The 54,944-nt window shown below is 70.3% G+C and carries 54 protein-coding genes and 1 pseudogene; 19 read left to right on the top strand and 36 right to left on the bottom strand.

Features of this window, described 5'->3' with window-relative positions; translation table 11 throughout:
• Positions 1–19 precede the first annotated feature (19 nt).
• From ACJ8AN_RS40605 to ACJ8AN_RS40630, 6 genes are all read right to left on the bottom strand, one after another.
• Positions 20–826, bottom strand: a complete 807-nt coding sequence (locus ACJ8AN_RS40605) for a Rieske 2Fe-2S domain-containing protein (RefSeq protein ID WP_407761005.1) — start codon at positions 824–826, stop codon at positions 20–22.
• Positions 823–1,401 (bottom strand): YceI family protein, encoded by a 579-nt coding sequence (locus ACJ8AN_RS40610; RefSeq protein WP_407761006.1) that lies wholly within the window; start codon positions 1,399–1,401, stop codon positions 823–825. Before ACJ8AN_RS40610 ends, ACJ8AN_RS40605 begins: the two co-directional genes overlap by 4 nt.
• A 44-nt stretch (positions 1,402–1,445) precedes the next feature.
• The gene (locus ACJ8AN_RS40615) at positions 1,446–2,180 is read right to left on the bottom strand and encodes a hypothetical protein (protein ID WP_407761007.1); all 735 of its coding nucleotides are present in this window, start codon (positions 2,178–2,180) and stop codon (positions 1,446–1,448) included.
• Positions 2,181–2,395: 215 nt separating this feature from the next.
• Positions 2,396–2,821, bottom strand: a complete 426-nt coding sequence (locus tag ACJ8AN_RS40620) for a nuclear transport factor 2 family protein (protein WP_407761008.1) — start codon at positions 2,819–2,821, stop codon at positions 2,396–2,398.
• Positions 2,822–3,135: 314 nt separating this feature from the next.
• Positions 3,136–4,860 carry a LysM peptidoglycan-binding domain-containing protein gene (locus ACJ8AN_RS40625; protein WP_407761009.1) on the bottom strand — a complete coding sequence of 575 codons (1,725 nt, stop codon included), beginning with the start codon at positions 4,858–4,860 and terminating at the stop codon, positions 3,136–3,138.
• Between the two features lie 169 nt (positions 4,861–5,029).
• On the bottom strand, positions 5,030–7,966 hold the full coding sequence (locus tag ACJ8AN_RS40630; protein ID WP_407761010.1) for a PAS domain-containing protein: 2,937 nt from the start codon (positions 7,964–7,966) through the stop codon (positions 5,030–5,032).
• Positions 7,967–8,167: 201 nt separating this feature from the next.
• Between ACJ8AN_RS40630 and ACJ8AN_RS40635 the strand changes: the two genes are divergently transcribed.
• A complete protein-coding gene (locus ACJ8AN_RS40635; protein ID WP_407761011.1) occupies positions 8,168–8,827 on the top strand; it encodes an SCO family protein in 660 nt (219 codons plus the stop codon).
• A 105-nt stretch (positions 8,828–8,932) separates the two neighbouring features.
• On the opposite strand, the gene ACJ8AN_RS40640 is transcribed toward ACJ8AN_RS40635, so the two are convergent.
• A complete protein-coding gene (locus tag ACJ8AN_RS40640) occupies positions 8,933–9,361 on the bottom strand; it encodes a hypothetical protein (RefSeq protein WP_407761012.1) in 429 nt (142 codons plus the stop codon).
• A 144-nt stretch (positions 9,362–9,505) separates the two neighbouring features.
• The gene (locus tag ACJ8AN_RS40645) at positions 9,506–9,937 is read right to left on the bottom strand and encodes a hypothetical protein (RefSeq protein WP_407761013.1); all 432 of its coding nucleotides are present in this window, start codon (positions 9,935–9,937) and stop codon (positions 9,506–9,508) included.
• A 302-nt stretch (positions 9,938–10,239) separates the two neighbouring features.
• On the opposite strand from ACJ8AN_RS40645, the gene ACJ8AN_RS40650 reads away from it, so the two are divergent.
• A complete protein-coding gene (locus ACJ8AN_RS40650; protein WP_407761014.1) occupies positions 10,240–10,749 on the top strand; it encodes a hypothetical protein in 510 nt (169 codons plus the stop codon).
• A 29-nt stretch (positions 10,750–10,778) separates the two neighbouring features.
• Here ACJ8AN_RS40650 and ACJ8AN_RS40655 read toward each other — a convergent pair whose 3' ends face one another.
• The gene (locus ACJ8AN_RS40655) at positions 10,779–11,324 is read right to left on the bottom strand and encodes a Fis family transcriptional regulator (RefSeq protein WP_407761015.1); all 546 of its coding nucleotides are present in this window, start codon (positions 11,322–11,324) and stop codon (positions 10,779–10,781) included.
• A 387-nt stretch (positions 11,325–11,711) separates the two neighbouring features.
• Here ACJ8AN_RS40655 and ACJ8AN_RS40660 point away from each other — a divergent pair, with 387 nt between their 5' ends.
• On the top strand, positions 11,712–13,103 hold the full coding sequence (locus ACJ8AN_RS40660; RefSeq protein ID WP_407761016.1) for a hypothetical protein: 1,392 nt from the start codon (positions 11,712–11,714) through the stop codon (positions 13,101–13,103).
• A 6-nt stretch (positions 13,104–13,109) separates the two neighbouring features.
• Positions 13,110–13,664: a hypothetical protein gene (locus ACJ8AN_RS40665; RefSeq protein ID WP_407761017.1), complete on the top strand. Its 555-nt coding sequence runs from the start codon at positions 13,110–13,112 to the stop codon at positions 13,662–13,664.
• A 9-nt stretch (positions 13,665–13,673) separates the two neighbouring features.
• Here the strand turns inward: ACJ8AN_RS40665 and ACJ8AN_RS40670 are convergent, their stop codons facing one another.
• From ACJ8AN_RS40670 to ACJ8AN_RS40740, 15 genes are all read right to left on the bottom strand, one after another.
• Positions 13,674–15,026, bottom strand: coding sequence for a universal stress protein (locus ACJ8AN_RS40670; RefSeq protein ID WP_407761018.1), 1,353 nt, complete (start codon positions 15,024–15,026; stop codon positions 13,674–13,676).
• 153 nt (positions 15,027–15,179) lie between these two features.
• On the bottom strand, positions 15,180–15,587 hold the full coding sequence (locus tag ACJ8AN_RS40675; protein WP_407761019.1) for a type II secretion system protein GspG: 408 nt from the start codon (positions 15,585–15,587) through the stop codon (positions 15,180–15,182).
• A 29-nt stretch (positions 15,588–15,616) separates the two neighbouring features.
• Positions 15,617–17,119: a response regulator gene (locus ACJ8AN_RS40680; protein WP_407761020.1), complete on the bottom strand. Its 1,503-nt coding sequence runs from the start codon at positions 17,117–17,119 to the stop codon at positions 15,617–15,619.
• Between the two features lie 130 nt (positions 17,120–17,249).
• Complete coding sequence (locus ACJ8AN_RS40685; protein WP_407761021.1) at positions 17,250–20,120, bottom strand: GAF domain-containing sensor histidine kinase; 2,871 nt, start codon at positions 20,118–20,120, stop codon at positions 17,250–17,252.
• 157 nt (positions 20,121–20,277) lie between these two features.
• A complete protein-coding gene (locus ACJ8AN_RS40690) occupies positions 20,278–21,393 on the bottom strand; it encodes a hypothetical protein (protein ID WP_407761022.1) in 1,116 nt (371 codons plus the stop codon).
• Positions 21,394–21,414: 21 nt separating this feature from the next.
• The gene (locus ACJ8AN_RS40695) at positions 21,415–21,951 is read right to left on the bottom strand and encodes a Uma2 family endonuclease (protein WP_407761023.1); all 537 of its coding nucleotides are present in this window, start codon (positions 21,949–21,951) and stop codon (positions 21,415–21,417) included.
• A 60-nt stretch (positions 21,952–22,011) separates the two neighbouring features.
• The gene (locus ACJ8AN_RS40700) at positions 22,012–22,764 is read right to left on the bottom strand and encodes a hypothetical protein (RefSeq protein WP_407761024.1); all 753 of its coding nucleotides are present in this window, start codon (positions 22,762–22,764) and stop codon (positions 22,012–22,014) included.
• A 57-nt stretch (positions 22,765–22,821) separates the two neighbouring features.
• Entirely contained in the window at positions 22,822–23,001 is a 180-nt protein-coding gene (locus ACJ8AN_RS40705; RefSeq protein WP_407761025.1) for a hypothetical protein, read from the bottom strand.
• Between the two features lie 102 nt (positions 23,002–23,103).
• Positions 23,104–23,793, bottom strand: coding sequence for an RNA ligase family protein (locus ACJ8AN_RS40710; protein ID WP_407761140.1), 690 nt, complete (start codon positions 23,791–23,793; stop codon positions 23,104–23,106).
• Positions 23,793–24,311: a hypothetical protein gene (locus ACJ8AN_RS40715; protein ID WP_407761026.1), complete on the bottom strand. Its 519-nt coding sequence runs from the start codon at positions 24,309–24,311 to the stop codon at positions 23,793–23,795. Before ACJ8AN_RS40715 ends, ACJ8AN_RS40710 begins: the two co-directional genes overlap by 1 nt.
• Entirely contained in the window at positions 24,308–25,681 is a 1,374-nt protein-coding gene (locus ACJ8AN_RS40720; protein ID WP_407761027.1) for a DUF3696 domain-containing protein, read from the bottom strand. Before ACJ8AN_RS40720 ends, ACJ8AN_RS40715 begins: the two co-directional genes overlap by 4 nt.
• Before the next feature lie 8 nt (positions 25,682–25,689).
• On the bottom strand, positions 25,690–27,057 hold the full coding sequence (locus tag ACJ8AN_RS40725) for a YecA family protein (RefSeq protein ID WP_407761028.1): 1,368 nt from the start codon (positions 27,055–27,057) through the stop codon (positions 25,690–25,692).
• Positions 27,058–27,137: 80 nt separating this feature from the next.
• Complete coding sequence (locus tag ACJ8AN_RS40730) at positions 27,138–27,992, bottom strand: tryptophan 2,3-dioxygenase (protein ID WP_407761141.1); 855 nt, start codon at positions 27,990–27,992, stop codon at positions 27,138–27,140.
• A gap of 103 nt (positions 27,993–28,095) precedes the next feature.
• Positions 28,096–28,623 (bottom strand): cell wall protein, encoded by a 528-nt coding sequence (locus ACJ8AN_RS40735; protein ID WP_407761029.1) that lies wholly within the window; start codon positions 28,621–28,623, stop codon positions 28,096–28,098.
• A gap of 195 nt (positions 28,624–28,818) precedes the next feature.
• On the bottom strand, positions 28,819–29,280 hold the full coding sequence (locus tag ACJ8AN_RS40740; RefSeq protein WP_407761030.1) for a hemerythrin domain-containing protein: 462 nt from the start codon (positions 29,278–29,280) through the stop codon (positions 28,819–28,821).
• Positions 29,281–29,541: 261 nt separating this feature from the next.
• Between ACJ8AN_RS40740 and ACJ8AN_RS40745 the strand changes: the two genes are divergently transcribed.
• From ACJ8AN_RS40745 to ACJ8AN_RS40755, 3 genes are read left to right on the top strand one after another with little or no spacing between them, the layout of a single operon-like run.
• Positions 29,542–30,240: a lysophospholipid acyltransferase family protein gene (locus ACJ8AN_RS40745; protein ID WP_407761031.1), complete on the top strand. Its 699-nt coding sequence runs from the start codon at positions 29,542–29,544 to the stop codon at positions 30,238–30,240.
• A complete protein-coding gene (locus tag ACJ8AN_RS40750) occupies positions 30,233–31,093 on the top strand; it encodes an alpha/beta fold hydrolase (RefSeq protein WP_407761032.1) in 861 nt (286 codons plus the stop codon). The genes ACJ8AN_RS40745 and ACJ8AN_RS40750 overlap by 8 nt, the downstream gene beginning before the upstream one ends.
• A 37-nt stretch (positions 31,094–31,130) precedes the next feature.
• Positions 31,131–32,066 carry a proline dehydrogenase family protein gene (locus tag ACJ8AN_RS40755; RefSeq protein ID WP_407761033.1) on the top strand — a complete coding sequence of 312 codons (936 nt, stop codon included), beginning with the start codon at positions 31,131–31,133 and terminating at the stop codon, positions 32,064–32,066.
• 125 nt (positions 32,067–32,191) lie between these two features.
• On the opposite strand, the gene ACJ8AN_RS40760 is transcribed toward ACJ8AN_RS40755, so the two are convergent.
• Both ACJ8AN_RS40760 and gor read right to left on the bottom strand, forming a co-directional pair.
• Positions 32,192–32,476, bottom strand: coding sequence for a hypothetical protein (locus ACJ8AN_RS40760; protein WP_407761034.1), 285 nt, complete (start codon positions 32,474–32,476; stop codon positions 32,192–32,194).
• Positions 32,477–32,839: 363 nt separating this feature from the next.
• Positions 32,840–34,249, bottom strand: a complete 1,410-nt coding sequence (gor, locus tag ACJ8AN_RS40765; protein ID WP_407761035.1) for a glutathione-disulfide reductase — start codon at positions 34,247–34,249, stop codon at positions 32,840–32,842.
• A gap of 188 nt (positions 34,250–34,437) precedes the next feature.
• On the opposite strand from gor, the gene ACJ8AN_RS40770 reads away from it, so the two are divergent.
• From ACJ8AN_RS40770 to ACJ8AN_RS40780, 3 genes are all read left to right on the top strand, one after another.
• Positions 34,438–35,022 carry a hypothetical protein gene (locus ACJ8AN_RS40770; protein WP_407761036.1) on the top strand — a complete coding sequence of 195 codons (585 nt, stop codon included), beginning with the start codon at positions 34,438–34,440 and terminating at the stop codon, positions 35,020–35,022.
• Between the two features lie 34 nt (positions 35,023–35,056).
• Entirely contained in the window at positions 35,057–35,392 is a 336-nt protein-coding gene (locus tag ACJ8AN_RS40775) for an SPW repeat protein (RefSeq protein ID WP_407761037.1), read from the top strand.
• Positions 35,393–35,491: 99 nt separating this feature from the next.
• The gene (locus ACJ8AN_RS40780) at positions 35,492–35,968 is read left to right on the top strand and encodes a hypothetical protein (protein ID WP_407761038.1); all 477 of its coding nucleotides are present in this window, start codon (positions 35,492–35,494) and stop codon (positions 35,966–35,968) included.
• Between the two features lie 41 nt (positions 35,969–36,009).
• Here the strand turns inward: ACJ8AN_RS40780 and ACJ8AN_RS40785 are convergent, their stop codons facing one another.
• Complete coding sequence (locus ACJ8AN_RS40785) at positions 36,010–36,594, bottom strand: Uma2 family endonuclease (protein WP_407761039.1); 585 nt, start codon at positions 36,592–36,594, stop codon at positions 36,010–36,012.
• Between the two features lie 83 nt (positions 36,595–36,677).
• The gene (locus ACJ8AN_RS40790; protein ID WP_407761040.1) at positions 36,678–37,661 is read right to left on the bottom strand and encodes an SDR family NAD(P)-dependent oxidoreductase; all 984 of its coding nucleotides are present in this window, start codon (positions 37,659–37,661) and stop codon (positions 36,678–36,680) included.
• Between the two features lie 247 nt (positions 37,662–37,908).
• On the opposite strand from ACJ8AN_RS40790, the gene ACJ8AN_RS40795 reads away from it, so the two are divergent.
• On the top strand, positions 37,909–39,342 hold the full coding sequence (locus ACJ8AN_RS40795) for a phytoene desaturase family protein (RefSeq protein WP_407761041.1): 1,434 nt from the start codon (positions 37,909–37,911) through the stop codon (positions 39,340–39,342).
• Between the two features lie 7 nt (positions 39,343–39,349).
• Here ACJ8AN_RS40795 and ACJ8AN_RS40800 read toward each other — a convergent pair whose 3' ends face one another.
• Positions 39,350–39,976, bottom strand: coding sequence for a hypothetical protein (locus ACJ8AN_RS40800; RefSeq protein ID WP_407761042.1), 627 nt, complete (start codon positions 39,974–39,976; stop codon positions 39,350–39,352).
• 281 nt (positions 39,977–40,257) lie between these two features.
• Here ACJ8AN_RS40800 and ACJ8AN_RS40805 point away from each other — a divergent pair, with 281 nt between their 5' ends.
• From ACJ8AN_RS40805 to ACJ8AN_RS40825, 5 genes are all read left to right on the top strand, one after another.
• Positions 40,258–40,782 carry a hypothetical protein gene (locus ACJ8AN_RS40805; RefSeq protein WP_407761142.1) on the top strand — a complete coding sequence of 175 codons (525 nt, stop codon included), beginning with the start codon at positions 40,258–40,260 and terminating at the stop codon, positions 40,780–40,782.
• A gap of 278 nt (positions 40,783–41,060) precedes the next feature.
• Positions 41,061–42,200, top strand: coding sequence for a hypothetical protein (locus tag ACJ8AN_RS40810; protein ID WP_407761043.1), 1,140 nt, complete (start codon positions 41,061–41,063; stop codon positions 42,198–42,200).
• 14 nt (positions 42,201–42,214) lie between these two features.
• The gene (locus ACJ8AN_RS40815; protein ID WP_407761044.1) at positions 42,215–43,198 is read left to right on the top strand and encodes a HEAT repeat domain-containing protein; all 984 of its coding nucleotides are present in this window, start codon (positions 42,215–42,217) and stop codon (positions 43,196–43,198) included.
• Between the two features lie 49 nt (positions 43,199–43,247).
• The gene (locus tag ACJ8AN_RS40820; RefSeq protein WP_407761045.1) at positions 43,248–43,775 is read left to right on the top strand and encodes a hypothetical protein; all 528 of its coding nucleotides are present in this window, start codon (positions 43,248–43,250) and stop codon (positions 43,773–43,775) included.
• A 512-nt stretch (positions 43,776–44,287) separates the two neighbouring features.
• Positions 44,288–45,145, top strand: coding sequence for a class I SAM-dependent methyltransferase (locus tag ACJ8AN_RS40825; RefSeq protein WP_407761046.1), 858 nt, complete (start codon positions 44,288–44,290; stop codon positions 45,143–45,145).
• Positions 45,146–45,148: 3 nt separating this feature from the next.
• Here ACJ8AN_RS40825 and ACJ8AN_RS40830 read toward each other — a convergent pair whose 3' ends face one another.
• From ACJ8AN_RS40830 to ACJ8AN_RS40860, 7 genes are read right to left on the bottom strand one after another with little or no spacing between them, the layout of a single operon-like run.
• Positions 45,149–46,990 (bottom strand): complex I subunit 5 family protein, encoded by a 1,842-nt coding sequence (locus ACJ8AN_RS40830; protein WP_407761047.1) that lies wholly within the window; start codon positions 46,988–46,990, stop codon positions 45,149–45,151.
• Positions 46,972–47,316, bottom strand: a complete 345-nt coding sequence (locus ACJ8AN_RS40835) for a sodium:proton antiporter (RefSeq protein ID WP_407761048.1) — start codon at positions 47,314–47,316, stop codon at positions 46,972–46,974. Before ACJ8AN_RS40835 ends, ACJ8AN_RS40830 begins: the two co-directional genes overlap by 19 nt.
• Positions 47,313–48,080, bottom strand: coding sequence for an MnhB domain-containing protein (locus ACJ8AN_RS40840; RefSeq protein WP_407761049.1), 768 nt, complete (start codon positions 48,078–48,080; stop codon positions 47,313–47,315). The genes ACJ8AN_RS40835 and ACJ8AN_RS40840 overlap by 4 nt, the downstream gene beginning before the upstream one ends.
• Positions 48,077–48,316, bottom strand: coding sequence for a Na(+)/H(+) antiporter subunit B (locus ACJ8AN_RS40845; RefSeq protein WP_407761050.1), 240 nt, complete (start codon positions 48,314–48,316; stop codon positions 48,077–48,079). Before ACJ8AN_RS40845 ends, ACJ8AN_RS40840 begins: the two co-directional genes overlap by 4 nt.
• Entirely contained in the window at positions 48,313–48,636 is a 324-nt protein-coding gene (locus ACJ8AN_RS40850) for a cation:proton antiporter (protein ID WP_407761051.1), read from the bottom strand. Before ACJ8AN_RS40850 ends, ACJ8AN_RS40845 begins: the two co-directional genes overlap by 4 nt.
• Positions 48,633–48,884 (bottom strand): monovalent cation/H+ antiporter complex subunit F, encoded by a 252-nt coding sequence (locus ACJ8AN_RS40855; RefSeq protein ID WP_407761052.1) that lies wholly within the window; start codon positions 48,882–48,884, stop codon positions 48,633–48,635. Before ACJ8AN_RS40855 ends, ACJ8AN_RS40850 begins: the two co-directional genes overlap by 4 nt.
• The gene (locus tag ACJ8AN_RS40860; RefSeq protein WP_407761053.1) at positions 48,881–49,360 is read right to left on the bottom strand and encodes a hypothetical protein; all 480 of its coding nucleotides are present in this window, start codon (positions 49,358–49,360) and stop codon (positions 48,881–48,883) included. The genes ACJ8AN_RS40855 and ACJ8AN_RS40860 overlap by 4 nt, the downstream gene beginning before the upstream one ends.
• Before the next feature lie 307 nt (positions 49,361–49,667).
• Between ACJ8AN_RS40860 and fdh the strand changes: the two are divergent.
• From fdh to nrfD, 3 genes and pseudogenes are all read left to right on the top strand, one after another.
• Positions 49,668–52,931: pseudogene (gene fdh, locus ACJ8AN_RS40865) on the top strand (formate dehydrogenase).
• A gap of 6 nt (positions 52,932–52,937) precedes the next feature.
• Complete coding sequence (locus ACJ8AN_RS40870; protein ID WP_407761054.1) at positions 52,938–53,738, top strand: 4Fe-4S dicluster domain-containing protein; 801 nt, start codon at positions 52,938–52,940, stop codon at positions 53,736–53,738.
• A complete protein-coding gene (gene nrfD / locus ACJ8AN_RS40875) occupies positions 53,731–54,936 on the top strand; it encodes an NrfD/PsrC family molybdoenzyme membrane anchor subunit (RefSeq protein ID WP_407761055.1) in 1,206 nt (401 codons plus the stop codon). The genes ACJ8AN_RS40870 and nrfD overlap by 8 nt, the downstream gene beginning before the upstream one ends.
• The last annotated feature ends 8 nt before the right edge of the window (positions 54,937–54,944 follow it).

Here is a 54,944-nt window from a genome sequence, read left to right on the forward strand (position 1 = left end):
AGGGGAGAGGGAAACCCGCTCACGCGAAGGACACGGTGACGCCCGACGCGTCGCTCGTCACCGGGAACTGCTTGAGCGGCCCGATGGAGCCACCGGTGTCCGGCCCCTTCGTCACCTCGCCCGACCGGGTGAAGCGCGAGTCGTGGCAGGGGCACACCAGCTGCTGCCCCGCCGCGTTGAAGTCCACGGGGCACTGCTGGTGGGTGCACAGGCCATCCACCGCCGAGTACGTCCCCCCGTCGAGGGCGAAGACGAAGATGAGCCTGCCGTAGCCCCGGGGCGTGCCCTGCACCACACCGCCCACCGTCTGCAGCTGGGGGAACTGCGAGAAGGGCAGGACGACCTTTCCACCGACGACGGCGGGGAAGGCCACATCCCCGGCCGCGAAGTCGATGGTGAGCTGGCCCGTGCTGGCGTTGAAGCCCGACACGTACTTCTTCAGCGGCGCGCGCGCGGGCGGGTGCGTCACCGTGCCGTCCAGCGCGAAGCGCGAGAGGTGGCACGGGCAGATGGCCTCGCGATCCTGGAAGCCCAGGGGGCAGCCCGAGTGCGTGCAGGTGCTCGCCACCACCGCGTACTCGTCGCCGCCCGGGTGCATGATGAGCACCGGCTGCTCGCCCGGCACGCGCAGGGTGACGGCGCCGCCCTCGCGCGACAGGTCCGGGTAGCGGGCCACCTCGAGTTGCACGAGCCCCTCCCCATCCTTGCTCGCATCCAGCACCGGCGCGGGGGAGATGTCCGGAGCGCACCCGGCGAGCCCCGTCGCCGCCGCGCCCGCGCCCGCGCCCGCCAGCCCCCTGAGGAAACCCCGACGGCTGGTGCTCACTTTCCCTCCTCCTTGAGCTGGAACTTCGTCTCCAGGTCCAGCGCGTCGTCCACCGGCACCATCAGCAGGGACGGACGCTCCACCTTGAAGGCCTCGAGGCTCACCTGGAAGGTGCCCACGGCCGACACGTCCTTCGCCGAGGTGAACGTCACCTTCAGGGGAAGCTCCATCGCCTGCTTCACGCCGTGGAAGGTGAGCTGGCCCTTGAGCACCACCGTCTGCTCCGAGGGGAACGTGGTGGGCACCTTCACGCCCGTGGCCAGGCCCTTGAGCTCGACGGTGGGGAACTTCGCCGCCTCGGTGGCCTCCTTCATGTGGGCATCCCGGTTGGAGTTGCCCGAGTCGAAGTCCGCCACGTTGGCGCGCACGGCCACCTGCAGGGTGCCGTCGGGGAGCAGCCGCGCCTTGCCCTCGGCGGGGTGCGCGGTGCCCTCCACCACGTGCAGCTTGTGCTTGAGGCGGTAGGTGAGGGTGCTGTCCCCCCCCTTCACCGAGTACAGGTGCGCGCCCTCCTGGGCCAACGCGGGAGCGGACAGCAACAACGTGGCCAGGACGGCCAGGAACGAGCGTTTCATGGTGGGTGCCTCCGGGTGTCTCAACGCGTCTTCCGCCAGGGTATTCAGAAGGCGATCATCAACATGCCCGCCCCCACGGCGCCCAGGGTCGCATAGCCGAGGACCTGGTGCGCGGTGACGTACTGCACCTGCGACAGCTGGCCCTCCTGGGCGGAGCTGGCCGTCACCAGCCCGAGCACCACCTGGGTGAGCATGCCGACGGTGGCCAGGGACATGAAAATCTTGTGGAGCGTGATGGTGTCCAGCCGCAGCTCCTTCTTGAAGGGCGTGGGCGCGAGCACGCCCAAGAGGCCCGTGCCCACGAAGAGCGACGTGGAGGCAATCACCAGCCCCGCGTGCCAGCCCTTGTAGGCGCCCGTGTCCCCGCCCCCGCGGTAGCGGTCATTCAGGTTGAGCTGCCCCACGATGACGGTGGCCGTCAGCGTCGCCGCCATCGCCAGCCCCATCCCCTGGTGAAGGGTGAGCATGGTGCGGCGCTGGGCAATCGCCCGCTCCATCTCGGGGTCCATCAGCCGCGGCGACTCGGCGGACGTCTGCGAGGGCTCGAGCAGGTCGAAGTCCATCGACGGCTCCTCGGACTGCTTCACCGGAGCGTCGGAGGGTGGAGTCTCGGCCGGCTTCGCCTCGGCGGGCGGCGCCTGCGTCTCGGAGGACTGCGGGGGAGAGGACTTCGGGGAGACCTGCGTCGACTCGGCGGCCTTCTTCTTCCCCGCGGCGAATGCGCGCGAGGACGGGGCGGCCAGGAGCAGGGCCAACAGGATGGCTACGGTGCGGGACATCGCTTTCCCTCGTTCAGCAAGGAACGCGTCCCAGTATGCGCCATCACTCGCGTGGATCCATGAGAACATTCCGCGAGGCCCCTGGACTCGAGGCCTCCGCGGGAGCCGGCGCCCTCGAAACATGAGAGCCGGAGCCCCCATGTTTCGATTTGTTTCACGCCCGCGATTCTTCCCCAGCCACGGAGGAATGACGGGCGGGGGCCGCCGGTGCGCGCTCAGGCCGGCGCGGTGGCCGGAGCCTCCGAGCGCGGCGCGGTGCCCTGGGACAGCTCCTGCCCCAGCACGCGCGGATCGAAGTAGGCCTGGAAGCGCACGATGCTCTCTCCATCCCACTCGATGATGGAGACGCCCTCGTAGGCCACCGCCGCGCCGTTGTGCGCGGTGCCGTTGGACTCCCACTCGAGCGCCACCCGGTCCCCAGCCTCGATCATGTTGCGGAAGGTGGACTTCACCTGGCGCAACATGCCCTTGTACTCGCGCCAGAAGTGACGCGCGCCCTCCCGGCCCTGGAAGGTGCGGTGGGAGGCCACGTTGCTCACCTGGGCGTCCTCCCCGAAGAGCTCCACGAGGGCGTCCAGCTCGCCGTCCTCTTCCAGTCTCGCCAGTGCGTCCACGAAACGCTGCGCTCGCTCCATCGCCATTGGGGGTCCTCGCTCCCTGCGCGTGAGGGTCCTTACGAGTCGGAGGGTGCGCATGGGCTCCCCGCCGTGCCTGTTCCGCCGGCTGGACGCTCGGCGAGCCACGAGGCGGACAACCGGGCGTGCCTCCGGGCCCGGGTCCCCACCAGGCTCGGGGCCCGCAATGGAGCGCCCGCGGCCACGTTTCCCCGCGAGGACCCCAAGCCCTGAGGCCCGGAGGCGTGCCCCGCAAAAGCGAAGGACCGCGGCCGGGAGGCGGACGCGGTCCTCTTGGCCCCCCCGCCTGGGGAGAGAGGGGGCCGGGTTTCAAGCGGGAATCAGGTGAGCACGTCGAGCGCGCGCTTGTAGTACGCCTCGCGGCTGGCCTCGCCGTTGTAGCCACCGTTGACGCGGTGGGTGATCTCGCGGAAGTTGCCCGAGTCCGCGAGGCTGCTCAGGTTGCGGCTGTTCCAGAACCAGGCGGCGGTGCGGAAGCCCACGTCCGGGTCCGCGGCGCGCTTGGGGTTGTTCTCCAGGTCGATGCCCAGCGCCTTGCCGGCGGCGCGGTAGTTGTTGCGGCCGGTGAGCTGGATGGGGCCGCGGCCCTTGAAGCGCACGCCGTCGCCCGGGTGCGTGTTGCCCAGGTCCTTGCGGCCCTCGTAGGCGGAGCCGGAGGCGATCTCCTCCATGTAGCGGAACTCACCGCTCTCGTGCGCGAGCTGCGCGAGGAAGGCGGCCTGGCGCTTGGGGGTGTTGATGCCGGCCTCGGCCATGGCCTTGTTGAGGTGGGGCAGGTACTGCTCGGCCTTGGCCTGCGACAGGTTGGGCATGATCTTGCGCAGCTGCGCGAGGCTCACGCCGCCCTTGGCACCGGGCTCGGTGGGGCCGGTGACGGGGCCAGGGCCGGTGGTGCCACCCGTGCCGCCGCTGCCGCCCACCTTGGCGCCGAGCTTCTCGAAGGCGGCGCGCGTCTTGGGGCCGTAGTAGCCGGTGTTGGGCACGCCGTGGGCGGCCTGGAACTCCTTGAGGGCCGACTCGGTCTTGGGGCCGAAGACGCCCGGGCCGGTGTTCATCTCGGCCTGGGACATGTGGCCGAGCTTCACCAGCGCCGTCTGCAGCTCCTTCACGCCCGCGCCCTTGGCGCCCTTCTCCAGGTCACCCGAGGGCAGGGCCAGGCCCTTCACCGAGCCGCCCTTGGTGGTCGGGGTCGGGCTGGACACGGGGCCGCTGCTGCTGCCGCCGCCGGCCGGAGCGGTGCCCGGGTGCGGGTTGCCGCCGGAGAAGGTCACCAGCTCGCCGGTGCTCTTGTAGTTCTTCGGGCCGCCCACGAGCCGGCCGCCCTGCATCTTGAGGGAGATTTCCTTCCCGGTGGCGGGGTCGTTGGCGAAGTAGGTGTCGCCCTTGCGGTGGGTGACGGCGATCCAGTGGTCGGTGCCGTTGGCGCCGCCGTTGGAGCCGGCGTGGTAGTCCACGCCCATGACGACGGGGCGGCCCGCGTCGATCTGCTTGTTGATGTTGGCGGCGCTGAAGGCCGTCTTGCTGGCGCCCAGGCCGGCCATCTTCGCGGCCTGGCCCCACATGATGCCGTTGCCGGAGTAGCCGTGGGTCTTGTCGAGGAAGGCGTCGAGCTCGCCGGGGTTGATGACCTTGCCGGAGATCTTGCTGATGGCCATGGCGGTGGACGTCATGGCGCAGCCGGCGGCGGAGATGGAGGAGCCGGTGCCGAGAGCGCGGCCGCCCCACTGGGCATCGCCCTGGCGGAACATGGGGGTGCCATCGGCGGAGGTGGAGAACTTGCGGCCGTCGTCATCGCGCGCGGGGCCGGACGCCTTGGTGGTGCCACCGGAGCTGCTCGTGCCACCGGAGCTGCTCTTGCCACCGGAGGACTTGGTGGGCTTGGGGTCGAAGCTGTCGGAGGAGCCGGGGACGACGAGCTTCTGCCCGACGCCGATCTTGTTGGGGTCCTTGATGTTGTTGGCCTTGGCCAACTTGTCGATGGACGTGTGGAACTTCTGGGCGAGGGCGGACAGCGTATCGCCGCGGCGGACGGAGTAGGTGCTCACGGTGGGGGACTCCCGTGGAGGATGGAAAGAAGAAAGGCTTCGTTCCATTCTCGCACCCACCGAGAAATGGTTGCGTGGAAGACCCAAAAAACCCTGGCCTTTCGCGCGGAGTGCGCCCAAGGGCGCGGAAACACGGGCGGAAACGCACTCGGGGAGCGGGCTACCCGCCTCACCCCACCCGCGCGCCCGCGTCTCCTCGCCCCGCCAGCCGCGCCACCGCTTCGATGAGCGTCGCCGGCTCCAACGGCTTCGCCAGGTGCACCTGGAACCCCGCCCGGTAGGCCCGCCGCGCGTCCTCCGCGCTCGCGTACGCCGTGAGCGCGATGGCCGGCACCCACTGGTCCCTCGCCTCGGCCCACGCGCGCACCTTCCTCAACAGCGTGTGCCCGTCCTCCCCCGGCAGGCCAATGTCCGACACCAGCACGTCCGGCAGCTCCGCCTTCAACCGCTCCATCGCCTCGCCCGCGGTGCTCGCCGTGCTCACCTGCGCTCCCCGCTCGCGCAGCATGAGGGCAATGAGCTCGCGCGCGTCCGCCGCGTCCTCCACCAGCAGCACCCTCACCCCGTCCAGCTTCACCAGCGGCGCTCCCTCCGCTCCCGGCAGCGCCTCCGTCTGCGCCTCGGGCAGCACCGCCGGCACCGGCAGCAGCACCGTGAACGTCGACCCCTTCCCCTCCCCCGCGCTCTCCGCCCGCACGCTCCCTCCGTGCAGCCCCACCAGGTGGTGGACAATCGCCAGCCCCAACCCCAGCCCCCCGTGCTCGCGCGTCGCCGAGCCGTCCGCCTGCCAGAAGCGCTCGAAGAGGTGCGGCAGCGAGTCCGCTCGAATCCCCTTCCCCGTGTCCGTCACGCGGATGCGCAGCTCGCGCTCGTCCCGGTCCACCCGCATCACCACCCGCCCTCCCGCCGGGGTGAACTTCACCGCGTTCACCAGCAGGTTCCAGCACACCTGCTGCAACCGCCCCGGGTCCCCCACCAGCATCGCCGTGCCGTTGCCGCCCACGTCCACCTCGAGCGCCAGCGACACCCCCTTCTGCTCCGCGTGCGACCTCACCACCTCCACCGCCGCCTGCACCACCCCCACCAGCTCCACGCCCCGCCGGTGCAGCGTCAGCTTCCCGGTGATGATGCGCGAGACGTCCAGCACGTCTTCAATCAACTGCGCCAGCGTGCGCGCGTTGCGCTCGATGACGGCCAGCCCCTTGTCCACCGCCTTGGGCTCGTTCTGCCGGGTGCGCAGCATCTGCGTCCAGCCCAGCACCGCCGTCAGCGGCGTGCGCAGCTCGTGGCTCATCACCGCGAGGAACTCGTCCTTGGCGCGGTTGGCCGCCTGCGTCTCCGCCATCAGCCGCGTGTTTTCAATGGCCACCGAGGCCATGCGCGCGAGCTGCACCAGAATCGCCTCGTCCTCGGAGCTGAAGTCCCCCTCGTGCCGGTCCGACAGCTGGATGAGGCCCAGGTTGCGCCCGTCCCGCCCCACCAGCGGCGCCGCCAGCCAGCCGCGCATCGGCGGGTGCTTCGCCCCGTGCCGGCCGAAACCGCGCCAGGCCGCGTGCGCCTCCAGCTCCGTCTGCGTCAGCCGCATGGGCACGTTCAGCCGGCACACCCACGAGTAGATGCCCGAGCCCTCCGGCTCCTCGTGGAAGTCCTTCCACGCCGCGTACTTGTCCGACATCGACACGGAATGGATGGCCTGGGCCCCGCCCTCCACCATGAGGCTCGTCATGCACTGGTGCGCCCCAATCACCTCGCGCGCCTGCTGCGTCATCGCCTCGAGCACACGCTCGACGGAGTCCGCCTCGCTGATGACGAGCGCGGCGCTCGCCAGGCCCTGCAACTGCAACGAGTGACGCTGCTCGCGCGCCAGCAGCCGCTCCAGCTCGGCCTCGCCCTGGCGCTGGCGCGTCACGTCCCGGTGGGCCCCCACCCACTCGCGCAACGTGCCGTCCTTCTCCAGCACCGGCACCGCGCGCACCAGCATGTGGCGGTACGTCCCGTCCGCGTGCCGCAGCCGGTGCTCCAGCTGCAAGGACGTATGCGTGGAGAGCGCGTGGCTCCAGGCCCGCACCGTGCGCTCCCTGTCCTCCGGGTGCACCGCGTCCAGCCAGCCCCAGCCCAGCAGCTCCTCGCGCGTCTGCCCCGTGAAGGCGCTCCAGCCCGGCTGCTCCTCGATGAACTCGCCCGAGGGCGGCGTGGCCCAGATGATGTCCGACGTCGCCGTCACCAGCGAGCGGAAGCGCTCCTCGCTGTGGCCCAAATCCCTCGCCAGCGCCTCGGCGGTGCGGCGCGAGCGCACCAGGTCCGTCACGTCGTAGGCGAAGATGGCCACGCCCTCCACCCGCCCCGCCCCGTCTCGCTGCGGGTGGTAGGCGATGTCGAAGAACATCTCCTCCGGCGGGCCCTTCGGGCGAGGCACCTTCACCGGCCGGGCCCGGCCCACGTACGAGCTGCCCGTGGTGTACACCCGCTCCATCACCTCGAAGACGCCCTGGCCGGCGAGCTCCGGCAGCGCCTCGCGCACCGGCTGGCCCACCATGTCCCGGCCCCCGTAGAAGCGCCGGTGCAGCAGGTTGGAGAAGACGAAGCGGTGCTCGGGGCCCCGGGTGATGCTCACCGAGGCGGGCGCCAGCATCAGCATCTCCTGGAAGCGCGCGCGCTCGCCCTCCACCGCCGTGCGCGCCGCCTGCTCCGCCGACAGCAGCCGCACCCGCTCGTTCTCCGCCAGCCGCCGCTCCGACACGTCCCGCGTGAAGACGACGAGCCCCTCCCCTCCCGAGGGAAAGGCGCGCGTCTCCAGCCACACGCCCGCGGGCGCGAAGAACTCCTCCAGCGACACCAGCGTGCGCGCCGCCATGGAGCGCCGCCACGCCGGGGCGAAGTCGCTCTCGGCCAGCTCCGGCAGCGCCGCCCACAGCTCCTGCCCCAGCAGCTGCTCGCGCGAGCGGCCCAGCAGCCGCTCCACCACCGCGTTGAGCCACACCAGCCGCCAGCCCCCATCCACCACGAGGATGCCGTCGGTGACGCCGTCCAGCAGCGGATCAAACCCCGAAGGGCCCCGCGGCTCCGGCCCCCCGGTCGGAGTTCTTGGCGACTCGTGGATGGCCATGGCTGTGACTCCCAGGCTTAGCAGAGCCCGCCAGCGGCCGCTCTCCGGGGCCGGACGGACTGTTGGGCGCACGCCACTCCGAGGTGGGAGTAGCGGACACCCGGGCAGCGTGAAGCCGCTCGGGGAGGAGGAAGGCGGGCGCGAGGTGCCCGGCCTTGTGCCCCCGGGACGCATCCGCTAGCAGTCGGGGCGGACTCCCCCATGTCGACGCCCCCCGAATCCGCTTCTCCTCCTCCCGCCTCCCCGCCGCGCCCGGCCCACCGCTTCCTCTGGGTGGCGCTGGCCTGTGCCGCGTGCCTGGTGGCGCTCGTGGTGGGCCTGGTGCGCCCGCGCGAGGAGCCCCTGCAGCGGCTCGGCCGGCTCCCGGACTTCACCTTCACGCGCCAGGACGGCCAGCCCTTCGGCCTGAAGCAGCTGAAGGGCAAGCCCTTCGTGGCCAACTTCATCTTCACCCGCTGCCCCACCATCTGCCCCGTCTTCACCGCGAAGCTGGCGCGCTTCCAGAAGCAGACGGCGGGCCTGGGCGGGGAGCTCGCGCTCGTCTCCTTCTCGGTGGACCCGAAGTACGACACCCCCGAGCGCCTCACCGCCTACGCGGCGAAGCACGGCGCGGACCCGGCCCGCTGGAGCTTCCTCACCGGCGACTACGAGCAGCTCAAGGAGACGGTGGTGGGCGGCTTCAAGATTGCCATGGGCCGCGAGGGCGAGGACGAGAACGACATCCCCAGCATCTTCCACGGCTCGCACTTCGTGCTGGTGGACCGCACGGGGGAGATTCGCGGCTACTACAACAGCGAGTACGACGACGCGGTGGACTCCCTGCGTCACGACGCCGAGCGGCTGGTGCGCAGCGGCGAGTAGCCCGCTGGCGCGCGGTCCCCGGTACGCTGGAAACACGAAGGGCCGGCTCCCGGTATAGGGGAGACCGGCCCTCTCATGCGAGGCGCGTCAGGAGACGCGAGCGGCTCAGGCGGCGTACTGCTCCGCCAGCTTGCCGGCCTGGGCGTGGGCGAAGATGTTCTGCAGGTTGAGGCCGCCCTCGGGAGGCAGCGCGGTGCCGACCTTCTTGGCGATGCCACCGACCTTCTCGGCCAGGTCGGCGATCTTGGAGATGGTGGGCATGGCCTTGGCCATGAAGCCCAGACCGCCCAGGGTGCTGCCGGCGACGGAGGACAGGGCCTTGTCCATGAACTTCTCGGCGAAGGGCTTGATGAAGTTGCCGATGCCGAAGGGGAGCTTGTCCAGCGCGCCGCCCACCACCTTCTTGAGGGGCTCCATCAGCTGGCCCAGGGGCTTGTTGAGGAAGTTGGAGACCTTGCCGATGGTGTCCGTGACCTTGCTCACGGTGCGCGCGATACCGCCAATCGCCTTGCCGATGCCACCCAGGAAGCCCATGTTCTTACCCTCGCTCTTTCCTCCGTGGGGGGAGGACGAAATCGGTTGTTGGAAGCCGCCCCGTGCTGGGGAGTACATGAGGATTATCGGAGGCGGCTTTTTCGAGTTGCGTACGGATTTCCGATCGGAATTCCCGTCGGATTTTCAGACCCGGCCCGAGCCGCCCTTGCGCATCTGCTCGAGCAGCTGCTTCTGCTTCTCGGGGTCCTCCGAGCGCACCTGCTGCTGGCCCTCGGTGCCCTGGAGCGACGGCTTGCCGGCGGTGGACGGGCCGCTGTCGAAGCCGGACTTGTTGTGGTCGGGGCCGCCGAGGCCCAGCTCGCCCCGGGCGCCCGCGAGGAAGAACTGGCCGATCTCCTCGGTGGTGGGGGGCTCGTAGCCGGCGGCGCGCAGCTCCTCGTCCGAGGCCACCTTCAGCACCGGCTCCTTCTCCGGGTGCTGCAGGTAGTCGAGCACCATCTCCACGTACGGCTCGAGCTCCAGGCCCACCGCCTTGGCGATGCGCTTGGTGTCGGGGTCCGCGAGGAGCTCGGCGCGAATCTTCTCGATGGGCTTCTTCAGCTTCCGCTGGGACATGCGAATGGCCTCCAAACGAGGAAAAGCAGCGTAGCCCGGGACTCTACCCCAGGCGTCGCACTCCAGCCAGAAGCCCCCTCATCACGCGGGCGGGGCGGCCAGGGCCGGGGAAAGCGGGAGGCGCCCGTGGAGAGGGAGGGGACGGGCGCCTCAGTCGCTCCAGGAAGGGGGCCAGTCAGACGGACAGGCGGTGGAGGGCCCGGCTCCCGCCCGGAGGGGCCGGACTTTGACGCGGTGCTTCCAACCCGGGGGGCCGTGCATACCTTGGCCGGAAGGACTTCGGGACAGTCGAGAGGGAAGGGATGCACATGGAGCTGAATGGGACGCGCCTGGTGGAGCAGCTGAAGGACACGGCGCTGCGGTTGGGCACGCAGGGGGTGCGGTACGTGGTGGAGGGCACCGTCTCGGCGGTGAAGCTGATGGACCGGCTCCAGGAGCTGATGCCGAGGCAGGACCGTGAGCCGCGGGTAACGCGCGAGCCGGCCCGGCCCCTCGCCGCACAGAAGCCCCGGGTGGACAAGGCCTCCGAGCGGCTCCAGGTGGAAGCGCGGGCCACCGCCGGGCGCGTGCTCGAGGAGGCGCGGGCCGCGCAGGAGCGCCTCAAGGAGGCCCGGCCAGCGCGCCGCCCCTTGAAGGTCTCCGCCGCGGAGGCGCTCGAGGAGACGGCCGGCACGCCGAAGCGCAAGGCCACGGCGCGCAAGACGCCGCGCACGCAGGGGCGCAAGACGACGGCCCCGGCCACGGCGCCCAAGCGCGCCACGGCCTCCCCGGAGGGCTTCAAGGCGAAGCGGGGACAGAAGCTCAAGCACTGAGCCCCGAGTCCCCGCCGCGCGCGGGCGGGTCAGCGGCGCGTGAGCTTGGGCGAGGTGGCGCGAGGGGCCACCTTGCTGCGCATGCGCGAGGTCTTCACCGAGATGCCGTTGGCCTTCATCTGGGCGGTCTTCTCGGCGGCGAGGCGCTCGGCCTCGGCCTTGCGGGCGGCCTCCTCGGCGACGAGCTGGGCGCGGCGCTGGGCAATCACCTCGCGCATGCCGTCGACGGTGAGGTCCACCTGGGCCAGGTGCAGCCGGTAGAGGAGGTCCTCGCGCAGCGTGCCCTTGCCGCGCGCGTGCTCCACGGCGCCCGAGAGGCCCACCACGATTTTCGGCCGCTCCTCCTGCGTCTGGAGGCAGCGGACGATGAGCCCCTGGGCGGCGAAGCTGATGCGCGCCACGTCGGGGATGAACACCACCCCGCGAGGCTTGCGCAGGGCCTCGCCGACCTGCTCGGTCTGGCGGACCTCCACGAGGGGCCCCTCCTGGGCAAAGTTCCTCGCCGCCGCCGCCGCCCACGTGCGCCGCTCATCTTCCGTGCCGCCACTCAGGAGCACGGAAGCGCGGTTCGCCACCAGCTCCTCTTCGCGATACCCACGCGGTGTCAAAGGCAGACCTCCCCCGTCATGACTGCTTTGGAATGACTGCGTTGGATAAAGCCTAACGCAAAACGGGTTTCCCGTCGAACCCAGCAAGCGTTCCCGGGCCGGTATTCCGGCTCCGGAGGGGCAAAACCCCCAGTCTTTCCACGGAGTTGCAAGAACAACGGAAACCACCCGACCCCCGAGGACAACCCCCCTCGGAGGACCCTCGCGGGCACGGGTATGACCCGGTGCGTCGGAAGGACCCGGCCTCCCTGTGTGGGGAGGCCCGGGCCGGCCGGACATCCAGTGTCGAAGCCCTCCCGCATCCTCCGGGCCTCGAGGAGTCCGCTCGCGCGGACTCGCACGGGAGGTCACGGCATGCCGGCTCGTTTCCCCGAGGAGGGGGGTGCTCAGTGGAGGTATGGGACGCTGGAAAGGGGCGCCCTGGCGGCCCTGCTGCTCGTGGCGCTCACCGGCTGTGGAGCCCCCGTCCGGAGCGTGCGCCTGGACACCGGACAGGGCGAGCCCCGCGTCCACGTCCCGCGCGGCCGGCACGAGCCGGTGGAGTTGAAGAGAGAGGTGCTCGCCCCGGCGTTGAGCGCGCTGGCCCGCGACAGACGGCCGCCCCTCCGGCCCCAGGAAGCCGCCCGCCGGCTGTTCGAGGTGGAGGCGCGGAGCGGCGCGTACCGGTACGAGTCTCGCGGCCAGCTCACGCCGCTCGGGCCGGGCGAGCACCTGGAAGGAGAGCCCCCGGCGGCGGCTGTGGAGCTGACGCGCGCCTACCTGCGTTGGTGCGAGCGCACCGGCAGGCCCGGAGACTGCCTGCGCCTGCTGGAGGAAGGCCCTACCGTCACCGGGGACGGACGCCATGCGCTGGCCCTGGCGCTCGCCCAGGGCACCGTGCTGGACGAGATGCTGGAGGCCTTCAAGGACATGGCCGACCCCCACGCCATGGTGGCGGCGGCGCTCTGGACGTGGACGACGTACCTGGTGCTGCTCGCCATTCCCGACGTGACGGTCTCGAAGGGCCTCGCCGCGGTGATGACCGTCACCTTCATCGCCTACGTGGGGGTGGACACCTTCTGGAGCCTCATCGTGGGCTTCAAGCGACTGGTGGACGAGGTGGAGCGGGCCACCACGTTCCAGGCGCTGCGCGAGGCGGGCGAGCGCTACGGCAAGGTGATGGGCCGCAACGCGGCGCGGGCGTTCGCCCTGCTGGCCACGGCGGCCCTCGGCAACACGGTGGCGGGGCTGGCGGCGAAGGTGCCCACGCTACCGGGCGCGGTGGTCGCGGCGGCGCGGGCGGAGACGCAGCTGGGGCTTCGTCTCGCGGCGGTAGGGGAAGTGGAGAGCGTGGCCGTGAGCGCCGGGTCCGTCACCCTCGCCCTGGCTCCGGGTGCGGTGGCCATGACCGCGGGTGGAGACTCCGCGAACGGAGAAGCGCTCCACTGGGACAATTGGAAGAGCCAACGCGCCTTCGGGCATACCTTCCTGCGGCATGGCCAGGGCCTGAAGAACACGAATAATCTTCGTGGACGCGCGGTGGGTACCGGAACGCCTCAAGGGCAGTGGACGGATAATGAAGCCGCTGCCCGTTACCTCGAGGACGTGCGGCCGGGCCTCGATGGCCCCGCGGTCGTCCCGATTCCCGAGGGGATGGGTCAGGTCATCCTGCCCGATGGGAGTATCCTCCCGACCCGCCATGCCCTCGTGGTGCCCAGGGCGAGTGGGGGCATCGAGACGGCCTATCCGGTACCTGGTCCGCGGTGAGTGAGCATGTTCGAACTGGCCCTCCAGATTCATCCCGATGCACTCGCGGCAGCTCAGCCCGGACAACCGGGTGATGAGTACGAGTTGGAAACCGCCGAGTCCCAACTCATGGCGGCCTGTGAGCTCCTCGCGGATGCCGGGGTGGCAGACTTCAGGCTGCTCTGTTGTGGGGAACAGCCCTGGCCCGTCGATGTGCGAACAGACCTCTCCGTCTTCCTCGAGCAACTCCCGGGGCTGCTCCAGGCGCTTCGAGAAGAGGGCTCCTGCTTCCGGCTGCGAATGTACGAGCAGGGGATTGAAACCGTCCTGGCCTTCACACGTGCGGGTGGCTTGCTCCGGATACGTTGTGAGCCGCTACTCCCTGGAAGCGAAAACCGGTGGAGTGCTCACGACGAGTCGCTCGAGGTGCGGGTGCTGGTGCACTCGGTGGCCGGAGTGCTGGCAGCCTTCGTCCAGTGCTGCGCGCACGTGTGCCCCCCACTGCTCATGCACGCGGAGCTGACCGGCTGGCGAAGGCTCGTCGAGGACCAGCTGGCGCGGTTGCGCGATGTGAAGCCTTGAAAGCAACGATCACGCGTGCAGCACCACCACGGGGCGCCGGCAGCGCTCCACCAGGGCCCGCGCCACCGACTCGCTGAGGTAGCCCCCCGGCGCCGGGGCGTCCGAGGTCCCCAGGCACACCAGGTCCACGCCCTCGCGCTCCGTGGCCTGGCAGATGGCCCTCGCCACGTCATCCCCCGTCACGCCCTCCATCGTCCACTGCACCGGCTGTACCCCGTCCTCGTGGGGCACCAGCGCCTTGAGCCGCTCCATCACCACCGACTGCTCGCGCGGCGGCTCGGGCACCACGCCGTACTGGTCCATCATCCACGTCCGGTCCGCGGCCCGGCGGCGGCGCACGTGCAACAGGTGGACGCGGCCTCCGGGGCGCACCAGCGCGCGCGCCTCGGCGATGGCCCGGGCACTCGCCTCCGAGAAGTCGATGGGCACCAGCACCGCGCGCGGCGGCACCGACTTGCGCGCCAGGTCCGGAGTGGGCGGCACGCAGGCCACGGACTGCTCGGCGTGGCGCAGCACCCCCGCGGACACCGAGCCATGCCACAGCCTCGCCAGCCCCCCGCGCTGATGGTTGCCCACCACCATCAGGTCCACCCCCCGCTCGTGCGCCACGTGCAACAGGTGGTCCGCGGGGCGCCCGAGGCCCGGCTCCAGGTGCAGCTCCACCCTCCCCTCTCCGGGCAGCTCTCCCACGCGCTCGGCCAGCTCGCGCAACAACACCCGCTCCACCTGTGGATCCAACACCTCGATGCGCCGCACCACCGGGTCCAACATCTCCAGGTGCACCGGGGTGTGGATGCCCAACCGCTCGCGCTCCTCCACCGGCGAGCACACCGTGGTGGCCACCACGTCACACGGCCCCACCTGACGCAGCTCGCGCAGCCACGCCACCGCGCACGCCGACGTCCGCGACTCATCCACCCCCACCAGCACCAGCAGCCGCCTCCGGCCCTGGGCCCAGTCCAGGAGGGCCTCGCCCTGGCGGCGCACCACGAGCACCGGCACCCGGGCCTGCTGCGCGAGGCGCTCGGGCACGGGGGCGCGGCGCCACGGGGAGACGGCGCCCCAGCCCCCGGCGGCGAGCACCAACAGCCGCGCGCCCTGGACGAGCGCATCGCTCAGCACGGAGCCTGGAGGGCCCTCGAGCAGCCGCGTCTCCACGGCCAGCTCCGGGGTGCGCAGGCGGGCGGCCTCGGCCAGCAACCGCCTCCGGGCCTCGTCGGGGGAGCCCCCGGCGGAAGGAGTGTCTCCCTCGAGCACGCCGAGCAGCCAGAGGGGCTCGCGCAGACGGGTGGCGAGGGCGGCGGCGGTCTGGGCGGCTCGGGACGAAGACTCGGAGAGGTTGGTTGCGCACACCACGGGCATGACGGCCTCCCACGGAGGGCGCGAGGGACCGGCCCTCCACGAGGAAAACGCTCGACGGGAGGATGTCCATCGCCGGGCGGCACCGGAGCCCCCTCGCACGCGAGCACTCGCGCCGTCACGCCCCTCCCCTCGCCCTCCGGGAGAGGGCCAGCGTCAGTGCCCGGGGCCCGCCGCCTGCTGGGTGCCGAGCACGTCGTGCCCGTCGTGCAGGGTGTGGTCCTGGTTCGCCCCGTTGCCCCCGCGCACTCCGTCCTCCCCGAGCGCCTGCAGGAAGGGCTGCTTCCCGTCGCTCGCGTAGACGTAGGGGTGGCCCCAGGGGTCGGCCGGCTCGGCGGGGAAGTACTTGGGCACGAGGAAGGAGAGGTCCCCCTCCTCGGGGAGGGAGCCGTGCTCGGCCCGGTAGGCGTCGAGCGCCGCGGCGATCCGCGCGAAGTCCGCGTGCACCTGGGCCGCGCCCGGGTCCTTCTTGCCGCGCAGGCCGAGCACCACGGCGAGGCCGAGCGCCACGGCGGCAACGGCCAGGAAGAGGAACATGGGATGGGGGCGGCGGCGCTGCGTCATGGCGGAACTCCCGGGGGGCTCCGCACGCACTACCACAGGGCGCGGAAGAGCGGCACCGGCTGCGGCTTGCCTTTGAGGCGCACGGGGGGCAGCTCCTCGAAGCCCGACTCGTGGCCGGCCAGCAGGGCCACCGTCCGCTCGCCCACCAGGATTTCCCCCGGCCCGGCGAGCGCGCACAGGCGGGCGGCCACGTTCACCGCGTCGCCAATGCACGTGTACTCGGCGCGCATGGCCCCGCCGATGTTGCCCGCCACCACCATGCCCGAGTTGATGCCGATGCCCAGCTCGAGCGTGAGCGGGCGGCCCTGACGGGTGGTGGCCCACTCGGCCTCGGCGCGCTCGCGCAGCTCCATCATGAAGGCCATCATCATCTTCGAGGCCTGGAGCGCGCGCAGCGCGTCGTCCTGCCGGAACACCGGCGCGCCGAAGACGGCCATCAGCCCATCGCCGAGGAACTTGTCCAGGGTGCCCCCGCAGGTGAGCACCGCGTCGGACAGGCCCCCCAGCACCTGGTTCAACACGCCGACGGTCTGCTCGGGCGGGAGGCTGTCCGCGAGCCCGGTGAAGTTGCGGATGTCGGCGAAGAGCGTCGTCACCTCGCGCTTCTCCCCCGTGAGCACCACCGAGTCGGGGCTCTTGAGAATCTCCTCCACCACGGCGTCGGAGGTGTAGCGCGCGAAGAGCTTGCGCATCCGCTCCGTCTCGCCGGTGCGGCGCATGACGCTCTCAATGCGCGCGGCCAGCTCGTCCATGGAGGCGGACTTGTTGACGTAGTCGTCGGCGCCGGCGCGCAGCCCCATCACCCGCTCGGTTTCATTGTCGTTGGCGGTGAGGATGATGACGGGCATGGCCCGCGTGGGGCCTTCCTTCAGGCGGCGGCACAGCTCCATGCCGTCGATGCCCGGCATGTCCAGGTCGCTCAGCACGATGGCCGGCAGCACCTTGTTCACCTGCTCGAGCGCCTCGTACGGATCCTGGAAGCACACCACCTCGTAGCCGAGCGACACCAGGCCGTCCTGCACGAAGGCGCAGGCCAGGGGGCTGTCGTCGACGACCATGATGCGGTGGTGGCCCTCCTGGGGCTGGGAGCGGGACGAGGGCTCCTGGCGGCCGGAGACGCGGCCCTGGAGGCCGAGGCCCTCGTAGAGCTGCTTGTAGGTGCAGTACCCGTGCTCGACGAGGATTTCGCCCAGCTTGCGGCCGGTGCGGCGCTGGAGGGCGAGCGCCTCGTCCAGCTGCGCGACGGTGAGGTACTTGAGGCCCACGAGCAGCTCGCCCAGCGGGGGCTGCACGGGGGTGAAGCCCTGGGGCGGCGGGTTGTGCAGGCCGAGCGCCTCGCCCAGGGCGTCCTGAATCTGCTCGCGGGTGACGTAGCCCAGGGAGATGAGGGCCTCGCCGAGCCGCTGGCCGTTGAGGGACTGGAGGGCGAGCGCCTCTTCGATTTGATTGGGCGTGACGATGGCGAGCTTCAAGAGAAGCTCGCCGAAGAGCGGACTGTCCGCGCGAACCGTGGGGCGGTTGCTACTGGCCAACGGGGCTTTCCACCTTCCGAGGGGTAAGTCTGGGGTCTCAGCGTACCCCAGCCCCCGGGGGGGAGACAGCGAGGAGACGGATTCCCCCGGCTGGAGAACAGGCAGGCAGGAGAATTCCTGGTTCGCCTGCCTACTCCCGGGGAAGCTCCACGGTGAAGGTGGCGCCCTCACCCGGAGTGCTGTGCACCTGGATGTGGCCGCCGTGGGACTCGACGATTTCGCGGGAGATCCACAGCCCCAGCCCCAGCCCATGGAACTGCCGGCTCTCCACGGCACGCTCGAAGCGCTCGAAGATGCGGCCCTGGTCCTCGGAGGCGATGCCAATCCCGTTGTCGCGCACCACCAGCCGCGCGCGGCCGTCGTGGCCCGACTCCACGCACACCTCCACGGGCTGGCCGCGCCCGTACTTCGCCGCGTTGGACAGCAGGTTGCCCACCACCTGCTCCAGCCGCACCCGGTCCCACCGCCCCACCACCGCCGCGTCCGCCACCAGCTTCACCTCGCTGCCAGCCCGGGCGAGCGCCTCGGACATGCGCCCCACCGCGTCGCGGGTGAGCGCCGCCAGGTCCATCTCCTCGCGCTGCAGCTGCAGCCGCCCGGCGGTGATGCGGCCCGCGTCGAGCAGCTCGTCGATGAGCGCGCCGAGCCGCTCGCTGGTGCGCTCGGCCTTCTCCACGCGCTGGGCCAAGCCCGGCGTGGTGGCCACGTCCCGCGCCACGCGCGCCAGCATCTGAATCTGTAGCCGCAGCGCGCTCAGCGGCGTCTTCAGCTCGTGCCCCGCCACCGAGAGGAAGTCATCGCGCAGGCGCACCGCCTCGGTGGCCGCGCCGTACAGCCGCGCGTCCTCGATGGCCAGGGCCGCGCGCTCGGCGAGGCTCTGCAAGAGCAGCTGGTCCTCCTCGTGGTAGGGCCGCCCGCCGGTCACGTCGCGCACCACGCCCAGGGTGCCGAACACGCGCCCCTTCACCGCCAGGGGCACCACCAGCAGGCTCTGCGGGCCGTAGCGCTCGAGGTAGGGCAGGTACTCGGGGAGCGAGTGGGACGCGCGCGCCTCCGCCTCGTCGACATCCGGCAGCAGCACCGCGCGGCCGCTGGAGACGATGCCTCCATGCAGTCCCTCGCCGGGCCGCTGCCGCCGCGCGTGCACCGTGCCCGCCAGCAGCCAGCGCGCCTCGGGCTCCGGGTGGTGGATGGTGACGGGCTCCAGGTACGCGCCCTCCTCGTCCATCAGCTGCAGCACGCACCCGTCGCCAATCACCTCGGACACCTTGCGGGCAATCACATCCAACACCGCGGGCAGGTCCAGCCCCGCCTCGGCCAGCAGCCGGTCCACGTCCACGAGGATGCGCAGGCGCGCGGCGTGGTGACGCGACTCGGCCTCGGCGGCGCGGGCCTTGCGCAGCAGCCGGGCGTTGTCGATGGCCATGCCCGCGCGCGCGGCGAGATCCTCGGCGAGCGAGCGGTCCGCCTCGGTGAAGGGCGAGCGCTCCGGCCCGCGCACGAAGGACATGGCGCCCAGGCTGCGCTGGCGCGCCATCAGCGGCACGATGATGAACGAGCCCCCTTCCGGCGGCGGCCTTCCAGGCACGGCCTCCACCTTCTGCGTGAAGGGAGGCACCAGCCCGACGACGAGCTGCGAGCGCCCGGTGCGCACCACGTCGGTGATGGCCGAGGGGCGCGAGCGCTCGGGGCTGAAGATTTCAATCTTGTCATGCATCAGCGAGCGCTCGGGGCGCACGTGCTGCACGGTGAGCCGCCGCAGGGCGCCGTGCTCGTCGAGGAAGTCCACCGCGCACCAGTCCGACAAGGCGCCCACCGCGAGCTGCGCCACCCCGGCCACCGTCGTCTCCCACTCGAGCGAGCCGCTCAGCAGCACGCCCGCGTCGGCCAGCAATTGCAGCCGTTGCCCCGCGGCCTCGGCCTGCAGGCGCGCCGCGCGCTCGGTCTCGTAGAGGCGGGCGCGCTCCATGGCCTGCGCGCACTGCCGGGCGAGCCCCAGCATGAGGGTGCGCTGCAGCTCGGTGAAGTGCCGGGCCTGGGCGAAGCCGAAGGCCAGCAACCCCAGGCTGCGCTGCTCCACGCGCAGGGGCAGGAAGGCGAGGGCCTGGCAGGACTGGTGCGCCATGAAGGCGGCGAAGGCGGGGTAGCGGGCGCGGGCGTCCTCGGGGGACTCCAGCCACACGGGGGTGCCGCGAGCGGCCGCGTCATACCCGGGCATCTCGGGCATCTCCCGGGGCATCGACTTGAGCGGAGCCTGGAGCGCGGGACTCGTGCCCACCGCGGCCACCAGCTCCACCGAGCGCCCATCCGCCGAGGCCTGGTGCACCGTGCCGCCCACCGCGCCCACCGCGGGCACGCCCAGTTCCAGCACCGCCCGGCCCACCTCCTCGCGCGTGAGGGCACGCCCGAAGGCCTCCGTCACCGCCTGGACGCTGGTGAGGCGCAGCAATTCGGCCTGCTCGGCCTCGGCCCGGGCCTGCAGCGCGGCGGTGCGCGCGGACTCCTCCAGCCGGCCGCGTTCAATCGCCAGCCCCGCCAGCTGCGCATACAAGGTGAAGCGCCGCGTCTCCTCGGGGGAGAAGGCGCGCGGCTCGGGCGAGGGCCCCAGCAGCACGCCCACGCACCCGCCACTGGAGGCCAGCACCGGCAGGGCCAGCAGCGAGGCCGCCCCCAGCCGGTCCATCACCCCGGCCAGGTCCGGCGCCAGCGCTGGCCCGCCCTGTTGGAAGAGCCAGGGGCCCGGCTCACGGCTCGCGCCCTCCATCAACCGGCGGCCACAGCGGGCCACGGCGTCGGAGGCCAGTCCTGGGGTGGACTGGCTGAGCAGCAGGCCCTCGGGGTCCAACCACACCACGGCCGCGCGCTCCAGGCCCACGGAGGCCGCGGCGCAGTGCACCACCTCCTGCAACACCGCCGTAGCCGAGGGCGCTGACGCGAGCTGCTCCAGGGCTCGCGACATCCGCTCCACCGCGGCGACGAAGTTGTTTCCGGGCAGCTGCATGCCCCACCCCCAGGCCCGTGCCGTTTTCCGCACCAAGCGTGAAGCGAGTGTCCCACGCCTCCCCGGGCCCTGCCCACCGCAGCCCCGGCAAAGCGTCGGGTTCAGGATGAACGGAACAATCCGCTTAGCTGGTATGTCCTGCTTTTCACGGCCGGCCTCACTCGACGACGCGCAGCACCGCGAAGACGATCTCCAGGACGATGAGGAGCACCACGGTGAGCTCCAGGGTGTGGCTGCGGTCCGTGTCCACCTCGCCCTTGAGCAGGCCGTACGTCTGGGCCAGCAGCAGCTGCTTGCGCGTCACCGAGCCCTGCCAGGAGGGAATGCGCATGCGCTTGACGGCGGCCTCGTACACCTTGGCGAGGTAGAAATCCCCAATGATTTTGAGGCTGTTCTCCACGCGCTCGATGAACTCGTTGAGGTCCACCAGGGTGGCGAGCGTCTCGCGGGCCAGGGCGCGGTAGGGGCTGCGGAAGAGGGCCCAGAAGCCGTGGCGGCGCGCCTGCACCTCGTCGTGGATGCGGGCGATGTGGGCGTCCAGGAGGTAGTCGTAGTAGCGGAACTCGAGCAGCTGGGCGTTGGCCACCTCCAGCAGATCCGGAATGTCGCCGGAGCCGGAGGGCTCGTAGACGAAGGCGCTGTTCCAGTCGACGACGACGAGGTCCTCCTCGGTGTAGCTGAAGCGCGACTGGGTGACGGCCTCGCGCTCGCGGGCGGACAGGGGCTTGGAGTCCACCTCTCCGAGCAGCACCCGGGCGAGGTCCGCGCGCGCCATCAGCTCGTCGGCGGAGGGGTTGCCCCGCATGCGCTCGACGAAGAGGACGGTGTAGCTCTCGTTCTGGTCCCACAGGTGGGGCCCCTGCACGGCCGGGGCGATCATCTTGCGCACCGACTCGATGAGCTCCAGGGCGAGCTCCTCCAGGGCGGCGCTGTCGTACAGCTCATCGGCGAGCGCGGTGAGCGCCTCGAGCGAGGTCCCCGCGGGCACCGGGACGCGCAGGATGATGGAGGCGGCGCCGTGGTCGAAGAGGCGCGCCGTCACGTCCACGGTGACGGGCCCGCCGCGCAGGGCGAGCGCGCGCCGGCCCAGCTCGAAGGCCAGGGGCGGGTTGGGCAGCTGGAGGTACTGGCTGTTCTCCCGGCCGAGCTTCAGGCGGCGGGTGTCCGAGGAGACGACGCGGCGCGCGTGCTCGAGGTGGATTTCCTCCGCGATGTCGAAGGTGCGGTAGCAGAGCACCTGCGCCTTCTCGATGACGAGCGCTTCAGCGGCCATGGGAGGCCGCACCTTAACCCCTCACTCGGCCCACAGCAGGCGCAACGGCAGCTCCAGGGCGCGGAAGGGTTCGGCACGAACGGTGTTGGAACCCGAATGGAGCGCCACGAGCGAGTAGCGGGGGCCGTCCAGCTCGAGCACCTCCAGGGTGCGCACCTCGGGGTCCACCAGCCACACGTGCTGAATCCCCTCGCGGGCGTAGACGGGCAGACGGTGGGCGCGCTCCTCGGGGTGGGAGAGCACCTCGCACACCCAGTCCGGAGGCAGGGCGATGCCGGAGGAGCCCCGGGGCAGGCGCGGAAGGCGCTCGCGGCGCCAGCCGAGCAGGTCCGGGGCCAGCACGCTCTGGCCGAGGTGGATTTCGAGCCCGGAGAGCAGCAGCCAGGAGCCGGGGACGCCGCGGCCAGCGCCGTAGGTACCAATCAGCTCGGCGCCCAGCTGCGAGGCGGCGTAGGCGTGGAGCGCGGCGGAGCGGGGGCTGACGGGACGCGCGGCCGTCGCGAGCCCCAGGTGACGCACGGGGCGGGGCTCGAAGTGGGAGACGGAGGCAGGGCTCATCATGGCGTTCATAGGGGCGCCATGATGGGCAGGGGGTCTGACATCCCCCAGGCCGTCTGCCTACTGCCCGCTTTCTTGGTGGCCGAGAGCGTCCGAGAAATCCATCTGGGCCGAGAGGCTCTCGGAGAAGCGCTGGGCGCAGTCGGGGGTGGGGCTGGGGACGAGGGCGCACTGGCGGCGGGCGAGGGCCTCGGGGCCGGCGGCGGCGCGCTCGAGGCGCTCCAGGTAGGGCTTCCAGTCCTCCTTGGCGATGGGGCGCACGGGCTCGTCGGACTCCGGGACGTGGGCGGGCGCGCGGGCGGCGGTGGCCTGGGCCTGGGTGCGGTAGGACTGGAGGGACTCGCGCGCCTTGGTGGCGGGCGCGGAGAAGCCCTGGAGCGCCTGTTGAATGGCGTTCCAATCCTTGCGAGCCCACGCCTCGGCGTAGAAGCCGCGCCAGGAGAACTGGCGCTGGAGACACTCGGCCTCGGTGAAACCATAGCCGGTGCCCATGGAGCGCTCGCCGGTGGAGAGGTCCACCCAGTTCGACTCCTCGACGGCGGCGCAGGCCTCGGCCACCCACCGGTTGTAGTCGGCCTGCAAGGACATCCACTCCTTGAAGGCGGCGGCCTTCTGCTTCTTGAGGGGGACGATGACCTTGTCGAGCGCCTTGTTCATGGCCTTCTTCAGGCACTCGGCGCGCTGCTGCTCGGCATACTTCGCCTCGACATTGGAGTCGGGGGACTGCTTGGGAGGAGGACAGGCCTTCTTGGACCAGGCTTCGACGGGAGCGGGCGTGGCCGCGAGCACGGCGGCGAGGGTGAGCGCGAGCATGGGGCTGCTCTAGCACGGCGGGGAGGAGGGAGCCCAATCCCCCTCCTCCCGGGAGCCTCAATCCACCGGCTCGTGCGGGGGAAAGGCAACGGGCTTGCCGGGGCCGGGGGCGTCCTCGGGAAGGTTGCCGATGTGCCCGGGCGTGGGAAGGGGCCTGTCGCCGGCCTGCCGCTTCAAATGGCCCTCGTCGTCCTCGGGAAGCGGGGGCTCGTGCTTGGGCCTGTCGTGCTCACCCATGGTGTCTCCTCCTTTTCCTGCTCAAGCTAGGAATGGGAGGGGGCCCGGGGCAGTGCGGCACGTGCGGCGGGAACGGGCCCGAGGGCCTGCCCGCAGGCCCGCTCAGCCGCGTGAGTCTGGGACGAGCACGTTGCGCTCGAGGGGACGCGAGGACCAGTGCTCCTCGATGGCCTGGACGAACTCGGGGCGCACGAGCTTGGCGCGGGCCTGCAGGAAACCACCGTGGTCCCGGCGCAGGTAGAGGCCCTCCATGGAGCCATGGGTGAGCCGGGAAGGGCCGAGGAGCTTCTGGACCTCGGCGAGAGAGAAGCGTCCGCGGGCGAGCTCGGGCACCTTGGAGAGGCCGAGCTCATCGAGCAGGGCATCCCGGCGCGCGGCGGACCAGAAGCGGCCCGCTTCGCGGTCGTACACATCGAAGGCGAGGAACCAATCGGGCAGCGCGTCGTAGCGGACGCTGTGGACGGCGAAGCACCACTCGCCGAAGAGCATGAGGCGCTGTCCGAGCGCCTCGACGAGCCGCTCACGCCGCGCCTCCAGCCACGGCCAGAGGGGCTGGAACTGGGGCGAGGCGCGCGTGCCCAGAAAGGAGCCCCGGTTCTGCGCACGCAGGTTGCCGGAAGGGTCGACGGAGAGGCCGAGGTTGGCCCCATCCACCTTCTCCTCGACGAGCACCTCGGCGGAGAGGAAGTCGCGGACCTCGGGGGGCGAGAGCACCTTGTCCTGGCGCGCGGGAGCGGACGAGAGCCACGCGAGGTGCGGGGTATGCGGGAACTTGAAGAACGTCTCGTCCATCACGAACCGGACTTCCGCGCGTGGAGTTCCTGGATGTGCTCGGGACAGAGGAAGTGCACGGTGACTCCGCAGGCAACCAGTGCCTCACGAAGGCCCCACCACTTGCTGTCCGTGGCCTGGAGAATGGGCGGGCGCTGCTCGTGAGCGCAGCTCACCGCGACGAACTTGCGGTCGGACGGGTCGAACTTCGCCAGGGCCTCATCCGGGGGAAACTCCTCGAAGTCTCGCGAGTCACTCTGCTTGGGAGTGATCTCCACCCAGGTGCAGCGGCTCGGGTTCGTCTGGTTCGTTAGCACCCATCTCAGGAACATGTCTCCGACTCCAGGCTGGCCGCTCGAAGAGAGATTTTTCATGTACTCCGTGATGATGCGGAACTTGTCATCGATGACGAGGTGACCGGACTGCATCAGCGCCTGGAGGGCCTCGATGCAGGCGAGCTGACACCTCAGGTCCTCACCACCATTGGCCGTACGCGGCACATTGGTGTCGACGACACAGGGGTCGACTGGAGCCGTCATTCCCCCTCCGGACCGAGCTGCCGTTTGATGGCGGCCTGGGTCATCGCCGCGAGATCGCCCACCTCGTCACCGAAGAAGTTCTCCGGCCAGTTGGAGATGTTGCCGTACTCATCGAGCTTCAGCTCCTCGATGGTCGAGCCGTCAGGTCCCGGCTTGCAGAAGTAGAGCGCGGTCTGGTCAGGCGCCAGCTTGCCCTCCGCGATGCGACGCTGGATGCGGCGGAGGAAATGCTCGGAGTGGCTCTCCACCAAGCACTGGATGCCACGAGGCGTCCCCTCCTGCTGCATCTGGATGGTTTCGATGAAGAGATCCGCGAGTTCAGATTGAACACGTGGGTGCAGATGAAGCTCGGGCTGCTCGAATACAAGCGTGGTATCCCGCTCGGCGTAGAGCAGTTGAACCAGCACGGGCAGGACCTGCGAGACACCGAAACCGACATCCGCCAGGTTGACCTGTCGGCGACTGCCAGGAGTCCGAACCATCACCTGATAGATCCTCGCTCCAGGAACGATGGGCTTGGCTTCGAATGATTCGAGCAATCCCATCCGAACGAGCCAACCCGCCAGGATCTCACCAAAACTGACGGGCTTTGGATCTCCAGACCTTTGCAGCATGCGCTCCTGCGCCGCAAGTAGTGCAGCAAACGTGTTCTCTCCCGAGAACCCCACTTCGGCTGGTGCATCTCCGGGCCATGTGTACAGTCGGGCGGATGCCTCGCGAAGCGGGCCCAGGTAGAGCGTGGAATCGAGCTGTGCCTCCAACTCGAATTCAAGATCGTCAAGGAGCCCCGACTGCGGTACTTCATCTGGGAAACCGTAGAATCGGCTTGGAGCCGGGAAGCCTCCACGTTTGCCCGCTTTTCTCTTGCGACGGGGCACCACTGTCTCTAGCTCATAAGAACGAATCGCATCGGAGTAGCGCATCCCAACCTGGGCGGGCTCCGTCCATTCGGGCATGCTGAACCTGTAACGAAACTCCCGAACACCTAGCGAAGCCACGCCTGAAGTTCCAATCGCGGCTTCGAAGCCCATGGAGCCCCCATGGGGAACTCCTCGCCCCCTCTCCTCACTCTGAGGGGGTTCAGGAACTCGCCAGCTGAACCCGAAGCCAAGCACCGCCGTTGCGTCACCTCCGAACACCATCTCCGGCCAAGCTCCAAAGTCAATGAGGCTATGGCTCCCGCCGAAGTTCAGGACCTGTTTGCGATCCGGAGACTGTGCGGTCTGATTCAGCAGCAACAGGAACTGCAGCAGGCTCGTCTTGCCGGAGCTGTTGGGCCCGAAGAAGACGGTCAGCGGCGCGAGGCGGATGTTCCCCGTGTCCTTCCACGCCTTGAAGTTCTGGATGCTCAGCCGCGTGAACATGGCCATGGCTTCTATCACCCCTCCAGCCCCAACTCGCGACGCAGCCCGGAGAAGTCCATCCGCTGCTCGACGGGCAGGTCCGCCTCCGCGTTCTCCATCTCCTTGAGCAGCACGTCCACTGCGTGGCGCCCGGCCTTGGTGCGTACCGCCTGACGCGGACTCTTGCCCCTGAGTGCCGGCAGCTTCATGTCCAGCCAGGTGGCGTAGTGCCGCTCCTGGAACTCGCGCAGGACCTCCAGCATCTCGGGTGGGGGCGGCTCCAACACAGGAGCGGGCTGGCCCTCCCGCTCCTCGAGCAGCTTCGAGGCCTCGGTCTCCTGGCGCTTCTGGTGGGAGATGAGCCCCTCGCACGCGGCCTCCACCCGGCGGCGCAGCGCATCGGCCCGTGTCACCGAGTTCGTCTCCAACCGCAACGCCTCCGCCCCCACGTGCGCGCGCCCGATGACCGTGTTCTCCCAGTCCCGGTGCATCGCATTGCCCTGCTTGAGGAAGGTGCAGACCACCCCCTCCTCACCCTCCTCCACCTCCGCACCCTCCAGCCTCGCGAGCGTCTCCAGCACCCGGGGCCGGGCCCCCGGCATGAGCGCATAGTGGTCCTCCACGAGCACGAATGGCTCGCCATCCGTGTTGTGCAAGACGGGCACCCGCTCCGCCTGCATGTCGAGCCAGTCCAGCGCGTCCTCCCAGACGTGGACGAGCCCCAAGGTCGTCTCCTCCTGCGCGAGCCACTCCCGGGGGACGAGCCTGTCTCCGCGCACGCGGAGCGCCTTGCGCGCGATCCGCACCACCTCATCCGCCTCCGTGGGAGGCAGGGGATGTGGATGCATCCCGCAGAACACCGCCAGGCCCTCGTGCTCCACCATCCGCCCGAGCACGGCATGCCGCGGGCGGAGCTGCCGCGAGCCGAGCACCTCGTGCACGAAGTGCTCTCCGCCTCCCAGCAGGTCCCTCACCCGCAGCCCCACCCCCTCCTGCACCTCCACCACCTCCCAGACGGTGAGGACGACAGGCCGCTGCGCGAGCAGCCACGCACGCTCGGCCTCCGACAACTTCGCGCCCTTCTCCTCGAGGAACCACTCCCGCACGGGCCGCCCCTCCACCTCCCAGTGGTGCACCGCCCAGGGCATGAAGAGCTGCATGTCCGGGCCCTCCAGCACGAAGTCGGGGTCCTCGAAGAACGCCTCGGCGGCCTCGCGCCGCCACCCCCGGCCGAAGCGGGCATTGGCGTAGCGCACCAGCGCCGTCACCAACCCCTCATCCGCCTCGTGCAGGTGCGCCCCCGGTGGGGCGGCCAGCCGGTTCACCGCCGCGTCCCTCCCGGCACAGCACCGCTTGTACTTCTGTCCGCTTCCGCAGGGGCACGGCTCATTGCGCCCGGGCATGTGCATGGCTCCTCCTGGCCCCACTCCAAAAGTAGGGGCCGGGGGGTGACCTTAGCAGTGGGTACGCCCGGAGGTGAGCCCTACCTGCCAGCCGGGGGAGCGAGCTCGGTGCGCACATCCCAGAGCTCGGGGAAGAAGCGCAGGTCCAACGCCTTGCGCAGGAAGCCCACGCCCGAGGAGCCCCCTGTGCCCGGCTTGAAGCCGATGACTCGCATCACCGTCATCATGTGACGGTAGCGCCACAATTGGAAACGCTCCTCCACGTCCACCAACTTCTCGCACATCTCGTAGGCGTCCCAATGTTGCTCGGTGTTCTCGTAGATGTGGCGGAACACCTCCATCACCCCGGCGCTCTTCTCATACGGCTGACGCCAGTCGCGCTCGACGCGGTCCGCTGGCACCGCGTGGCCCTTGCGCGCCAGGTGCCGCAGGAACTCGTCATACACACTGGGCGACTCCAGGAAGCGCTCCAGCTCCGCATGCACCCCGGGCTGGTGCCGGAAGGGCCCCAACGCCTGCGCGTCCTTGTGGCCGAGCAGGAATTCCAACGCGCGGTATTGATGGCTCTGGAAGCCCGAGGCCTGCCCCAGCGCGCCCCGGAACTCGAGGTACTCGTTGGGCGTGAGCGTCTCCAACACGCTCCACTGCTCGAAGAGCATCCGCTGGATGTGGCCCACGCGGGAGAAAATCTTGAACGACGGCTCCAGGTTGTCGTTCTGGATGTAGCGGTTGACGGCCGTCAGCTCGTGCACGAGCAGCTTCATCCACAGCTCGCTCGTCTGATGCTGGATGATGAAGAGCAGCTCGTCGTGGTGGGTCGGCTGCGAGCGGGGCACCTGCGCGGACAACAACCGGTCCAGCTGCAGGTACTCGCCATACGTGGTCCGACCCGCCAGGTCGGTGAAGATTCCGGGTTCCAGCTCGCGCTTGTTCATGCAGACAAGAATGACGGGCGGGCCGGGGCCCCGCAAGAACCGGACCCTCCCCAAGCGGACAGGAGGGCCCGGCTCTCAAACTCCCGGGGAGCGGGAGAGCGGCTCAGCCCGCGTTCTTCTGGGCCTCGGCGAGCGCCTTGGCGGCGGCGCGGCCACGCGGCAGCTTGATGTCGTCGACGCTGTTGGCCTCGGCGTAGTCCACCCAGGCGCCGGGGCGGCGGTTGGTCTTCTCCAGCATGCGCAGCTTCTGGTAGTGCGCGGCGCAGTAGCCCTTGGTGCGGCTGGGCTTGCCGCAGCCGATGATGGCGCAGTCACGGGCCCCACCCTCGGTGGCCGGCTTGCGGCCGCGCTTCTTGCCACCCGTGGACACCGGCGCGGGAGCCGCGCTGCGAGCCGGACGGCCCGGGCCACGGCGAACCGGCGCCGCTGCGCCACCACGGCTACCACCGCCGGCCACGCCAAACAGGGGGCCCACGGCGCTGGCCAGGGGCGCCAGCTGCTCGGCCACGTTGCGCAGCCTGTCGAGATCAGACGTGCCCGCCTCCAGACGCGACACCAGGTCGCGCAGCGGCTTGAGCTGCGCCTCGATCTCGTTACGAACCATCTCTCGGAATGCCTTGTCGACCGACATGCTCGTGTTTCCTCTCTCGATGAGAACGCCTCCTGGGCGAGGCGGCTCATCCGGGGGGGGGGTTATCGTTGGGCTGTTCAGCTCAACTTCTGCCCAGACATAACTCCATGGATACACGGTTTGTCGATTAAATTGAAACAGCGATTGTGCTTTTCTTGTTGATTGGCGTCACACCTGAATGCCTGTTCAGCGCCGCTACATGTGAATTGAACAGGAATCGGCGTGATCCCGCGGCTCGAACCCCTGACGTGCCCGCCGCATTTCCAACCACAAAGCCTCGCGTGTGGCCGCCAGGCGCCGGACAAGGTCCTGCGCCTCGTCGTCGTCGAGCGCCGCGGACAGGCGGGGAAAGAGCTGGAGCTCCAGCGAGCGGATATGCGCGAGCGCCGCGTCGCCCAGCGCCACCAACCGGGCCTGCCACTCCAGGCTGTCCCGGGGAAACCATTCCAATTCGGCCATCAACTCATGCATGACCAGGAGGAGCTCCGCCTCCTGGAGGGCCCGCGTGTGCCCCTCCACTCGGACCACCAGGGGCTGCACGTGGCGCTCCGTCAGCCGCACGTGAAGCCAGATCGCCTCGAGCAGTTGCTCGACCCGCTCCCGTGACGCAACCCCATCCTCCCCCGGCGCCAGCGCCGCCTCCAGGCACGCCAGCAACTCCCGTTGCTTCCCAGACAACATTTCGAAAGGCCCCATGGCCCCACAACCATCGCCACCCCCCCAGGCACGGACAACCACCGGGCCCGGAAGCGGGCCACCGCCTGTGCCCTCCCGCCTCCCTGACAGGCGTTGAAAGCGGCAGGATTCATACGACTTTTCCACCCCCCGAGAGGAGTTGGCAGGCAGGCGTGGGCGGGGGTCTGTCAGCTCCGGCGGGCGTCGCCATCTTCAGGCCCCGTGGAGACCGCCCACAACCCCTTGCGCCGCGCCGTCTTCCGGTTCGCCGAGACCGGAGCGGCCCTGTCCGCGCTCTACCATCGCGCCCGCCTGCTGGGAGCCGAGCACCTGCCCGCCCGGGGTCCGGTGTTGCTCGTGGGCAACCATGGACTCTGGGGTTATGAAACGCCTGCTTTCTTCCACCTGCTTCATCGCGCTACAGGCCGCTACCCCCTGGGACTGGCCGAGCGGGGGTTCTTCAAAATCCCCCTGGTGAGAACGGTATTGCCCTGGCTGGGGGGCGTGGAGGGCACCCGGGACAAGGCCTTGGACTCGCTGAGACAGGGACACCTCGTCGTCTGCTATCCGGGGGGCGCGTGGGAGACATTCAAGAAACCCCGCCACCATTACACGCTGCGGTGGGAGGCAACGCTGGGCTTCGCGCGGCTCGCCGCCCAGGCGGGAGTGCCCGTCGTCCCCTTCGCCGGCTTCGGCGTGGACGGCACCTTCCTCTGTCCGGATGACGAGCGGTGGAGCGTTCCACTCGCCCCCGGGGAGAAGTACCGGGTACCGTTGGGCATCGGCCTGGGCCCCCTGCCCCTGCCGGTGAAGATGACCTTCCTCCTCGGACCCGCACTCACCCCGCCGCCCCGGGATGCGCCCGAGTCCCGGCTGAAACACTTCCGGGACCAGATCGCCACCACCGTACGGCACCTGCTCGTCCGAGCCTGCCATGCGTGAGGCCTCCTTGCCCGCCCTACCCCGGTTCGTTCCCGAGCCCGAGGACATTCAACCAGGCTACGAGCTGCTCCTCGAGCAACGCCAGGTGCGCGGCGCTCCGGTGCGGCTCTTCACCTTCCCCGGCGGCAGCCAGGACGCGTCGCGCACCGTCCTATGCCTGCCTGGACTGGGAGCCTCCGGCCGCTCGTTCGCGCCCATGCATCCCCTCGCCTCCGAGTACCGGCTGCTGCTGTGGACGCCGACGCTCCAGACGCCTCTCACCCATACGCCGCTGCAGTGGAACCTCGCCTCGCTGGAGCAACCCGACGCGGGCCTGCCCGAGCGCTTCGCCCTGGTGGGCTCCTCGTTCGGCAGCCTCATCTCCATCGCCTTCGCGCTGGCGCACCCCGAGCGGGTGAAGGCCCTGGTGCTGGTGTCGCCAGTGGCCAGCGTGCGGCGCGTGCGGCGCTGGGCGCTCGTCCTGTCCACGCTGGTGCGCATGCCCAAACCCTTCGCCTACCTCTTCGCCCCCACCGTGGCGCGGGTGCTCGGCGGACGCCGCCTGCCCCCCGAGGGCCGCGCCGAAATCGTCCGCGAGGCGCGCCGGCTCTCGCCCCTGGAGCTGCTGCGGCGGCTGCAGGACATCCTCTCCGCCAACTACCTCGAGGAGCTCGAGCGCCTGCGCGTGCCCACCCTCATCATCCAGGGTGGCAGGGATTTACTGGTGCCCCACTCGTACGCCCGGGACGTGGCCGCCCGCATTCCCGGCTCGCGTCTGGAGCTCATCCGCGAGGCCAGCCACCTGCCGTACATGAGCCATACCGACGCCTTCAACGCCTTCGTCGGCGACTTCCTCGCCCAGCACGAAGCCTGAGACGAAAGACAGCCCTTCCCACCGAGACGCCACACCCATGGACCAGGCCACCCAGCTGTCCCGCTCCGCCCTGTTGTTCCTCTCGCGCCGCGAGGAATTGAAGGACCTCGCCACCGGCGTGCCCGCCCTGCGCCGCATCGCCCGCCGCTTCATCGCCGGCGAGACGCTGGAGGAGGCCGTGAGCGCGGTGAAGGACTTGAACGCGCGCGGGCTGAGCGTCTCCTTCGACCACCTCAACGAGGCCGTGCGCCACCCGGCCGAGACGCGCGACGAGGTGCGCGAGTACCAACGGCTGCTGGCGCGCATCGACCAGGTGGGCGTGCGGGGCAACGTGTCGATGAAGCTCACCCAGTGCGGGCTGCTCTTCGACCGGGAGCTGGCGCTCGCCAACGCGCGCCAGGTGGTGGCCGACGCGAAGCGCCGCGGCTCGTTCGTGCGCGTGGACATGGAGCACGGCGCGGTGACGCAGGACACGCTGGACGTGGTGCGCACGCTGCACCGCGAGTTCGGCGAGCCCCACGTGGGCGCGGTGCTGCAGAGCTACCTCTACCGCACCGAGGCCGATGCCCGCGCCCTGTGCGCCGAGCGCGTCCGCATCCGTCTGTGCAAGGGCGCCTACCTCGAGGGCCCCGGCGTGGCCTGGCAGGACAAGAAGGACGTGGACGACAACTTCGTGCGCGTCATGCGCGTGCTGCTCGACAGCGGCGTGTACCACGGCATCGCCACGCACGATGAGCGCATGATTGAAGAGACGCTCGCGTATGCCCGCCAGAAGCAGCTGCCGCGCGGCGCCTTCGAATTCCAGATGCTCTATGGCATCCGCCGCGACTTGCAGGAGCGGCTGGCCGCCGAGGGCCACCCGGTGCGCGTCTACGTGCCCTATGGCAGGCACTGGTACCCGTACTTCATGCGCCGGCTCGCCGAGCGCCCCGCCAACGTCTGGTTCGTGATGAAGAACCTGGTGAAGGGCTAGCGCCCTCCCTCAGCGAGCCTCCGCCACCTTGCCGATGATTTCCAACCCGAATCCCCTGCCGCCCATCAGCGACATCAGGATGGCGGCAACCTGGACTCTCGAGGCCGCGGGCAGAGGCGAAAGCTTCAGACCGGCAGCGTGTCGAAGGGCCCGAGCTCGCGCGGGGAGCGGCGCTTGGGCCGGCGAGGCGCCGGGGTGCGCGTGGGGGGCAGGAGCTTCTCGGTGAACACGGAGCGGCGCGACAACGAGAGGCCGTCCTCGCAGCTCCCGTCCAGCAGCGGCACCTCCAGCAGGAGGTAATTCGACGTGAGCTCGAGCATCGCGCCCCCTTCCCCCAGCGTGCGGCTGATGGTGGATGGAGCATCCTCAATCCTTGAGGATTGCAACACTCCGCCCTTGCTGTCCTTCATGATGAGACTCCCCCTGGTGCTGCCGCTGTACCCGGACCACGCCCTGCGGTCCTCAGCATCCACACCCCTCTGACATGGGGTGGGAGGCGCTCAGGACCCCTGGCGGCGCGGTGTTGGACGCTCGAAGGGCAGACAACCTGACGGAATCGCTCCGGCTACCGCGCGGGCCACCGCTTCACCGCGGGCTCCACCTTCGGCGGGCCTGGGCGCTGAGCCACCTCGGGAACGGCGGCGCGCGGAAGGGGGTTCCGCGCGCCACCACGACTCGAACTACATGATGCAGTAGCACACGGAGAAGGAGCAGGTCCCGTTGCCCTTGCCACACAAGAGTGGGAGGATTTCTGGAAGAAGACTGTGAATGGCTCAGCGCTGCAGGGCATCGTGGCCCAGTTCCCGCGCCGCGTCCGCCACCGGGTCCGGGCGCTTGTCGCGCATGGTGACGAACTCCTCGGCCGCAGTGGGGTGGATGCCCACCGTCGTGTCGAGCAGCTTCTTGGTGACACCACACTTCAGCGCCACCGCCAGCCCCTGGATGATTTCCGGCGCGTCCGCCCCCACCATGTGGAAACCCAGTACGCGGTCGGTGTCGCGCTCGACAATCACCTTCATCATCGTGCGCTCGTCGCGCCCACTCAGCGTGTGCTTCATGGGCCGGAAGTTGGAGACGTAGACGTCTATCTTGTCGCCGAGCCGCTCGCGCGCCTCGAGCTCGGAGCAGCCCACCGTCCCCACCGGCGGCTGGCTGAACACCGCCGAGGCCACCCCCGTGTGGTCCATCTTCATGGGGTTGTCATGGAAGAGCGTCTCGGCCAGGGCACGGCCCTCGGCGATGGCCACCGGCGTGAGGTTGATGCGGTCCGTCACGTCCCCCACCGCGTAGATGCTTTCCACACTGGTGTGGGACCACTCGTCCACCACCACCGCCCCGCGCTCGTCCAGGCGCACGCCCACCTCCACCAGCCCGAGCCCCTGCGTGTTGGGCACCCGCCCCGTCGCGTACAGCACCGCGTCCACCTCGAGCGTGTCCCCCATGCGCGAGAGCAGGCTCAGCGTGCCGTCCGGGCGCTTCTCGATGTCGCGGACGAACGTTTCTGGCCGCAGGTCGATGCCCTTCTTGCGCATCTCCTGCGTGAGCATGGAACGGACGTCGTCATCAAAGCCGCGCAGCACCGTGTCGCCACGGATGAGCATCATCACCTTGGCGCCCAGCGCGTTGAAGATGCCCGCGAACTCCACGCCGATGTAGCCCCCGCCCACGATGGCGATGCGCCTGGGCAGCTCCGGCAGGGTGAGCGCGCCGTCCGAGGAGATGGCGTGCTCGATGCCCGGCACCTCGGGGAGGAAGGGCCGCGAGCCCGTGGCCACCAGGATGCGCCCGGCCGTGTGACGCTGGCCGTTGACCTCCACCGTGTGCTCGTCGACCACGCGCCCCCGGCCCTCGATGAGCTGCACCCCCGAGTCCCGGAGCAGGCGCCGGTACACGCCATCGAGCCGCTCCAGCTCCTTGTCCTTGGCGGCCTGGAGCTTCTTCCAGTCGAAGCCGGGCTCGGAGAGCGACCAGCCAAAACCGGCCGAGTCCTCGAAGTCGTGGCGGAAGTGGGCGCCATGGACGAGCAGCTTCTTGGGCACGCAGCCCCGGTGCACGCACGTGCCGCCGATGCGGTTGTCCTCGCAGATGGCCACGCGCGCGCCATACGAGCCCGCCCGGCGGCTCGCCGCCACGCCCCCCGAGCCCGCGCCGAGGGTGAACAGGTCGAAGTCGTACTGGGGCATCGCGTGTCTCCTGGATGAGGCTGGTGAGGGTACCCGTCACCGTACTTCACTCCGTGTCGAAGTGAGGGTCTGCCCCATGCGCCTCCGCGTGAACCCGGTGGACCCACGCACGCCAGGGGAGGGAGGGAGCATCCCGCGCGTCCTCGCGGGAGCGACCTACCTTCGGGTGAGCGATTCCGGAGGTGACCGTGGCGATTCGGGCGGGCAGGCGTCTTCTGCGAGGGCTGGGCTCGGGCGTGGTGGGGACGCTGGCCCTGAGCGGCTGGGAGCCCCTCCGCGATGCCCTGCTGGGACACTCGCCTCCGTACTCCACCCGGGAGATCGCCAGGCGAGGCGCCAGGCGGTGGCTCGGTGTGCGGCTCGGCGCTCGCGAGGCCCAACGGTGGGGGCTCGCCATGCGCTGGCTCTATGGCCCCATGCTCGGCGCCGTGTATGCGTGGCTCCGGCCCGTGCTTCCTCCCGCCTCGCGCCTCCGCGGCCTCACGCTCGCCGGAGGGCTGTGGCTCTTCGAGCGGCTCTCCTTTCCCCTCCTCCGCGTCACGCGCGCACCTCGCACGTGGTCTCCCGAGGAGCACCGGTTGCTCGCGCTTCAGGGGCTCCTCTTCGGCCTCGTCACCGAGGCCGTGCTTTCCCAATGGCAGACGAACGGGCAGGGGGTAGGGCGCTCCCGCTTGGGGCTCGCGGGCTCGAAGACGGAGACGGAGACCCTCACCCCGCCCCGCTCCCGGGGGGAGCGGGAGGTTGCGCCCAGCGGCCCTCTGTCCACAAGTTGAACCCATTCACGGCACATGTCCGGAGGTGCGACGAATGTGGTCTCGCTGGTTGAGCGTCATCCTGGGCTTCTGGTTGGTGTCGTCGCCTTTCGTGCTCGGCTACCGCGTCCAGGAAGCCCAGCTCAATGACCTGTGCGTGGGCCTGGCCATCATGCTGGTGAACCTCGCGGCCATCGCCCTCCCCAAGCTGCGCTACGCCACCACCCCGCTCGCCGTGTGGCTCATCGTCTCGCCCTTCGTCCTGGGCTACGGCGGCTACCGCAACGCCACCCTCAACGACATTGTCGTCGGCCTGCTCGCCGGCGTGCTGTCGCTCGTCTGGGACCACCGGGTGTGGACTCCCCATCGCCGGCCCCTCGCCGGGTCCTGACGCTTCGTCCGTTGCCCGACGCCCGCGCGCCGCCCCCCGGCACCCGGGCGCCGAGCGGGTGTACTGCATGGGCTCCCCGCCTCGAAGGAGCGCCCACCCATGCAGCCAGCCCTGAAGCTCTGTCTCACCGCGAGCGCCCTCGCGCTCACCGCGTGCGTCACGGTCGGCAAGCAGAAGCCCCCCGCCCCGCAGACCTGCACGCCCGAGACCCTCGCGCTCATGAAGAAGCTGGGCGTGGAGCCGGGCCAGCAGGGCTCGATGAACCTCGAGGCCTCGCAGCCCGGAGGCACCCATGACTACGGCGTCTTCCGCCCCGGCCAGATAACGAGCCGCCTGGAAACGACCGTGGGCTCGCTGCCCGTGGGCACGCTCGTCGACGGCGTGCTCTGGATGGACACGGGCAAGGTGCAGGCGCAGTACACCCAGGCGCATACGCCGGATGGACAGAACCATCCCGTGTGCCTGGTGCTCGGCTCCCCGGCGCCGGGCGGCGTCTACGCCGAGGCCGGTACCACCCCCGGCTCCCTCACCCTGCCCAAGAGCGTGCCCTTCACCGTGGTCGAGAAGTTCGAGTGAGCACGCTCGCGGAGTTGGAGGCACCGGAGGAGTGAGAGGCCTCAAGGCCCGGGGGCCGGGGTGGAACCTGGAGCCCAGAGCCGCCCCAGGTCGAGCGGCTCGGCGTCGAATGGCTCGGCGCGCACCACGTCCTCGCCTCCGTACCGGGCGAGCCTCCAGCCTCGTGCTCCCGGGCGGTAGACCTCGAGCGTGTGCGCCCGCGGATCCACCAGCCACGCGTGGCTCACGCCCTCCTGATGGTAGAGCCTCAGCTTGGGCCCCCGGTCCAATGCGGCCGTCGAAGGCGACAGCACCTCGCAGACCCAATCGGGCGCCACGTCGAAGAAGGGATCATTCCGCTCGAACAGCCCGGGGGCCCGCTCGTAGCGCCAGCCCGCCAGGTCCGGCACCACCACCTGCCGGCCGAAGTGCAGCTCCGGCTCGTCCACGAACCACCAGCCGCCCGGTCCTCCCTCTCCGACACCGAAGGTTCGCCCCAGCTTCACTCCGAGCAAGGAAGCCACCCAGGCGTGCCACTTCGTCGGCCGTGGGAACGCCCACAGCTCGTCGTCGATGATCTCCCCCACCCACCCAGGCGGTAACGCCTCGATATCCTCGTAGGTGGCGGGACGCTTTCCCCGGCCCATCTCCACTCCTCCCGCAGGCCTTCCTGCCTGACCGCTGACATTCTACAGGAAGGTCTGACGGGAGAGGTAGGGTCCGCCTCCGCTCAACGTACGGCGCGAGCGATTCCCGCCACGCCCAGCACCAGGCCGCCGAACAGCGCGGCCAGGCCCGCCGTCGCCGAGTAGCGCACCCACTTCGGCGTGGGCGGCACCGGACCGTGCGGTCCCACGCCCTGCGGTATCGCCTGGAAGAGATTGCCGTCGGGCCGATCCACGGGCTCGTCGCGCATCTGCATCCGCGCGCCCCAGTTCCCCATCACCCACTTGCCGAACCACGGCGCCACCGCGTTGAGCCACAGCATCAACTTTCCCTGGAGGAACACCGGCACCACCGTCTTCCCGGGCCTCATCGCGCAGCGCACCACCGCTCGCGCCACCACGTCCGTGTCATACGTGGGCGGCACCGGCTTGGGCGCCAGGCCAAACATCGTCGGCGCGTGCGCGAACATGTTGCTGTCCACCGAGGGCACCAGGATGTTCGACACCTTGATGCCCGTGCCCATCAACTCCATCTCCAGGCTCTTGGCCCACCCGAGCGTGGCGTGCTTGCTCGCGCTGTACGCCGTCAGCAGCGGCGCCGCGCCCTTGGACAGCATCGACTGGATGTTGAGGATGTGCCCACTGCCCCGAGCCCGGAAGTGCGGCAGCACCGCCCGCGCGAAGCGCATGAAGCCAAAGCAGTTGATGTCGAAGATGCGAGTGATGTGCTCCCACGGCAGCTCGTCGAAGAGGCCGTAGCTCTGCACGCCCGCGTCATTCACCAGGATGTCCACGCGGCCGTAGTGCGTCAGGCACTCGCGCACCACCTGGTCCACGTCCCCCTGCACCGTCACATCGCCGGGCACCGCGAGGCATTCAATGCCCTGCTCGTTCAACTGGTGGCGCAGCTTCTCGAGCGCCTCCACCCGGCGCGCGGTGACGCACAGCTTCACTCCCGCCTCGCCCAGCCGAACCGCCGCCTGCCAACCCACGCCACTCGATGCTCCCGTCACGATGGCGACCTTGCCCCTCAGGTCCTGGCGAGCCATGTCCTCTCCCTGTGTCGCGGCTCCCGGCGGCGGGCCTGTCGTCCGCTCCCCCGAGTGCCTGGCGTCCACGCGTTATTCCAGCCGGGAGGATGGGAATTCCCGCCCCGTCCGAGCACCCCGCCCCTCCCGGGCCCGTGCCTGCCCGCCCGGGTGCCGTGAGGCCAACCAACCCCAGACGTCCACTGGTGAACGCAACCCGGTGGCCTTTCCGCTCGTATACCCGTCAGGTCGGGTGAAGTGACAGGCCATGAGCTCGATGCTCGATGCCGTCGTGGTGGGCGCCGGCCCCAACGGGCTCGCCGCCGCCATCTCCCTGGCGCGCGCGGGCCGCTCGGTGCGGGTGCTCGAGGCGGGCCCCACTCCCGGCGGAGGCGCCCGCTCGGCCGAGCTCACCCTGCCCGGCTTCGTCCACGACGTCTGCTCCGCCATCCACCCGCTCGCCGCCGCCTCGCCCTTCTTCCGCCAGCTGCCCCTGGGCGCCCATGGCCTCGAGTGGGTGCAGCCCGACGCCCCCCTCGCCCACCCGCTCGACAATGGCACCGCCGCGGTGCTCGAGCGCAACCTCGAGGCCACCGCCCAGGGGCTCGGCCCGGACGCGGACACGTATGTGAAATGGATGCGCCCCATGGTGCGCGCCTTCGACGACGTGGTGGCGCAGATGGCCGACCCGCTGCGCCTGCCCCGCCGCCCCCTGCGCCTGGCCCGCTTCGGCCTGCGCGCCATGCGCCCCGCGCACTCGCTCGCCACCGGCGCCTTCGAGGGGCCCCTCGCGCGCGCCCTCTTCGCCGGCTCCGCCGCCCACTCCTTCTCCGCGCTCGAGCGCCCCTTCACCTCCGCCTTCGGCATCCTCCTCATGGCCTCGGGCCACGCCGTGGGCTGGCCCTTCCCGCGCGGCGGCACGCAGAAGCTCGTGGACGCGCTCGTCAGCTACCTCCGGGCGCTCGGCGGCGAGGTGGAGACGGGGCACCGCGTGCACAACGTGGACGAGCTGCCGCGCGCGCGCGCCGTGCTGCTCGACGTGACGCCCGCGCAGTTGGTGAAGCTCGCGGGCCACCGGCTGCCTCCGGCGTACGTGGAGAAGCTGCGGCGCTTCCGCTACGGGCCCGGCGTCTTCAAGGTGGACTGGGCGCTCTCCGGCCCCATTCCCTGGGAGGCGGCGGCGTGTGCCCGCGCCGGCACGGTGCACCTGGGCGGCACGTTGGAGGAGGTGTCCGCCAGCGAGGCCGCTGTCTCCCGCGGCGAGGCGCCCGAGCGCCCCTACGTGCTGCTGGCCCAGCACACCCTCTTCGACGACACCCGCGCGCCCTCGGGCCAACACACCGGCTGGGCCTACTGCCACGTGCCCAATGGCTGCACCGAGGACATGACGGAGCGGATTGAGGCCCAGGTGGAGCGCTTCGCCCCGGGCTTCCGCGCGCGCATCCTCGCCCGGCACACGCGCTCGCCCGCGCAGTACGAGGCCTACAATCCCAACTTCATCGGCGGGGACATCTCCGGCGGCTCGCTCGAGGGCATGCAACTCCTTGCACGGCCCGTGGCGCGCCTGGTGCCGTATGCCACGCCGGACCCGCGCCTCTTCCTGTGCTCGTCCTCGACGCCGCCCGGGCCCGGCGTGCACGGGCTGTGTGGCTTCCTCGCCGCGCGCGCGCTGCTCGCCAGCGAGGTGTGGCGCAAGGGGTGAGGCGCGCTCAGGAGGCCAGGTGCGTGGCCCCCGACGCCGTCGGCGCCCGCTTCAGGACGTAGAGCGCGGACAGGACGGGGAAGAGGAGCAGGAGCAGCAACACCAGGGCGCGCGGCACGCCGTAGGGCTGCCAGCGCGAGCTCGCCTCGAGCGTCCGCAGCGCGGTGAAGAGGATTCCGGCCGTCAAACCCACCCAGGGACGGCGCAGCGCGACGAGCCCGGAGAGGCCAATCGCCACACTGGCGGCGACGGAGAGCACCTGCGGGCCCGTCACCCCTGAGAGCTCCGTCCGGGTGCGCAGGATGAAGACATCCCAGAGCACGAAGACCCAGCACAGGAAGAGCAACCAATAGGCCGCGCTCCGGGCCGCCGTCGTGGGGTGTCCTCCGGAGCCGGGCAGGGGCCGGCCATCGCGCTCGACGAGGAGCAACACGAAGCCTTGCTGGTGGAGCTTCACCGCGAGCTCGCTCCCATCCGGCAGACGCCAGGACTCGCCGCGCACCAGGGCCGACTTCCCGCTCTCGCCGACCCGCCCTCCGTCCACCCGGACCTGGAAGTGCTCGTAGTGGCCACGCCAGGACAGCTCGAGGCGCTTCGGCCCACCTTCTTCCAATCGCAACTTCCTCGTGGGCATCGGCTCCGTCCTCGCGTGGGCCCGCAGGCTACCAGGAACCCGGGGACCGCTCCCCTCACTGGGAGTCCAGCGCCGCAGGGCCCCACGCACCCCCTCGGCGGCTTTTTCCTGGAATTTCGCCCTCCTGAGTTTTCCGAGGCTGTCCGTCCCCGACAAGCCTTTGGATTCACGGGCCTTTTCCTCCCCGGAACGCCAGGCGTCGCGCGGCGCCTCCCAGGATTTTTGAGACAACAACGAAGTCGGGGCCTCGTCAGGGGGAAGGACTCACGAAAGGCATGATGATGCGTAACACGATGAAGAGGACCCTGGCGGCACTGGCATCCCTGGCGCTCATCCCGGCCGCGGTGACCGCGCACACCGTGAAGTCGCCCTTCCCCGGCACGGTGACGGCCACCACCTACTACCCGAGCGGCGGCTACCACGGCGCCGTGGACATCTCGAGCGGCCGCTGCAACTACTGGGGCGTGGAGACGGGCGTGGTGGGCTCGGTGTCCTGGAACGTCACCATCAACACCACCGGCATCGTCTGCAACGGCAACGGCTACGAGAACGCCAACATGGCCATCCACACCTGGGCGGACGGCTGGCGCTTCCACCTCAAGCACTTCATCAAGACGTCCGACTCGTACGACCGCACCTGCGACCGCTGCCAGGTCGGCAACGAGGGCGGCACCGGCCAGGCCACCGGCCCCCACGTCCACATGATGCAGGAGAAGAACGGCACCAACGACACCTCCTGGTACTCGGGCTACACCGTCCAGGGCGAGGCCGTGGACCGCACCGAGACCGTCGGCGTCCTCGACTGAGCGGCCCCCGCCGCGCCCCCACCGGCCCCGAAGCCCCCCGGAAGGCCCCGCGCCTCCCGTGGGGCTTCCGTCTTTTCAGGTACTTACACCTTGCCCGGGGCTGGGCGGCCTGGGCGGCCTCCCATTTATTCCCAGGTTTTTCATTTTTTTTTAGACGGCGGTTTAATAGGGGCCTCTACGAGTTGGACATCCCTTGAACGCCCACCGCCATGACCCCTGACGCTCCCACTCCTTCCCCCTCCCCCACAGGCACTCCGAGCCGGCGCAGGGCACTGGCCGTGGGCGTGGGCCTCGTGGCGCTGCTCGCCGGGGTGGCGCTGCTCGGCCGTGGCGGAGCCGCGCCGGACGCGGCCGGGACGAAGCAGGCCGCCGCGCCCAAGGGCTCCCCGCAGGGCACCTCCCGGATGACGGGCACCCCCGGCCAGGCCGGAGCGGCCGCGGGCGAGGAGGCCCGGGGCGCCCGGTTCGACGCCACGACGTGCTGGCGGGACCTGGAGCGCTTCAACGAGGACGTGACGCTCGAGAACTTCCGGGACTGGGCCGCCCCCCTGCTCAACTCGGGGGATGCGCTCGTGCGCAACTACCTGAAGGAGCGCCTCACCGAGCTCATCGGCAACGACCCGGCCCGGGCCTCCGAGGTGCTCGACTGGTCCCTCGAAGCCCAGGGCAAGTCGTTTGGCATGTACCTCATGGCCGTGAGGGACTCCGAGGCCGTCCAACTCCCCCAGGTGTCGGCGAAGCTGCTGGACCTGGGCCTGGACGAGCGCATCGCCCCGGAGCGGCGCGCGGGACTCCTGTCGGCCCTGGACACGCAGAAGAAGCTCGCTCCGGCCGCGCTCGACCGGCTCTCGGCCTTCGCCAGCAGCCCGGCCCCCGGCGAGGCGGGCTGGGCCGCCGCCCGCACCATCGGCCGGGTCATGAAGCGCGACGCCAAGAACAACGGTGACCTCACGCCCTACCTGGACAAGCTGCTCACCATCGGCGTCGAGTCCCCCGACGAGCAGATCCGCTACCTGGGGCAGATGATGCCCATGCACTCCGCGCCCATCCTCGACGCGCGGAGCACCGAGCGCTACGCGCAGATTCTCACCACCGAGGGCAACGAGAACGGCCGGGACGCGGCGGCGCACATGCTCTCCCTCTCCCCGGAGAAGGAGAAGGTGCTGGCGCTGTTCCAGAAGACCTTCGAGAACGACCCGGCCGTGTGCGTGCGCTGGGCCCTCTTCCGCTTCTCCGCCCGCGTGGCCGGCAAGGACGCGCTCCCGGTCATGGCGAACATGGCCGTCGTGGATGCGCGCTTCCAGCCGGTCTACCGGGCCTTCGAGCAGCTCTACGCCAGCGGCGAGCTGGACTGGGTGCGGCTGTGGAACAGCCTGCCCGACCAGGATCCCTTCCACTGCCTCGACCGCCACGACTGAGCCCGGGAGCCCCCATGAGCCGCCCTTCCTCCTTCCGCCCCCTCCTGCTGGCGCTCACGCTCTGCCTGCCCCTGGCCCCCGAGGCCGCGCGGGCCGCCGCCCCGGCGCCCGCCCTCCAGGGAGAGACCTGCTCCGTCGAGGGCTTGATGGACTCCATCCGCCGCGGGCTCCACTCGAAGTCGGAGGCCTACAAGCGCTACATGCGCACGCTGCTGCGCGAGTCCGCCGTCACCCTGCCCGACGGCGAGCTGCGGGCGGCGTTCGCGCGGGAGAGAGACCCCGTCATGGCCGAGCACCTGGCGGCCGCCCTGGTCGCGCGCACCGAGCGCGGAGCGGACCCCAGCGCCATCCAGGCGGTGGCCAGGCGGGCGCTGGAGGAGCCCGACCCGGCGGTGCGCGCCGCCACCGTGCGCGCGATGCGCCGCACCAGCGCCCTGGAGAACACGGGAGACATGTACGAGCGCCTGGTGCGCGACTCCTCGCCCGAGGTGCGCCAGGAGGCCGCGGCGAACATCGTCGAGGACATCCGCGAGGTCTACTCGAGCTACCACGGCCCGGCCTCGGACGCCGCGGTGTCGGCCGCGGCGGCCTCCACGGACCCCAAGGTGACGGCGAAGATTCTCGGCAACCTCGACACCCGGAAGATCAGCGCCGGCTCGGCCAGCAAGCTCCAGTCGCTGCTGCGCAGCGATGAGGCCGAGGTGCGCCAGGCGGCGGTCACCGCGCTGGGAGGGGTGCCCGCGGAGCAGGTGGCCAGCTCCCGGGAGACCCTGCTCGGCATGTACCGCGACGAGAGGGATCCCGGGGTGCGCAAGGCGCTGCTGCAGAGCATCGCCCAGCTGGGCTTCTCCAGCGCGGTGCCGGAGCTGCAACGGCTGCGCAACGTCGACCCCAGCCTGACACCCGAGGTCGACGCGTGGATTCGAGTTCTCGGAATGGGCCTTCAGGAGTGGAGCCTGATCCTGAGGGAGAAGCAGCGGCTGCAACAGGCTCCGTAGAGCGGCAATCCCCCCCAAGCGGGCCGGGAACGGCCCGAGAGGTACGACGATGCACAAGACGATGAAGATGACCTTGGCGGCGCTGGCGTCCGTTGCCCTCATCCCGGCCGGAGTGACGGCGCACGAGGTCCGCGCCCCGCACCCCGGCACGGTGACGGCCCTCACGTACTACTCGAGCGGCGCGTTCCACGGCGCCATCGACGTGGCCAGCGGCAGCGGCTGCGGCTACTGGGGCGTGGAGACGGGCGTGGTGGGCTCGGTGTCCTGGAACGTGACCATCCGCACCACCGGCACCGTGTGCTACGGCAACGGCAGCGGCAACCAGAACGAGGCCAAGCACATCTGGACGAACGGCTACTCCTACCGCGTCTGGCACTTCCTGAAGACGGCCAACTCGTACGACCGCACGTGCGACCGCTGCCAGGTGGGTGACGAGGGCGGCACCGGCAACGTCACCGGCCCCCACAGCCACATCCAGTACGACCTGAACGGCTCCAACGACACGTCCTGGTACGCGAACTACACCGTGAAGGGTGAGGCCGTGGACCGCAGCGAGACCCTCGGCTACCTCGACTGAGCGGACCGGCTCGACCCTGGCCAGGGAGCGGCTCCACCGGACTCCGTTCCCTTGCCGGGTCCCCACGGATGATGAGCGATTGCCCATCCGTCTGGATTTCCAGCGGCGTGTCCTCGCCGATGCGCAGTGGCTCCAGCAGGGGAGGATGGTAACTCCGAGCAGGGAGAAGCGCCCTTCCCCGGAGCGCGTCTGTCCCAGGAGCACGCCAGGGCCTCGAATCCCCTCCAGCAGTCAACCCGAGCCGTCAATCGAGCCCTCTCGCAGCGGTCCGATGCCGGGCTCGCCCTAAATCCCATGCGAAATCATGGCCAGATTGAAGGGGTTGCCCTTTCACATGCGCAAACGGCGCGGGGGAGACAGGGCCAATGCATCAGTTCAATCGATACGTGGGCGACGAACACCAGACGGGCGGGGAAATATTCTCGGGGGAGGCCACGAATTGGCGGGTCTCGCACGTCGCCGGGTTGAACCAGGCCCATGCGCGGTTGCTGGGAGGAGACATCCCCCAGGGAATGCAGACGCTGTTCTCGGCGCTGCAGCACACGCGGGCCACCCTGCTTCCCGAGGACTGGAAGGGCTTCTGCCGCGACCTCTGTCTGCGCCACCCCATCCGCGAGCTCGTGCACCAGGAATTCTTCACCCGCAGGAGCTTCGACAAGCCCCGGGGGTACGCGGGGGACGCGGTGCTGCTCGATTACCTCTACCAGGGGTTGCATTCGCAGCAGGAGAGCCCGACGCCGCTGGGCCAGGGCATCTACCAGTACCTGTCCCAGCAGACCTCCACCCGGAGCCTCCTGGGGCGGCGCAACCTGTTGGCGCAGTGGATCGACGACACGGCGCAACGGTGCCCCGAGCCGCGCATCCTGTCGGTCGCGTGCGGCCACCTCCGGGAGGCCCATCTGTCTCGAGCGGTGCAGGAGCGCCGCCTGGGGAAATTCCTGGCGTTGGACCAGGATGTGGAGAGCCTGGCCGTGGTCGGCCGGGAGTTCGGCAACCTGGGCGTCGAGAAGGTGCCGGGCTCCGTCAAGGCGCTGTTGAAGGGCGAGCTGCGCTTCGACGGAATGGACTTCATCTACGCGTCGGGCCTGTACGACTACCTGCCCCAGCCGGTGGCCATCCGGCTCTCGCGCATCCTGTTCTCCATGCTGCGGCCCGGCGGCCGGCTGCTGCTGGCCAATTATTCGGACCCCGCTCCCGACTCCAGCTTCAAGGCGTACATGGAAGCCTTCATGGACTGGTGGTTGCTCTACCGCGACGAGGCCGAGGTGCGGGAGTGGAGCCAGGACATTCCCCGGGCGGAGCTCGCCGGGCAGAAACTCTTCCGGGATGACACCGGCAACCTCGTCTACCTCGCGCTCACCCGCCGCTGAGCCTCAACGGAACACGGCCAGCAGCGCGCCGCCGAGGCACGCGGCACCGGCCACCCACCACGCCAGGTAGTCCCCCACGTGCCCCGAGTGCAGGTCGCGCAAGGGCGAGAGCACGGCGCGCAGCACCTCGCGCAGCCTCGCGCGTCCAGGCTTCCGGCCGCTCCGCAGCACCGCCACCGCCAGGGCCAGCGCGCCCAGCACCGACCCCACGCCGAAGGCCACCGCCTCGCCGTGCACCTCCACGGGCTGTTCCGGCGCGGGCACCGGGTGCACCTCGCCGCGCATCACCCGCGCCGCGTAGGCCCCCGAGTCCACGAAGCGCACCGCCACCGCCTCCACGCGCGCTCCCAGGTGCGGTACCCACCCCAGCGCCACGCTCGCCAGCGTCAGCAGCACCACCGTCAACCCCATCACCGGGTGCGTCCGGCGGCCCTTCGCCTCTGGCTCCTTCTCGTCCTCGCGCGCCGCCTCCTCGTCCTCCGCCGGCACCTCGCTGCCCCAACCCAGGAAGATGCGCACCGAGGCGCGCAGCAGCGCCGAGCCAGTGAGGAGGCCCGAGGCGAGCAGCACCCACGTCAGCCACGGCAGGTGCGCCTGCTTCGCCGCCTCCTCGATGGCGGCCTTGCCGGGGAAGGTCCCCACCCACGGCGCTCCCGCCAGCCCCAGCCCTCCCAGCGCGAAGCACACCCCCAGCCACGGCAGCTCGCGGCCCCGGCCCTTCAGCCTCCCCTCGCCCACGCTGCGGAAGCGGTTGAGCAGCACCCCCACCCCGAGGAAGAGCGAGGCCTTCAACGGCGCATGCGCCAGCACGTACGCCGCCGCTCCCGCCAGCCCCACGGGGGACAGCAGCCCCACGCCGATGAGCACCACCCCCATGTGGCTCACCGCCGAGAAGGCGAGCTGTCGCTTGAGGTGGTGCTGCTGGAAGGCCATCAACCCTCCCACCACCGCGGTGAGCGCCCCCATCCCCACGAGCACCAGCCGCACCCCGGACGCGTGCGCCTTCATCACCGGCGCGAAGACGGTCCAGTACACGCGCGCGAGGCCATAGAGGCCCAGCTCCACCATCACCCCGGAGAAGAGCGCGCACACCGGCGAGGGCGCCACCGCGTGCGCGTCCCCCAGCCAGAAGTGGAAGGGCACCACGGCGGCCTTGGTGCACAGCCCCACCGTCAACAGCAGGAAGGCGCACAGCACCAGCATGTCCACCGGGCCCTTCGCGAGCGCCTCGCCGAGCGCCGCCAGGTTGAGCGCCCCCGTGCGCCCGTACAGCAGGCCGATGGCGAGCAGAATCAGCATGCCCCCCGCCGTGTTCGTCACCGCGAAGTTGAGCGCGCCCTGTATCGCTTGGGGCTCCTCCACCTTGTAGCCGGTGAGCGCGTAGGCACTCACGCCCATGAGCTCGAAGAAGACGAAGAGGTTGAAGAGGTCTCCCGTGAGGCAGAAGCCCACCATGGCCGCGCAGAAGAGCAGCAGCAGCACGTGGAAGAGGTGCCCCACCGCGTCGAAGTAATGCCAGGCGAAGGCCATGGACGTGGTGCACAGCAGGGCCACCAGCGCGGCCATGCCCGCCCCCAGCGGGTCCACCGTGAAGGAGATGCCGAGCGCCACGCCCTCGTGCACCTGCCAGCCGCCAAACCAATACACGAGCGGCGCGTCCACCGTGCCCCACGCGAGCCTCGCGCACATCCACGTCACCGCGCCGGTGACGAGCAGCACCCCCGAGTCGAGCACCCTGCGGGGCAGCACCCGCCCGAGCGCGGAGATCACCGCGGCGGCGAGCAGCGGAACGGCGACGGGCAGCGCGGGCGAGGGCACGGGCGGATTCACCTCTTCATGACGCACATGCGCTTGGGATCCAACGAGCCGAAGCGTTTGTGGGCCTGGATGGACAGGGACAGCAGCAGCGCGGTGATGGTGGCGCCCACGACGATGTCCGTGAGCGTGAGGGACTGCACGACGGGGTCCACCAGCTTCGCGCCCGGAGCGGTGCCCTGGAGGATGGGCGCGGTGCCGTCCTCGCGCGTGCCCACGCCCAGCAGCACCAGGTACGTGGAGGCCTCCATCAACGCCAGACACACCACCAGGTGGATGACGTTGCGGCTGGTGACGGCGCCGTACAGGCCCCACAGGAAGAGCCACGCGGCGACGTAGAAGGGCAGGTGCGTCATTCGTCTCCTCCTCCATTCCGGCTCGCGATGGCCTGCTCGAGCAGCTCCGCGAGGATGAGGACGATGCCCACCCCCACCGCCAGGCCCACGAAGATGTTGGCCACCGGCAGGAAGCCCGCCGAGAGCAATTGCCCCTCCGTCCCGAAGGGCAGCACGTTCTGCATGAAGCACTGGCCCACCAGCAGCCCCAACAGGCCCACGCAGACGAAGCCGCCCACACCCAGGCCCTCGGCCCCGTCCAGCAGCGCCATGGGGTTGGCCCGGCGCAGCCGCAGCGACGCCCCCGCCAGGTACACCAGCACCATCGCCCCGGCGAGCACCACGCCTCCCTGGAAGCCTCCGCCCGGCGTCAGGTGCCCGTGCGCCACCACGTACAGCCCCAGCAGCAGGCACGGCGCCACCAGCCCCAGCGTCCACACCCGAATCGCATCCGTCGTCCCCGGCGGCTCCGGGTCGAACGCGGCCCCCCGCGGCACCTCGGCCCCCGTCTCGCTGCGCGCCTCGCGCAGCAGCAGGGTGACGCCCGTCACCGCGGCGAAGAGGATGAACTCCTCGTTGAGCGTGTCGAAGCCACGGTAGTCCATCACCACCGCCGCCACCGCGTTCACCGTCTGGCGCAGCGGCACCGTGGTGGAATTCACCGCATCCGCGTACGCCGAGCCCCCCCGCCCCGACGCGGGCAGCCCGCGCAGGCCCGCCACCAGGAAGAAGCCGAAGCCCACCGCGCCCACGAGGAAGAGCGCCAGCCGAGCGCGCTCGCTCATTCGCGGCTCCGGCGAATCTTCGCCACCGTGAGCACCACCATCAGCGGAAAGGCCACCCCGCCCACCACCACCTGCGAGAGCGCCACGTCCGGCGCCTGGAAGACGACGAAGAGCACCGTCAGCAGCAGCCCCAGGTAGGCGAGGGCCATCGCCTGCCGCACCGGCTCGCGGCTGAGCGCCACCCCCGTCCCCGCCAGCCCCACCATCAGCAGCAGCACCGTGCGGAAGAGATTCATGGCTCCACCTCGGGCACGTCCCCGGGCTTGTCCGGCGCTCGCTCGCGCAGCGTCATCGCCCGAGCCACCGCGTGGGTGAGCACCGGGCTCGTCACCAGCATCACCGCGCCCACCACCAGCGCCTTCACCCCGCCCCCCTTCGCCGGCGTGTCCAACGCCACCGCCACCACGATGGCCAGCGCGCCCACCCCGTTCGCCGGGCCGAGCAGGTGCAACCGCTCGAAGGGGCCGCGGAACACCAGCATCCCCAGCGCGCACAGCCATTGGATGCCCACGCCGAGCACCAGCAGCGCATCCACCCCCAGCGTCCTCGCGCTCATGCGCGCCGCTCCAGCAGCCGCACGAAGACGAGCCCCCCGGGGAAGGCCAGCGCCGCCAGGACGAGCGCCACGTCGAAGTAGATGTCGCGCTGGTACACCCGGGCCAGCACCAGCAGCAGCAGCGTGGTGACGGTGGTGGCCAGTTGCAGCGCCACCAGCCGGTCCATCGTCGGCGCGCGCGCACAGAGGACGCCACAGGGCATCAGCGCCACCAGCAGCCCGAGCGCCGTCAGCTCCCAGGCACTCACAAGAGCTGCCTCCAGTCATCTCCCTGGCGTGGCCTGGGCACGAGCTGGTGCACGAGCACGCGGCCGTCCGGCTCGTCGAAGGCAATCACATACGAGTTGGGCGGCAGGGACAGCGCCGCGGTGGCCAGGGCCTTGCGCGCCACGGCCCGGGCCTCGTGCCCCCCGGCCGGGAAGGCGAAGGTGTCGAAGGAGCCGCGTGGCTTCCGGCCCGCCAGCCGCCCCACCACCTCGGCCAATACCACCCCGGTGTCCGCCAGCGTGCGCCACGCGATGCGGCCGCAGTAGCGCAGCCAGCCCACCCGCGGACTCAGCCGCAAGAGGCCCGAGGCATGCAGCGCCGTCGCCGCCAGCGCCGCCACCCCCGCGCTCATCCCGCCCGTCACCAGCTCCGCCGTCGACAGTGAAGAGAGCGTGAGCAGTACCCACCCTCCCCACAGCGCCAGCGTCCAGGCCAGCCACGTCACCCCATGACGCATACCGACACCGCTCCCTCTCCCAAGGCGGCGACAAGGTGCGCTGTCTCTGCCCTCCGGGGCATTGGACCGCGGTCCCGTGGAGCAGCGGCGCGTCGGGCAGCGGACACGTGCTCCACGGGTGGGGTGCAACCCGAGTCACTCCCATCCCCTCACCCCGTCCCTCTCCCGGAGGGCGAGGGGCCAGGGGCATGGTTGGCTGTCTGGTCTTTCGCGGTCATGGGGAAGGTGTCCAGCACGGGGACTCTCGCCTCCTGGCTTGGGCATCCCCACCTTTCGCCTCGCAGACACGTCCACCTGGAGGCTCACCTTGGGACTCTTCGACCTGTTTTCTCGCTGGCCCGTCATCCGTCAGCTCCGGGAGAAGGACTCCACCGCGCTCGGTGAGACGGCGAAGAGCGAGCGCAGCCGCACGCTCGAGCCCCGCACCGTGGAGGCCGATCAGGTCGTCCCGTCCATCTGCCCCTACTGCGCCGTGGGCTGCGGCCAGAAGGTCTACGTCAAGGACGGCAGGATTCTCGACATCGAGGGCGATGAGGACTCGCCCATCTCCCGCGGCCGGCTCTGCCCCAAGGGCGCCGCCACCTTCCAGCTCGTCACCGGCAGCCACCGCCTGCACACCGTCCTCTACCGCCGCCCCGGTGCCCTCCAGTGGGAGCGCCTCCCCCTGCACAAAGCCATGGAGATGGTCGCCGAGCGCGTGAAGAAGACGCGCGACGCCACCTGGGAAGAGAAGAACAGCAACGGCGAGACGCTCAACCGCACCCTCGGCATCGCGCACCTGGGCGGCGCCACGCTCGACAACGAGGAGAACTACCTCATCAAGAAGCTCTTCACCGCCGGGCTCGGCATCGTCCAGGTGGAGAACCAGGCTCGAATATGACACTCGTCCACGGTGCCCGGTCTGGGCATCTCGTTCGGTCGCGGCGGTGCCACCACGTTCCAGCAGGATCTGGCGAACTCGGACTGCATCGTCATCATGGGCAGCAACATGGCCGAGTGTCACCCGGTGGGGTTCCAGTGGGTGATGGAGGCCCGTGAGCGCGGCGCCACCGTCATCCACATCGACCCGCGCTACACCCGCACCAGCGCCATGGCGGATGTCTACGTGCCCCTGCGCGCGGGCTCGGACATCGCGTTCCTCGGCGGCATCATCCACTACATCCTGGAGAACGAGCGCTACTTCCACGACTACGTCGTCCACTACACCAACGCGCCCGCGATTCTCCGCGAGGACTTCCAGGACACCGAGGAGCTCGACGGCCTCTTCAGCGGCTACGACCCGGACACCGGCAAGTACAGTCCGCACACCTGGCAGTACGAGAACATGGACGGCGTGGTGCCCGCCGCGGGCCACAAGGAAGTGTTCGCCGAGCCGGGCGCCGGCGGCGAGGGGAAGATCCGCGGCAAGCACATCACCGAGGTGCCTGGCGACAAGACGCTCCAGCACCCGCGCTGCGTCTTCCAGGTGCTCAAGCGCCACTACGCGCGCTACACCCCGGCCGTCGTCTCGCGCATCTGCGGCGTGCCCGAGGAGCTCTTCCTGAAGGTCGCCCAGGCGCTCTGCGACAACTCGGGGCGCGAGCGCACCAGCGCCTTCTGCTACGCGGTGGGCTGGACGCAGCACTCGGTGGGCGTGCAGTACATCCGCACCGCCGCCATCATCCAATAGCTGCTCGGCAACATCGGCCGGCCCGGCGGCGGCATCATGGCCCTGCGCGGCCACGCCTCCATCCAGGGCTCCACCGACATCCCCACCCTCTACAACCTGCTGCCCGGCTACATCCCCATGCCGCACGCGCCGGACTCGCAGCGCTTCCTCCAGTACGTCCACAACAACGAGTCCGCCTGCGGCTGGTGGAGCGAGTTCCCCAAGTACATCGTCTCCCTGCTCAAGGCGTACTACGGCGACGCCGCGACGAAGAAGAACGACTGGGGCTTCCACTGGATACCCAAGCTCACCGGCGACCATTCGCACATGACGACCGTGGCCGACATGGCCGATGGCAAGGTGAAGGGCTACTTCGTCCTCGGAGAGAATCCCGTGGTGGGCTCGATGAACGGGGCCCTCCAGCGCAAGGCCTTGCAGAAGCTCGAGTGGCTGGTGGTGAGCGACTTCTCCCTCACCGAGACGGCCGAGTTCTGGCGCACCGCCCCCGAAGTGGTGCGCGGCGACGTGCGCCCCCAGGACATTCAAACCGAGGTCTTCTTCTTCCCCTGCGCCGCGCACACGGAGAAGGAGGGCTCGTACACCAACACCCAGCGCCTGCTGCAATGGCACCACAAGGCCGTGGAGGCCCCCGGCGAGGCGCGCAGTGATTTGCATTTCATCTTCGACCTCGGACGCCGGCTGAAGGCGCTCTACGCGGACTCGAAGGAGGAGAAGGACCGGCCCCTCCAGGCCCTCACCTGGGACTATCCAACCAAGGGCCCCAAGGAGGAGCCCGACGCCGAGGCCGTGCTCCAGGAGATCAGCGGCTGGAGCGTGAAGGACGGCGAGCCGGTGAGCGGCTTCACGGAGTTGGAGGACGATGGCTCCACCGCGTGCGGCTGTTGGATTTATTCGGGTTGTTATGCGGACGGGGTGAACCAGACGGCGCGCCGCAAGCCGGGGCGCGAGCAGACGTGGGTGGCGCCCGAGTGGGCGTGGGCGTGGCCGGCCAACCGGCGGATGCTCTACAACCGCGCATCGGCGGACCCCGAGGGCCGCCCCTGGAGCGAGCGCAAGAAGTACGTCTGGTGGGACGCGCACAAGGGCGAGTGGACGGGCGTGGACGTGCCCGACTTCATCAAGGACCGCGAGCCCTCGTACCGCGCGGACAAGGGCGATCAGGGATTGGACGTCATCTCCGGGGATGACCCCTTCATCATGCAGGCGGACGGGAAGGGCTGGCTGTTCGCGCCGAGCGGGATGATGGATGGCCCCCTGCCCACGCACTACGAGCCGCTGGAGTCCCCCGTCCGCAACTTCCTCTACGGGCAGCAGTGCAACCCGGCGCGCTACGAGTACCGGCGCAAGGACAATCCCTCTCACCGCGCGTGGGGAGACCCGCGCTACCCCTACGTGCTCACCACGTACCGCCTCACCGAGCACCACACCGCGGGCGGCATGTCGCGCTGGCTCTCCTGGCTGAGCGAGCTGCAGCCGGAGATGTTCGTCGAGGTGTCTCCGGAGCTCGCCGCCGAGGTGGAGCTGGAGAACGGCGGCTGGTGCACGGTGTCCACGGCGCGAGGCGAGATTGATTGCCGGGTGCTGGTGACGGAGCGCCTCCGCCCGCTGCAGCTCGACGGCAAACGGGTGCACCAGGTGGGCCTGCCCTACCACTGGGGCTACACAGGGCGGTCGAAGGGCGAGGGCGCCAATGACCTGACGGCGTTCTCGGCGGATCCGAACGTCTCCATCCAGGAGTCCAAGGCGCTCACCTGCAACCTCCTCCCGGGCAAGCGCAGCCGGGGCCGACGCGCCGCCATGGGCTGGGAGCCGTGGCCGCTGCCTCCGGGCGTGGTGGAGGTGCGGAGGGATTTGGAGGACGTGGGTCCGCCCTCGGACCAACCCCAGCAGGAGAAGGAGTAGCGCGCCATGGGACAGAAGGGCTTCTTCACCGACACCACGATTTGCATTGGCTGCAAGGCGTGCGAGGTGGCCTGCAAACAGTGGAACCAGCTCCCGGACGACGGCTTCCGGCTCACCGGCATGTCGTACGACAACACGGGGCACCTCGGGGCCGCCACCTGGCGGCACGTGGCCTTCGTCGAGCGGCCCGTGCCCATGCCCACGCAGACCACGGGCCTCCTGGACTTCTCGTGGTTGATGGCCTCGGACGTGTGCAAGCACTGCCAGCGCGCGGGGTGCCTCGAGGCGTGCCCCACGGGCGCCATCATCCGCACCGAGTTCGACACCGTGTACGTGCAGCCGGACGTATGCAACGGCTGCGGCTACTGCGTGACGGCGTGCCCCTTCGGCGTCATCGACCGGCGCGAGGATGACGGGCGCGCGTGGAAGTGCACGCTCTGCTACGACCGGCTGGGCGAGGACATGACACCCGCCTGCGCCAAGGCGTGCCCCACCGCGTCCATCCAGTTCGGAGACCTGGACGAGCTGCGCGAGCGGGCCCACCGCCGCGTGGAGCAGCTGCATCTCAAGGGATTGGAGCAGGCGTACCTGTACGGCGCGGACCCGGAGAGCCAGCCGGGCACCGGGGGGCTCAACGCGTTCTTCCTGCTCGTGGACAAGCCCGAGGTCTACAACCTGCCGCCCGACCCCGTGGTGCCGACGATGAAGGGGAAGGAGGCCTGGGCCTCCATGGGCTGGGGCGCGCTGGGCATGGCGCTGGTGGCCTTCGGGGCGGTGCTCTTTGGACGCGAGGTGACGCGTGGCTGATATTCGTCCCGAGGATCTGGAGAAGCGGCAGGACGGGCGCAACATCGACTCGCGGCTGGGCGTGCTCTCCGGCGAGGGTGCCGGGCAGCGGGTGAAAGACATTGACGAGGCCAATCCCACGCGCGAGCTGTTGAGGACGCGGCCCTCGCAATCGGGGGTGAACGCGGAGTCCCCGAGCTACTACGGGCAGCCAGCGGTGAAGGAGCCGGTGTGGATCTGGACCATCCCGCTCTACTTCTACGTGGGAGGCGTGGCGGGCGCGGCGAGCGTGCTGGGCGCCGCGGCGGATTCGGCTGGCGGAGATGGACTGAGGGCCCTGGGGCGCAAGTGCCGGTGGGTGGGCACGGTGGGCGATGTGGTGAGCTCGGGGCTGCTCATCTACGATTTGGGCAGGCCCGAGCGCTTCCTGAACATGCTGCGGGTGTTCCGGCCCACGTCGCCCATGAGCGTGGGCTCGTGGGTGCTGGCGGGCTCGGGGGCGATGAACACCGCTTCGCTGCTCTTCGCGGGCCGGCGCGGCTGGCTGGGGCGAGCGGGGGAAGGAGCAGCCATCGCCGCGGGCTTCCTGGGGCTGCCGCTCGCGGGTTACACGGCGGTGCTCATCGCGAACACGGCGGTGCCGGTGTGGCAGGTCACGCGCAAGACGCTGCCGCTGCTCTTCATGTCCTCGGCGATGGCGGGCGCGGCGAGCCTCCTGGAGCTGCTGCCACACAAGCGCGAAGAGGGGCGGGTGCTGCACGTGTTCGGCACGGTGGGCAAGGTGGGCGAGCTGCTCGCGAGCGTCGCGGTGCAGCACGAGGCCTCGCGGCTGGAAGTGCTCGAGCGGCCGCTGAAGCACGGCACCTCGGGCCGGCTGTGGAAGGCGGCGAAGCTGTGCACCGCGGCCTCGCTCGTGCTGGGCGTGTGGCCGGGGCGGCGCAAGTGGATGAAGGTGGCGGGAGCGCTGCTCGGCTCGGCGGGAGCGCTGCTCACGCGCTTCGCCGTGTTCCGCGCGGGCAAGGCGTCCGCGAGCGATCCACAGGCCACCTTCCAGCCGCAGAGACAGGGTATGGGCGCGGCGGAGGTGACGGGCAACGAGTACGCCTCGGACGGCAAGCCGTTGAAGTTCCCCCTGCCCGTGCTGCGCGAGGAGCCGAGGGCACCCGAACGGCACGCGGCACCAATCGGGTCTCTGGAGCCGGAGCCTCTCGCGCCCTGAGTTACTCG

It is taken from the genome of Archangium sp. (assembly GCF_045802675.1).
Lineage (GTDB): Bacteria > Myxococcota > Myxococcia > Myxococcales > Myxococcaceae > Archangium.

Excerpts from the sequence above, each read along its gene's own strand:
- ACJ8AN_RS40725 (WP_407761028.1), bottom strand. The coding sequence starts at position 27,057 with ATGCCCGGGCGCAATGAGCCGTGCCCCTGCGGAAGCGGACAGAAGTAC.
- ACJ8AN_RS40660 (WP_407761016.1), top strand. The coding sequence starts at position 11,712 with ATGCCGGCTCGTTTCCCCGAGGAGGGGGGTGCTCAGTGGAGGTATGGG.
- ACJ8AN_RS40780 (WP_407761038.1), top strand. The coding sequence starts at position 35,492 with ATGCAGCCAGCCCTGAAGCTCTGTCTCACCGCGAGCGCCCTCGCGCTC.
- ACJ8AN_RS40650 (WP_407761014.1), top strand. The coding sequence starts at position 10,240 with ATGCACATGGAGCTGAATGGGACGCGCCTGGTGGAGCAGCTGAAGGAC.
- ACJ8AN_RS40860 (WP_407761053.1), bottom strand. The coding sequence starts at position 49,360 with ATGCGTCATGGGGTGACGTGGCTGGCCTGGACGCTGGCGCTGTGGGGA.
- ACJ8AN_RS40620 (WP_407761008.1), bottom strand. The coding sequence starts at position 2,821 with ATGGCGATGGAGCGAGCGCAGCGTTTCGTGGACGCACTGGCGAGACTG.
- ACJ8AN_RS40610 (WP_407761006.1), bottom strand. The coding sequence starts at position 1,401 with ATGAAACGCTCGTTCCTGGCCGTCCTGGCCACGTTGTTGCTGTCCGCT.
- ACJ8AN_RS40850 (WP_407761051.1), bottom strand. The coding sequence starts at position 48,636 with ATGAGCGCGAGGACGCTGGGGGTGGATGCGCTGCTGGTGCTCGGCGTG.
- gor (WP_407761035.1), bottom strand. The coding sequence starts at position 34,249 with ATGCCCCAGTACGACTTCGACCTGTTCACCCTCGGCGCGGGCTCGGGG.
- ACJ8AN_RS40760 (WP_407761034.1), bottom strand. The coding sequence starts at position 32,476 with ATGAAGGACAGCAAGGGCGGAGTGTTGCAATCCTCAAGGATTGAGGAT.
- ACJ8AN_RS40685 (WP_407761021.1), bottom strand. The coding sequence starts at position 20,120 with ATGCAGCTGCCCGGAAACAACTTCGTCGCCGCGGTGGAGCGGATGTCG.
- ACJ8AN_RS40870 (WP_407761054.1), top strand. The coding sequence starts at position 52,938 with ATGGGACAGAAGGGCTTCTTCACCGACACCACGATTTGCATTGGCTGC.
- ACJ8AN_RS40690 (WP_407761022.1), bottom strand. The coding sequence starts at position 21,393 with ATGGCCGCTGAAGCGCTCGTCATCGAGAAGGCGCAGGTGCTCTGCTAC.
- ACJ8AN_RS40720 (WP_407761027.1), bottom strand. The coding sequence starts at position 25,681 with ATGGCCATGTTCACGCGGCTGAGCATCCAGAACTTCAAGGCGTGGAAG.
- ACJ8AN_RS40820 (WP_407761045.1), top strand. The coding sequence starts at position 43,248 with ATGCACAAGACGATGAAGATGACCTTGGCGGCGCTGGCGTCCGTTGCC.
- ACJ8AN_RS40715 (WP_407761026.1), bottom strand. The coding sequence starts at position 24,311 with ATGACGGCTCCAGTCGACCCCTGTGTCGTCGACACCAATGTGCCGCGT.
- ACJ8AN_RS40790 (WP_407761040.1), bottom strand. The coding sequence starts at position 37,661 with ATGGCTCGCCAGGACCTGAGGGGCAAGGTCGCCATCGTGACGGGAGCA.
- ACJ8AN_RS40615 (WP_407761007.1), bottom strand. The coding sequence starts at position 2,180 with ATGTCCCGCACCGTAGCCATCCTGTTGGCCCTGCTCCTGGCCGCCCCG.
- ACJ8AN_RS40710 (WP_407761140.1), bottom strand. The coding sequence starts at position 23,793 with ATGGACGAGACGTTCTTCAAGTTCCCGCATACCCCGCACCTCGCGTGG.
- ACJ8AN_RS40735 (WP_407761029.1), bottom strand. The coding sequence starts at position 28,623 with ATGTCGGTCGACAAGGCATTCCGAGAGATGGTTCGTAACGAGATCGAG.
- ACJ8AN_RS40665 (WP_407761017.1), top strand. The coding sequence starts at position 13,110 with ATGTTCGAACTGGCCCTCCAGATTCATCCCGATGCACTCGCGGCAGCT.
- ACJ8AN_RS40630 (WP_407761010.1), bottom strand. The coding sequence starts at position 7,966 with ATGGCCATCCACGAGTCGCCAAGAACTCCGACCGGGGGGCCGGAGCCG.
- ACJ8AN_RS40815 (WP_407761044.1), top strand. The coding sequence starts at position 42,215 with ATGAGCCGCCCTTCCTCCTTCCGCCCCCTCCTGCTGGCGCTCACGCTC.
- ACJ8AN_RS40825 (WP_407761046.1), top strand. The coding sequence starts at position 44,288 with ATGCAGACGCTGTTCTCGGCGCTGCAGCACACGCGGGCCACCCTGCTT.
- ACJ8AN_RS40695 (WP_407761023.1), bottom strand. The coding sequence starts at position 21,951 with ATGAGCCCTGCCTCCGTCTCCCACTTCGAGCCCCGCCCCGTGCGTCAC.
- ACJ8AN_RS40795 (WP_407761041.1), top strand. The coding sequence starts at position 37,909 with ATGAGCTCGATGCTCGATGCCGTCGTGGTGGGCGCCGGCCCCAACGGG.
- ACJ8AN_RS40775 (WP_407761037.1), top strand. The coding sequence starts at position 35,057 with ATGTGGTCTCGCTGGTTGAGCGTCATCCTGGGCTTCTGGTTGGTGTCG.
- ACJ8AN_RS40845 (WP_407761050.1), bottom strand. The coding sequence starts at position 48,316 with ATGAATCTCTTCCGCACGGTGCTGCTGCTGATGGTGGGGCTGGCGGGG.
- ACJ8AN_RS40835 (WP_407761048.1), bottom strand. The coding sequence starts at position 47,316 with ATGACGCACCTGCCCTTCTACGTCGCCGCGTGGCTCTTCCTGTGGGGC.
- ACJ8AN_RS40640 (WP_407761012.1), bottom strand. The coding sequence starts at position 9,361 with ATGGGCTTCCTGGGTGGCATCGGCAAGGCGATTGGCGGTATCGCGCGC.
- ACJ8AN_RS40645 (WP_407761013.1), bottom strand. The coding sequence starts at position 9,937 with ATGTCCCAGCGGAAGCTGAAGAAGCCCATCGAGAAGATTCGCGCCGAG.
- ACJ8AN_RS40805 (WP_407761142.1), top strand. The coding sequence starts at position 40,258 with ATGCGTAACACGATGAAGAGGACCCTGGCGGCACTGGCATCCCTGGCG.
- ACJ8AN_RS40800 (WP_407761042.1), bottom strand. The coding sequence starts at position 39,976 with ATGCCCACGAGGAAGTTGCGATTGGAAGAAGGTGGGCCGAAGCGCCTC.
- ACJ8AN_RS40635 (WP_407761011.1), top strand. The coding sequence starts at position 8,168 with ATGTCGACGCCCCCCGAATCCGCTTCTCCTCCTCCCGCCTCCCCGCCG.
- ACJ8AN_RS40705 (WP_407761025.1), bottom strand. The coding sequence starts at position 23,001 with ATGGGTGAGCACGACAGGCCCAAGCACGAGCCCCCGCTTCCCGAGGAC.
- ACJ8AN_RS40675 (WP_407761019.1), bottom strand. The coding sequence starts at position 15,587 with ATGACGCAGCGCCGCCGCCCCCATCCCATGTTCCTCTTCCTGGCCGTT.
- ACJ8AN_RS40840 (WP_407761049.1), bottom strand. The coding sequence starts at position 48,080 with ATGAGCGAGCGCGCTCGGCTGGCGCTCTTCCTCGTGGGCGCGGTGGGC.
- ACJ8AN_RS40750 (WP_407761032.1), top strand. The coding sequence starts at position 30,233 with ATGCGTGAGGCCTCCTTGCCCGCCCTACCCCGGTTCGTTCCCGAGCCC.
- ACJ8AN_RS40730 (WP_407761141.1), bottom strand. The coding sequence starts at position 27,992 with ATGAACAAGCGCGAGCTGGAACCCGGAATCTTCACCGACCTGGCGGGT.
- ACJ8AN_RS40670 (WP_407761018.1), bottom strand. The coding sequence starts at position 15,026 with ATGCCCGTGGTGTGCGCAACCAACCTCTCCGAGTCTTCGTCCCGAGCC.
- ACJ8AN_RS40700 (WP_407761024.1), bottom strand. The coding sequence starts at position 22,764 with ATGCTCGCGCTCACCCTCGCCGCCGTGCTCGCGGCCACGCCCGCTCCC.
- ACJ8AN_RS40785 (WP_407761039.1), bottom strand. The coding sequence starts at position 36,594 with ATGGGCCGGGGAAAGCGTCCCGCCACCTACGAGGATATCGAGGCGTTA.
- ACJ8AN_RS40755 (WP_407761033.1), top strand. The coding sequence starts at position 31,131 with ATGGACCAGGCCACCCAGCTGTCCCGCTCCGCCCTGTTGTTCCTCTCG.